Source organism: Actinomyces sp. HMSC08A09, assembly GCF_001807465.1.
In the GTDB taxonomy this organism is placed as follows: Bacteria; Actinomycetota; Actinomycetes; order Actinomycetales; family Actinomycetaceae; genus Actinomyces; species Actinomyces oris.
In genome coordinates this window covers 94,129-145,622 of the sequence record NZ_KV789093.1, presented here as the reverse complement: position 1 = coordinate 145,622, position 51,494 = coordinate 94,129, and the positions used below count along the sequence as shown (strand labels likewise).

The window sequence follows — 51,494 nt, the reverse complement described above, 5'->3', positions numbered from 1 at the left end:
GCCGCCACCCCCAGCGCCAGCACACACACCGCCACCAACCCGGCCACACCCCTGCGGCGGCTGCGCGCGGCAGGGTGGCGCTCCAACACGGTGACCCGGCCAGAGCCGGATGCAGGACGCCGGGCATCTGCAGCCTTGGGGGATCGTAGGGACGCACTCATCACGGAAGCCTCCTCGCCACCGAAACAACTCCATCCCCCGCCCGGCCGGGCGACACTGCCCGTCCAGACGGTGCATTGACATTACCTGCCTCAACGCCCCCAAACCAGACCCCGAGGACACCCTGTGGAAAACCTCAGGGCAGGACATCGCTCGGAGATGGCTGACTCCGTCGCAGGCACCGAGCGCTGCGAGCCGGACCGGTCTTACAGAGGTCATGGGACAACGGTCGGTCAGTGTCGCACCGGCTTTCCGATAGCCTAGGCCCATGAAGACCTTTGAGGACCTTTTCAGCGAGCTGCAGCACAAGGCGGCCACCCGCCCTGAGGGCTCCGGGACTGTGGAGGAGCTGGACCGTGGGGTCCACTTCATCGGCAAGAAGCTCGTGGAGGAGGCCGCCGAGGCCTGGATGGCCTGCGAGCACGAGTCCGATGAGGCCGCCTGCGAGGAGATCAGCCAGCTGCTCTACCACGCCCAGGTCATGATGCTCGCCAAGGGCTACAGCCTCCAGGACGTCTACCGCTATCTGTAGTCCCCGAGCCCCCTCACGCCTCCTACTCGACTCCCCCACCACAGATCAGGAACCGCCGTGCTGCGTATTGCCGTCCCGAACAAGGGCTCCTTGTCCGACCCCGCCATCACCATGCTCTCCGAGGCGGGCTACCGCACCCGCCGTACGGGCCGTGAGCTCGTGCTCGTCGACGAGGCCAACGACGTCGAGTTGTTCTTCCTAAGGCCACGCGACATCGCCGTCTATGTCGGCCAGGGCACCGTCCACGCCGGCATCACCGGCCGCGACCTGCTCCTGGACTCCGGAGTCGACGCCGTCGAGCACCTGCCCTTGGGCTTCGCCCGCTCCACCTTCCGCTTCGCCGCCCCCAAGGGCACGATGAGCTCCCTGGCCGACGTCGCCGGACGCCGCGTGGCCACCTCCTATGACGTCCTGGTGCGCAGCTACCTGGCCGCCAGGGGCGTGGATGCCCAGACCGTTCACCTCGACGGCGCCGTGGAGTCCTCCGTCCAGCTGGGCGTGGCCGACCTCATCGCCGACGTCGTCGAGACCGGCACGACGTTGCGGGCCGCCGGCCTGGAGACCTTCGGGGATCCGATCCTTGTCAGCGAGGCTGTGCTCATCACCACCGAGCAGTTCCGCGCAGAGCCCGGGCTGGCCACGCTCGTACGGCGGTTGGAGGGGGTGCTGCGTGCCCGCGCTTACGTGCTCGTCGACTACGACATCCCCATGAACAAGCTGCACCTGGCAACGTCCCTCACCCCGGGCATCGAGTCCCCCACCGTCTCACCGCTGCAGAACCCCGACTGGGTGGCGGTACGCGCCATGGTCCCGCGAGCCGACATGAACCGGGTCATGGACGAGCTCTACGAGGTCGGGGCGCGCGCCATCCTCGTCTCCTCGCTACTGGCCTGCCGGCTGTAACCGGCCGCGAGGCATGGCAATGACAAGTGCTGTGGCCGCTACCAGCAAAACCGTGCAGGCGCCCAGCGCTGGGACGAGTCCGGCGGTGAATCTCTCACCAGGGGCGTAAGCGCCGAAGGTGGTGAAAAGGGCAGTGCACAGCGCGATGCCTGTGGCCGTCCCCAGCTGACGAGCCGTTTGATTGACCCCCGAGACGATGGCACGGTCCTGAGACGCGATCCCCTCCAGGACTGCGGTTGCCAACGGGGAGAAGGTCAGCCCCATGCCAGTACCTGCGATGAGCATGGGCAGGACGTAGGGGCCATAACCGCTGCTCGTGTGTGCCAGGAGCACGAAGCACCCTACTGCCGCCGTCTGCAGCACCATACCGATCAGTAGCACCGCCCGTGGCCCGTAGCGCTTGACGAGCACTCCCGCCACCGGGGCCACCACCATGGGAACCATGGTCCATGGTGCTGCGCGCAGTCCCGACTCCAGTGGGCCAAAGCCCATCCCGATCTGAAGGTACTGACTGACGAGGAACACTGATCCGAAGATCCCTGCGGAGAAGAGCATCGCTACGGTGTTGACTAGGTCGAAGCTCCGGTCGCGGAACAGGCGCGCTGGCACAAAAGCACTACGAGCGGTGCGCTCCCGCCAGATGAAGCCGGCCAGTGAGGCCAGTGCCAGAGCCAAGCATCCAAGAACCAGGGGGCTGGTCCAGCCGCGGCTGCTGCCCTCCACCAGTGCCCAGGTCAACGGGAAGACAAAGGTCGCCGCCATCGCCAGTCCTGCGAGGTCGGTTGACCGAGCCTCAGACCTGTCTACGGTGACGACGTTGTGAAGACTCCACCATCCCAGTGACAGGGACAGGGCGCCCACTGGGAGATTGATCCAGAAGATGAAGCTCCAGTGCAGATCCTCAACGACGGCGCCTCCGACGATGGGGCCGGCGGCAACACCCAGACCATTGACGCTGCCCCACACACCGATGGCGAGTTCTCGCAGGTGCGGGAGTACGGCGTCGGCCAGGAGCGCCAGAGACAGTGAGCCGATGGCCGCCCCGCTGGCACCTTGGACCACCCGGGCGCCGATGAGTGCCAAGGGTGTGGAGGCCAGCGCTGCCAGAGCTGAGGCTGAGGTGAACAGGAACACCGCCCACAGGAAGAGCTTACGGCGCCCGATCCGGTCCCCCAATGCTGCGGTTGGCAGGATCAAGGTGGCATAAGTGAGCGTGTAGGCATTGACGAACCATTGCAGCTCGGTGACCGAGGCCCCCAGGTCCCGGTGAATCTGCGGAAGCGCGATCGTGACCACCAGTGAGTCCAGTGACGTCATCAGGGTGGGAAGGGCGATTGCAAGCATGACCCACGCAGGAGGGATTCGATGATGGTCCCCGGTTCCGGTGGTTGGCGAGGTGGGGGAAGGCTCGCCGAGCGAACGATGTGTGGTCTGGGTGGACAAGACGACTCCTAACTGGATAGTGAAAGTACCGATCTAAGTAGATACCGTCACTATCTACATGTCAACCAACGCTCTCTGTCCACTAGGTCACGCGAGACATTGCCGCCGTTCTACCGTCTCAGGGGGTTGAGCTGTTTCCCTTCGAACCTTGGTATCGGCGCGCGTGAGCCTTGGGGGCCGTGTGCGCTCGTATGCTCGGACCAGGGCGACATCGCACGACGGCCCGGCGACGCCACTGAAGAAGGAGGACCATGCGTATCTCGGAGCTCGCCAAGGAGTCCGGGACCCCGGTGGCGACGATCAAGTACTACATCCGCGAAGGCCTCCTACCCGCCGGTACGCCCGTTAACGCGCGGCAGTCTGACTACGGGACTCAGCACCTGGAGAGACTGCGCCTCATTCGGGGACTCATGCACGTCCTAGGCGCATCCATTGATCAGGTGCGTGATGTCATCGACGTGATCAATCAACCGGATCAGGAGCCGTGGGAGGCGATGAAGTTCGCAACTGAGGCGATCCCAGCCCCTCACCAGCACGAGGAGTCGAGGGCGGGCAAGGCGCGTGTGGTACTGGAGCAGTTCGGCCTGCCCTGCTCCCCCGAACATCCTGCGGTCAGGCACCTCAACGTGGCCCTGGCTTTCGCTGAGGAGATCGGTATGGCCATGAGCTCTGAGCAGCTGGCCGTTTACGTCGAGGCCGCGCGGCGGACTGCGCGCGCCGATATCGAGAACATCCCTTGGCAGTCGCGCGAGGAATCGGTGAGGCAGGCGGTTCTGGGGACAGTGGTCTACGAGCCGATACTCCTTGCGTTACGGCGCATTGCGCACCGCGAGCTGGGTATGGCCCACTACGAGCACCACAACGGCGAGCAGGGACCGACACCGGATTCCTCGCCGGAGGAATGACGATGCGATCAGCGCGCCCCTGACATCCGTGTACCTACTGCCCCAGGGGCACGCAGACCTCGGCGGCCTTGGGCGTCTTCTTGTCGCCCAGGATCTTGTGGGAGGCGAGGAACTCGATCATCGGTGTGAAGTCGTCGACCCGCACTGAGCCGACGGCCGCTTTGCCCTCCCCGCTGACCAGCTTGCCCGTGGCCACGGCGACCTCGCGGGCGTTGGCGGCCTGAGTGGAGTCGACCAGGTCCTGCACGTGCTCCTTGGTCGCCTCGACGGCGGCGTCGGGGTCCTTGACGAAAGCGGTCATGCCCTCCACTGAGGCCTTGACCGCCGCCTGGAGGTCCTGACGCCGGGAGTCCAGCAGCTTGCGGGTCGTCACCAGGGAGACGCCGATGAGGGGGATCGACTCGGCCGGCTGGATTGTGCGCACCGCGGTGCTGGCCTGCTTGATCTGCACGGCGTCGTTGTTGGAGAAGCCGACGACGGCGTCAACCTTGCCGCCCACGAGCGCCGCCTGCTGGGTGTAGCCGATGTCCTGGATCGTCAGGTCGGACTCGCTCAGCGAGGCGGTGTCCATGGCCAGCTGGAGGGCGTACCAGGTCTCCCCCTTGCGTCCCGGCGTGCCGACGGTCTTGCCCTTGAGGTCCGCAGGCGCCTTGATCGCAGAGCCCTCCGGGACAATGAGGCAGGCCGGGTAGGACTGGTAGTAGCCGCCGACGACAACGAGGTCGGACCCGTTGGAGGCGGCGACGACGGCCTCATCTGCTCCGGCGACGACGAGCTGCTCCTTCCCACTGAGAAGGGCGTCGAAGAGTCCCTCCTGGGCCCCGTGATGACGCAGGTTCACCCCGGAGGCGTACTTGCTGTCCTTCTTGGCCATGTAGAAGGGGGCGAACTGGATGTTGGGCGTGTAGGTCAGCCCGATGGTCAGTGGGCCGCTTGCCTGTGAGGAGCAGGCGGCGAGCACGCCGGTTCCGCTCAGGACGAGACCACTGGCGAGCAGGTGGCGGCGCGAGAGGGGCATGAGTGTTTCCTTTCCAGGGGGATCGGGGTGGGGCGATGGGGCCGGAGCGCGATGGTCGAGGTGGCTCAGCCGGCACGCCGGCCGCGCAGGGCGTCCACGGTGCGGCTGCGCTGCTCGAGCTCGTGGAGCGCCCAGTGGATGGTGGTGGCCAGGATGCACAGGAGGGTGATGGTGGAGAACATGCCGGTGGTGTCCACCTTGTCGCGCTGGGTGGACAACAGCATTCCCAGGCCTTCACCGCCCATAATCATCTCTCCGACGACCGCCCCGGTGATGGACAGGGTGAACCCTGTGCGCAGTCCGGTGTAGATCGCCGGAAGCGTCATGGGCAGCTCCATGTGCACGAGCATGCTCAGCCCGTGCGCGCCGTCGAGCCGGGCAGCATCGATGACGTCCGTGTCCAGGCCCCGCAGCCCCAGAAGCACGGTGATTGTGATGGGGAAGAACACCATGAAGGCGCACAGGATCACCACCGGCAGGGTGCCGTAGCCGATCCACAGGACGAGGAGCGGGGCCAGGGCGATACCGGGAACCGCCTGGCTCGCAGCGACATAGGGCAGCACGGCCCGGGAGAAGAACCGCCAGTGGTGCAGCACCCAGGCAAGTGGCAGCGCGAAGGCGGCGGCCAGCAGGCAGCCCAGCAGCGCCTCCTTGAGCGTCACCCCTGCGTAGGAGGCCAGCCCCGCCTGGGTCAGGCCCAGCCACATCCGGTTGATGACGGCCAGCGGGCTGGGCAGGAAGATTGCCGGAACAGCGCCTGAGGTCGCGGCGGCCTGCCACGCGACGAGCAGAGTAGCGCCGAGAAGGAACGCCGGCCACGGGCCGCGGCGGCCTGCTGCGCGGATACAAGGCACATGGTGAGCCGGAGCCGTGCGCGACGACTCTGAGGCGGACCCCGACGGCGAGGGCATCGGTGAGGTCGAGGACGTCAACGGCTCCTGGACATCGCAGGATGCCGCGGTGGAGGAAGGTTGAGAGCGTGCGGCCTTGCCGATGGGGCTGGGGCTGTACACGACGGTGTCCTCCCGGTTCGTTCCGGGAACGGGCGCTCCCGGCTGCACCGGGGTCCGCCTGTACACCGTCGGTCGGCGCACATACGTGCTGGGCGCTCGCTCGGTTCACCATCCGGTGAGCTCACCGTCATCCGTGAGATCGGGACGTTGCCTCGAGTCGCGGGTCACCCCGCCGAGCGCCACGCGCATCCTCCCCTCCGGACTTTCACCGTCGGTGCCGGGATTCCACCGGCTCAGCCGCCGCACCCTTGGCCGCCTCAGGCAGCTGTGGTGCGAGCGGGTCGCGGACTGTGACCGCCGGTTCGGACTTTCACCGACCCCGGAGCACGTTGCTGGCGGCAAGGATACAACGTTGATCGCTACACGGCCACTGCGGTTGTGGCGACCGTCGTCGTGGGCCACCACAGCCGCAGTCGTGGACCGCTCACGGCGCCATGATGATCCACAGCGCCGCGAGCAATGGTGTGGGCCGTCTATGCCCGTGAGGCCGCAACAGCGGCGTCGAACTCCGCGGAGATCTCCTTCGAGGGCTGACTCATCCGAGATACGGCCACAGCCACAGCCAGGTTGCCCACAAATCCGGGCACGATCTCGTAGAGGTCGAAGATGCCGCCCGGGCCACCGGAGACGTTCCCCCAGATCATGACGACGACGGCCCCGGTGATCATTCCGGCGAAGGCACCCATGGCGCTCAAGCGCTTCCAGTACAGGGACAGTAGGATGGTCGGTCCGAAGGAGGCGCCGAAGCCGGCCCAGGCGAAGGCCACGAGGTCGAGGATCGTCTTACTGGGGTTCCAGGCCATGACCGCCGCGACCAGGGCGATGGCGAAGACCGCCATGCGCGAGTAGAGCACCATGCGGTTGCCACTGATCTTCTCCTCTCGGGTACGGGCGAAGGAGCCGTACAGGTCCTCGATGAGCGCTGAGGAGGTCACGAGCAGCTGGGAGGAGATCGTCGACATGATGGCGGCGAGGATGGCTGCCAGCATGAAGCCAGCGACCAACGGGTGGAAGAGCAGCTTGCCCAGCGTGATGAAGACCGTCTCCGGGTCGGCCAGCTGCTTCTTGTCGTGCTGGTAGGTGGCCACGCCCACGATCGCGGTGCCGGCTGCACCGAGCACGGCGAAGAGCATCCAGCCGATTCCGATGGTGCCTCCGGCCACGGCCTCCCGGGGGCTGCGGATGGCCATGAACCGGACGATGATGTGCGGCTGACCGAAGTAGCCCAGGCCCCAGGCCAGTGCCGAGATGACGCCGAGCAGCGTCGTCGTCGGCCCCCAGATGACCCAGTAGTGGGGGTCGACCTCGGCGATGGCCTTGGTCAGGTTGGACAGTCCTCCGAGCCGAATGACACCTGCGACGGGCACCATGACCAGGGCGGACACCATCATGACTCCCTGGACGAAGTCGGTGTAGGACACGGCCAGGAATCCGCCGATCAGCGTGTAGACCACGGTGATGGCGGCGACGATGACCATGCCGAGGCGATAGTCCATTCCGAAGGAGGACTCGAAGAAACGGCCGCCGGCGACCATGCCGGAGGAGACGTAGAAGGTGAAGTAGACCAGAATGATGAGGCCACTGGACCAGCGCAGCAACCGATGCGTGTCGTGGAGTCGGTTGTCCAGGAAGCTGGGAACGGTGATCGAGTTGTTGGCGACCTCGGTGTAGGCGCGCAGACGCGGGGCCACCAGCAGCCAGTTGGCCAGGGCTCCGACCGTCAGTCCGACGGCGATCCATCCCTCGACCAGTCCACTGACGTACAGGGTTCCCGGCAGTCCCATCAGCAGCCACCCCGACATGTCCGAGGCTCCCGCCGACAGTGCCGCCACCCAGGGATTGAGGTCGCGGTCGGCGAGCATGTAGTCGTCGAAGTTGTCCGTTCGCAGATATGCCCAGCCCCCGATGGCGAGCATGGCCACGAAGTAGACGATCATCGCGATGGCTTGATAGGTAGTGGCAGTCATCTATATGTCCTCACGTCAGTCAGAGGGGAGACATACCGCTGCCGCCGTTGGAGAAGGGACTCCTGGAGTCTCGTGAGTGATCCGGATCGGCGTGCGCGGCATATCGCGGCTCGTCGTTGATGTTCCTGATGGCGCGACCATGAGTGACGGACAAGTACTACGGATGATGTGCAAATCCGTACGTGACATGACATGACGGGCAGCAGTGACCGCTCACTGGATCATGGTCAAGGTTTCCTCACCGGTCCTTCTGTGTGGGCACGACTCAACGCACGTGAAGGACGATGGCCGCGGCGTAGTCACCGTCATGACTCATGGAAACCGGCCAACACCCTGGGGTTGATACCTCCTCTCCGAGGCTGCGCTCAACAGCGTGGGCAACGGTGCCGCTCAGGCGCAAAGAAGGCCGGCCCCACCGATCGGTGACAACCTCGATCTCACGCCAGTCGACGTCCTCGGCCAGGATAACCGGAGAGGTACTCGTTCCGCGACATTTTGCGCACAGAACGTGTGCCTGGCTCCAGGCCTTGATGAAGGACTCCTTGGCCGCCCACCGCGCTGCCAGGTGCTGGGCCGGGTTGGTTCCCCTCTCCTCCGAACGGTTTCGGGCCTCTCGGCGCTCGCGTGCCGTGAAGGCGCGTTGTGCGAAGACGCTGCCGGGCTGTTCGAGCTGGGCGGAGAAACCCGGAATGTGCACCAGGTCCGTACCCACTGACAGAACAGCGGAACCGGAGGGAGTCTGCGGAGTATCTGGAAGCTGTGGTTCCGCCATCACCGAACTCCGGAAAAGAAAGACTTACAAATCATTGAGGAATTCCCTTTGGCGAGACTGTGTGCACGCACAGGACCGGTTCCACGGAAATGGAACCCATTAGCCGTGAAACCGGTCCTGTGAGCGCTGAGGTGAGGTGATTACTCCCCCGCGTGGTAGACGCCGTCGGAGCCCAGGCGAGCATCGGGGTCGAGCAGCATGGCGGCCTCGACCTCATGCGGGTCGCGCTGCTTGGACTCCTCCCCCAGACGACGGCCCTGAACCTGCTCGAACAGTGGGGCCCGACCGATCATCCCGGCGCGGCGGCGCCTGGTCCCGGCGGCCAGGCGGGCGTTAGCTGAGGCCAGCCAGGCGTCAACCGCCTCCTGGCCCTCGGCCTGACGCAGGGCGGCCTCGAAGGCACCGGGGTGGACGATCGCGATGAGACCGGAGACGTGTCCGAAGCCCAGCGAGGTCAGCAGACCGGCTCGCACCGGACCGGCGCCCGGGACACGCCCGTCCTGGCCACCACGGCCGGCCAGACGGATGGGCCTGCGCGGCCACACCCAGAAGGCGTCCTTGGCCAGCGGGGCGTCGACGACATCCAGGGAGGCGTTGCCGGGAGCCACACCGGAGGCGAGGATCTCGGTCAGGCCCGCAACCTGGAAGACGGCGGCGCCGCCCTTGGCGTGACCGGTGATGGTCTTCTGCGAGACTGCCACCAGCGAGTTGCCCTCGGAGCGTCCCAGTGCGCGCGCCAGACGCGTGTGCAGCTCGGACTCGTTGGGGTCGTTGGCACCGGTGGAGGTGTCGTGCTTGGAGACCAGTGCGATGTCGTCGGCCTCCACACCCAGGGCCGCCAGGGCCTTGGCCAGGCGCGAGCTGCGCCCGCCGCGGCCGGCGCCCAGGGCGCCCAGGCCGGGTGCTGGGATCGAGGTGTGGGCGCCGTCGGCGTAGGAGGAGACGAAACCGACCACACCGGCCACCGGCAGCCCCATGCGGGCCGCCACCGAGCCACGGGCCAGGATCACCGTGCCGCCGCCTTCGGCCTCCACGAATCCGCCGCGACGGCGGTCGTTGGCGCGCGAGAAGTGGCGGTCGGAGATGCCCTTGGCGCGCATGGCCGCGGCCTCCGCGGTGGCGTTCATGTTGCCGAAGCCGACGACCGATTCGATCGAGATGTCGTCGATGGCGCCGGCCACGACGACGTCGGCCTTGCCCAGGGCGATCTTGTCCCAGCCCTCCTCAATGGAGACGGCCGCGGTGGCGCAGGCGCTCACCGGCTGGACCATGGCGCCGTAGCCGCCGATGTAGGACTGCATGACGTGGGCGGCCACGACGTTGGGCAGGGCCTCCTGGAGGATGTCGCTGGGACGCTCCTCCCCCAGGAACCGGCCGACGAACATCTTGCGCATCGACTCCATGCCACCGAACCCGGTGCCCTGCGTGGAGGCCACGTCGGAGGGGTGGACGGCCTTGAGGAGCTCGGCCGGGGTGAAGCCGGCCGACAGGAAGGCGTCGACGGCGGTGACCAGATTCCAGGAGGCGATGGGGTCCATGCCCTGGGTCATCGAGGCGGGGATGCCCCAGCGCTCCGGGTCGAAGTCGCGCGGGAACTGGCCGCCGACCGTGCGCGACAGCGCGGCGCGTCGCGGCACCCGGGCCAGTGAGCCGGCCAGTCGGGTGACGGTCCACTCGCCGGTCTCGGCGTCGGGAACCACGAGCGTGTGCTCGGGGTCGGAGACCTCGATGGTGCGGGCCGTGGCCTCGTCAGGAACCGACAGGGTGATGTCGCGGTCGAGGTAGACGGTGACCTCCTCGTCGGCGATCGGCGCGATGACACCGTCGTCGACGAACTCGCGGATACCGCAGCGGGCCACGACCTCGTCGCGGTAGCGCTCCAGGATGTCGGACTCCTCGACCATCTCCCCGTCGGTGTCGTACCAGCCGGCCTTGGGGCTGTCCTGCCAGGTGAGCAGACCCATGCCCCAGGCGAGCTCGAGGACACCGGCAGCGGTCAGGTCGACGTCCTCGCCGCCGCTCATTCCCAGCTCGGCCTCGCGGCGCGTACGGCCCGATCCCCAGGTGGAGACCTCTCCGGTGGAGATGATGACGACCAGGTCATCGAGGTCGGTGCTCACCTCGCCCCACTGGGGGGCGGTGGGCTGGGTCGGGACCACCGGGGTGGGCAGGGCCTTGATGACGGCCGGGGCCTCGGTCTCCTCAGCGGGCGCAGCGGCCTGCGCGGCGGCGTTCTCACGCAGGGCCACCAGGTCGATGTCGTCACCCAGTCCCCCCGTGAGGTCGGCGTTCACCGGGGCCTGAGCCGCCCGGGTGCGCACCTCGGTGGTGCACAGGCCGGTGAGCTCGGAGGCGATCTCCTCCGTGGTCCAGGTACGCACCCCGGCTGCCTCGACGGCGGCGACGAGCGGGTCGTTACCGCCCATGAGGCCGGTGCCCTTGACCCAGCCGATGCGCGGGTGGGCCAGGGTGACGCGCTGGGCCCAGGCCCGCTCCGAGGACCAGCGGTTGACGATCGCGTCCAGGGCGGACTTGACCTCGCCGTAGGCGCCGTCACCGCCAAAGGTGCCCCGGTTCGGGGAGCCGGGCAGGACCACGTGCAGACGGTGGTCGACGTGGGTGTCGGTGCCGATGGCGCTCAGGGCGGCGATGGTGCGCTCCACCGACCACAGCAGCAGGCGGGTCTGGGACTCGGCCGCCGGGCCGGCGTCGGCCAGCGTGCCCGAGACGCGCGGCGCGGCGAAGGGGAACAGGAGGGTGGGAACCAGGGCCTCCTTGACGACCTTGGTGGAGCCGCCGGAGGTGACCACCTGGTCGTTGCCGATCCACTCCGCCAGGGCGTCGACGTCCCGGTAGGAGGACAGGTTCGCGGGAACCATCCACAGCTTGGCGCCGGCCGCGGCGTGCTCGCGGTACAGGGTGGTGGTGAACTCGAGGCGCTCGTGGGTCAGGCGCGAGCTGGTGGCCACCACGGTGGCGCCACCGGCCAGCAGCTCCCCGACGACGGCCGCGGCGATGGAGCCGGGGGCCACACCGGTGACGACGGCGACGTCCTCGGACCAGCGCACTGTGGCGTCACCGGCCTGCGGGGTCTTCGGCGCGGCCTGGGCGATCTCGGTCAGGACGGCGGCGCGCTCGGCGCCGTCGGCCAGGTCGGAGGCCTTGGCCTGCTTGGCCCACCAGGTGGCGTGATCGGCCACCGCCTGTCCCAGACCCACGAAGCGCTTGGGGGCCAGGAGCCGGCGGAAGGCGTCCAGGTCGGTCTCGCCGGAGCCGAGTCGGGCGACGTCCTCACGGGCCGTGGCCCAGCGGTCATCGATGAGCACGGCGCGCTCAGGGGCGAAGGCCGGGGTGACGGACTTGACCCATCCGGCACCGAGCTCGGCGTCCAGGGCGGCCATGGCAGCCCGGGTACGGGAGGCCTCGTCATCGGCATCAGCCGCGACAGTGGCCTTCTCGGCCAGCCCCAGGGCGTCCAGGAGGGTGCGGGCCGTGGTGGCCAGGACACCCTCGGAGCCGGTGACGCTCTGGGCGAAGGCGTCCAGGGCCGCGGAGTCGACCACTGCGCCCCCGGCACCGCCGGCACTCGGCTTGGCGACGCTCACACCGTGGTCGGCGGCGACGGCCTGGACGGCGGAGTCGATGAGGGAGTCCACGGCGCTCGCACTGGTCAGCGGGGCCGAGGAGCCCAGGGAGGCCAGGTCCTCGCCGCGCATCGAGGCGCCCTCCCGGGTGCCCAGGAACAGGGCGGCGGTCACGTGGGAGACCCAGCCCTGCCCCAGACCCCAGGTGCCGGTGACGCGGTCGGCGATACGGGAGGCGCGCACGCCGGAGGGGCCCAGGAGCCGGCCCAGCCCCACGCGGATGGCCTCGGTGAGGACTGGACCGAAGGCCTTGTAACCGGGAGCGCCCTTGGCGACCGTGGCGGCCAGAGCCGTCATGTCGGCGTCAGCGGCACCGTCGATGGAGGCGAGTTCGAGCTCGGTACCCAGGTCCATGAGGAGCTGGTTACGACGCGAGGAGACTCCGTTGGTGAGTGTCTCGGTGGTGTCAGTGGCGCCGATCTGCTCGGGGCGGATGCGCGAGGCGTGGGCCAGGAGCACCGTCAGGGCGTCGGTCGCACCGAAGGGCAGGTCGTCCACCGGTCCGGCTGCGGCTGGAGCCGGACCAGCGGGTGCGGCCTCGGCCGCGGGGGCGGGAGCCTGCTCGGCAGCGGCCTGCGCGGGAGCCTGGGCCTCAGCAGCCGGCTCCTCGGCGGCCGGAACGTCGAAGTCCGGTTCGGTGAGCTCGACGGCCGGGTCGGTGTCGGTGGCCAGCACCCGGGCCTCGTCGCGGCGAGCGTTGTGCACGGTGACGTGGCGCCCGGCGTGCTGGGGCAGACGCAGGGTGTTGGTGGCCAGGTTCGCCAGGGTGGGGGAATTGGCCAGCCCCACCTCGACGATGTGCTCGATCCCCAGGCCGCCCTCGCTCGGGGAGGACAGCAGGACCTCCTGGGTCTCGATCCAGCGCACCGGGGAGGCGAACTGCCAGGCCAGGAGCTCGACGAGCAGGACTCGGGCCAGCTCGGTGGGGCGCTTCACCCAGGAGTCCCAGTCGGCGAGGATCTCCTCAACGGGCTCGGAGGGCACGACCTCAAGGATCGAGCGGGCGAAGTCCTGGGTCAGGGCGAAGGGCCGGGCCACGAGGTTGGGCACGTAGTGGCCCACCAGGCGCGCGACATCCAGGTCCTCGGGGACGAGCTCGAGCAGACGGCCACGGAACTCCGGCACACCGGGGCGCAGCACCTCGGAGTGGAAGGGCACATCAATGCCGGGGACGAACATGAAGGGGTTCTTGCCCCCGCGGGCCTTGGCCTTGGCACGGGCGTCCGCGGCCAGGGCGTCCAGGCCCTTGATCGTGCCGGCCACGGCGTATTGCACGCCGGCCAGGTTGTGGTTGACGATCTGGAGGAACTCGCCGGTGGCCTCGGAGATCGAGCGCACGTAGGCCTCGACCTCGTCGGCCTTGATGCCCGCCTGGTTGGGGCGCAGGGCGCCCATGCGGTAGTTCGAGGCGCCGTCGGCGTCGCGGGGCACCAGCGAGTGCATGGTGGAGCCTCGCTGGAAGACGATCGAGATGGTCGTCTCCACGGGCATGACGCGCCCGTAGGCGCTCAGCGCCGTGTACTCGCCCAGGGAGTGGCCGGCGAAGGCGGCGCTCTCCACGAGGGCACCGGCCTCGGCCAGACGCGCAGTGGTCGCCATGGCGACGGTGGCCAGGGCCACCTGGGTGAACTGGGTGAGGTTGAGCAGGCCCTCGGGGTGGCGGTAGGTGATGCCGCGGGCGGTCATCTCGGTGGGGTTGTCGCGCACCAGGTTGATGACGGAGAAGCCCAGCTCGGCGCGGGTGTGGGCGTCGGCCCGCTCCCAGATCTCCCGGGCGGCCTTGGAGGAGTTCATCTCGTCCAGGCCCATGCCGGGGGCCTGGATGCCCTGGCCGGGGTAGACGTAGGCGGTGGGTTCGGGCGTCGTCACGGCGGTACCGCGGGAGACGACCTCGCCGTTGATGCGGCAGACGACCTCCAGGACGTAGCCGCCGCCGACCACCAGTCCGGTGCGCTCCACGGTGATCTCGACGTCGTCGCTCAGCTCGACCGGACCGGTCATGACGTAGGTCCAGCCGGCCAGGACGTGGCGCGAGCCGTCGGCCGCGGTGGAGGCCGCCACCTGCTGGGCAGTGGCCGACAGCCACATGCCGTGGACGAGCGGGGCCTCCATACCGGCCACGTGGGCGGCGTTGTAGGAGGTATGGATCGGGTTGAAGTCACCGGTGACCCGGGCGAACGCGGTCATGTCCGCGGGCGCGGTGACGGTGGTGCGGCGCAGGATGCGGCGTGCGGCCGGGGCCGTCTCGCGTCCGGTGCCGCCGGCGAGCTCGGGGGCGCTGGGCACGGCGTTGCCGGAGGCGCGGCCGCGGATGGCGAAGCGCTCACGCATGAGTGCCACCACGGTGCCGTCGGTGGCGTCGGTCAGCTCCAGGCGCACGTCGACGACGCGGCCGGCGCTGGACTCCTCCAGTGCGGCGACCCAGCCGGTGACGTTGATCGTGGGGCTGGTCGTGGCTGCGGCCTCCTGGAGCTGGTGGAGGGTGAGGTGCAGGTCGATGGTGTGGTCCAGGTGGACGGCACCGAGCAGGCCCTCGATGAGCGGCATGCCGTCCTCGACGACGCTGCCCAGGGCGGCGTAGACCACCGGCCAGCAGGGGCCGAGCAGGGCGTCGGGCACGAAGGGCGCGGCGGACAGGTCCGATGGCAGGGCGTCGGCGGTCACCGAGGCGTGGTCGTGGCCCAGGGTGCTTGCCAGGGTGAAGGAGCCGTGGATGGTGCCGAAGGGCTGGGTGGTGGGGCGTCCCAGGACGTCCGTGGCCCCGGCCTGCGCGGGGCGGACCTCGGGCAGGTGGTCGACGTCGTCTCCCGTGATGGACACGGCCCCCACGCCGGCGGTGGCCCGCAGCAGGTCGTTCATCGTCTCGCTGATGCGCTCGGGGTCGACCAGCGGAGCAGCGCCGTCCCAGGCGCGGGCCAGGCGCAGCGGCACGACGAGGCGGCGCACGGCGTGGATCTCATCTCCGCCGGGAGTGCCGTCCCAGTGGGTGTCGAGGCGGATGTCGAGGTCGTAGGCGTCCTCGGCCACGTCCGGGCGGGCGACGACGTTGTAGGCGTCGTCGTCCAGGACGATGGCCGGGTTGACCGTCAGGTGGCCGTTCCACAGGACGTGGGGGGCCACCTGGACGAGCTCCTTGGCGTCGGCCACGGGAGCTGCCAGGACGCCGTCGGCCACGGCGGGGGCGGCGCCCAGGCGGCCGGCGGCCTCCTGCTCGCCCGTGCCGGCCTCCTGGAGGGCCTCGACGGCGGCGGTCTCGAAGCGGCCCAGCAGCTCGCCGACCGGCTCGTTGATGGTGGTGATGCCGGCAACGGCGACCGGACCGGGGATGATGCGCACCTGGTCAGCGGTGTAGCGCGGGTCCTGGGACTGCCACAGGGAGTCGGTGCCCCACCAGCGCAGGATGTCGGCGTCGACCACGGGCACGAAGGGCACGGGCTTGGGGTGCTTGCGGCACAGGTCGACGAACCAGGCGGCGTCGACGGGCTCCACCAGGGTGGAGGCGGCCGACGGGTAGTGCTCGGCCAGTGCGGCCAGGGCGGCGTCGGAGTCGATGACGGCGTCGTAGTCGGCGAAGAGCGTGGGGATCTCGCCGTGGTCGGCCCGGCTCAGGCGGGCCTCGATGCGGTGCAGCAGGTCGATGAAGCGGTCGTACCAGCCCTCGTCGGCCCAGTCGGCGCGGGTGGCGCTGCGCCCCTCGTGGGGGGCGACGCACAGTTCGGCGTAGCGGGTGGCCCACTGAAGGTAGGTCATCTCCTCCACGTCGCCGAAGTAGGGCTTGGCGGTCTTGGCCAGGGCGTCGATCATCTCCTGGCGGCGTGCGGCCATGGCGGCCTCGTCACCGGCGAGCTCCTGGATGAGGCGGGAGGCCCGGGCCGAGGAGTTGTCGATCTCGTAGAGGTCGGCGCGCAGGTGGGACAGTCCGGAGGTCATACCGCCGATGGACTCCCCGGAGGCGACCCAGCCGCCCTCGACCCCGGAGTCCTCGGGGATTCCAGGGGTGTCGACGAGGAGCTGCTTGACGTCGTCGTTGGTCTTGGCCTCCAGGCAGGTCATGGCGGCGGTGCCGATCATGACGCCGTCGACGGGGGCGGCAGCCGTGCCGTAGGCCTCGGCCCAGCGGCCGGTGAGGTAGTCGGCGGCGCGGGCGGGCGTACCGATGCCGCCGCCGACGACGAGCACCACGTTGGTCACGGCGCGGATGGCGTCGTAGGTGGCCAGGAGCATGGTGTCCAGGTCCTCCCACGAGTGGTGGCCACCGGCGTGCCCGTCCTCGATCTGGATGATGACGGGGCTGTCGGGCACGGCGCGGGCGATGGCCAGGACCTGACGGATCTGGTCCACGGTGCCGGGCTTGAAGGCGATGTAGGGGAAGCCCTCGGCGTGGAGGCGCTCAAGCAGGGCGGTGGCCTCCTCGAGCTCGGGGATCCCGGCGGAGATGGTGATGCCGTCGATCGGGGCGCCCCCGGCGCGGGCCTTGGACAGCAGGCGTTGGGTCCCCAGGTGCAGGTTCCACAGGTAGCGGTCCATGAACATGGCGTTGAAGGCCGCGGTGCGCCCGGGCTCGAGGGCCTTCTCCAGGCCCTGGAGGTTCTCGGTCAGGACGGCGGGAGTGGTCTGGCCCCCACCGGCGAGCTCGGCCCAGTAACCGGCGTTGGCGGCGGCCGCCACGATGGCGGGATCCACGGTGGTGGGGGTCATTCCCGCCAGCAGCACCGCACTGCGCCCGGTCAGGCGGGTGAAGGCGGTGTCAAGGGTGAGGCGGCCGTCGGGCAGGCGAGTGATGCGCGGGGCGAAGCGGGAGCGGTCGACGCCGGGCCGGGGGGCCGCGCCGGCCCGGTCGAGGTCGTCAATGGCCTTGGCGGTCCCGGCGGGCACGACGGTGGTGCCGGTGCCGGCCACGACGCCCTCGGTGAGACGGACCAGGACGTTGCCCGGCCCCAGGTCCAGGACGGTGCGCACCGGGGCGTCCGATCCGGCTGCAAGGGCCCCGGTGACCAGACCGGGCCAGTCGACCGGGTCGATGAGCACAGCGGTGGCCAGGTCGCGGGCGAGCTTCTCGTTCAGGCCGCAGGCGGCCGCCCAGGCGGCGACGTCGTCGACCGCGCCGGCGAGCAGCGGGGTGTGGAAGGGCACCGAGGTGGTGAGGAACTCGGTGACCGGGGCCAGGACGGCGCCGCCGCGGCGGCGGTCCTTGCGGGCCTTGGCGCTGCGGGCGGCGGCCGCCTCCAGCGCGGTGACAACGGCCTCGAGGTCAGCCGGGCGCCCCGAGAGGATGTGCGCCTGACGGCCGTTGGTCACGCCCACGGAGATCCGCTCCGAGCCGGGGACCCGGGACAGGACGGCGTCGAGCACGCTGCGGGTGACGCCGCGCACCGAGAGCATCGGGGTGGACTCCCCCACCGTGCCCAGGTCGAGACGGCGGGTGGTGCGGGTGGCCGCCGCGCCGATGAGGCGGGCGATGGCGTGAACCTCAATGACGCGCTCGCGCTCGCCGGCCTGCACAGCCTGGAGCAGGCTGACGCCCAGGACGCCCTGGGAGTGGCCGATGGCGCTCACCGGGGCGTGGGCGGCCGGGTCGATGCCGGCGCCGGGCAGGGAGGCCAGGGCGGCGTGCTGGGCCATGAGGATGCCGGGCACGGAGACGTCGGCGCCGTCGGCGGTGGTGCGGTGCTGAGGGGCGACCGGGGCCGCCTCGTCGTCCAGGAGCCTCGAGCCGCGCGGGGTCACGGTGAGCAGGTCGGTGGACACGGGGGCCAGGCGCTCGGCCACGGCCTGGTCGACCGCCACGACGTCAGCGGCCAGGGCGTGGTCCAGGGAGACCAGGTCGGCCAGCGTCTGGCGCCAGGGGGTGGCCTGGCCGCCGAAGGTGATGATGTAGGGCTCGCCTCCGCTCAGGCGCTCAGCGATGGTGGTCGCGGGGCTGGGGGCTTGCGAGTTCGTGTGCACGGTAGTGGTGTCCTTCGGTGTTGCGACGGCGTGGTCGGTGGTCTCGGAACGGTTACCTGAACTGGGGTCGGGTGAAGAGGGGGAATACGGCGGAGGCGGAGGCGAGTGGGTCTCGGAGCCGGGGTCAGAGGGGGATGTTGTCATGCTTCTTGGGGGACTCGGGGCGGGCGTCGTTCTTGGCGCGCAGCGCGGCCAGTGAGTCGACGATGACGTTGCGGGTGTCCTCAGGGGCGATGACGGCGTCGATCTCACCGATGGCCACGGCCTTGTCCGGGTTGATGACGGCGTCGGTGTACTCGGCCACGAGCCGCTCGTGCTCGGCGGTGGCGGCCTCCTCCCCCTGCTCGTCACGGACCTTGGCCAGGTCTCGGCGGTGGATGATGCCGACGGCGCCGGCGGCGCCCAGGACGGCGATCTCGGCTCCCGGCCAGCAGAAGTTGAGGTCGGCGCCGATGGCCTTGGAACCCATGACGATGTAGGCGCCGCCATAGGCCTTGCGCAAAACGATCGTCACCAGCGGCACAGTGGCGGTGGCGTAGGCGTTGATGACCTTGGCTCCGCGGCGGATGATGCCGGCGTGCTCCTGCTCGGCTCCGGGACGGTAGCCGGGGACGTCGACGAAGGTGACCACCGGCAGCCCGAAGGCGTCGCAGAAACGCACGAAGCGGGCGAGCTTCTCGGAGGCGTCGACGTCCAGGGTGCCGGCGTCCACCAGCGGCTGGTTGGCGACGATCCCCACCGGGTGGCCCTCGAAGCAGGCGAAGCCGACCACGACGTTGGGGGCGAATTCCTCCTGGACCTGGACGAGCTCGCCGTGGTCGACGACGGCAGAGACCACCTCGACGACGTCGTAGGCCTGCCGGGTGGAGGCCGGGACGATCTCGCCGACACTGCGGGCGGCCTCAGCGTCGGCCTGCGCGTCGGCGTCGTCGTAGGCGTACAGGGGGGCGCTGACCTCGGATGAGGAGGGCAGGTAGGCCAGGAAGGTGCGGACCTGCCCCAACGCGTCCTCCTCGTCGTCGGCCACGTAGTGGACGACGCCGGAGACGGAACCGTGGATCTGTGCACCGCCGAGGTCCTCGGCGCTGATCTGCTCACCGGTTGTGGCGCGTACGACGTCGGGGCCGGTGACGAACATGTGGGAGGCCTGGCGGGTGGCGATGACGAAGTCGGTCAGGGCCGGGCTGTAGACGGCGCCACCGGCGCAGGGTCCCAGGATGACGCTGATCTGCGGGACCAGTCCGGAGGCGGCGCAGGTGCGGTTGAAAATGCGCCCGTACTGGCGCAGAGCTCCCACGCCCTCCTGGATCTTGGCGCCGCCGGAGTCGATGAGTCCGATGACGGGGATGCGCAGGCGCAGGGCGTCGTCCAGGAGGCGGACGATCTTGTCCCCCTCAATGGTGCCCAGGGCGCCTCCGGAGACGGAGAAGTCCTGGGAGTAGACGGCCACCTGGCGGCCGTCGATCTGGCCGAAGCCGGTGACGACGCCCGAGGGGCGGGCCTTGTCGCCGGCACCTGAACCGGAGTAGCGGCCGATCTCCAGGAAGGTGGAGTCGTCGAGCAGGTCGTTGATGCGCTCGCGGGCGGTGCGCTTGCCCTTGGCGTGCTGACGGGCGGCGGCGTGCTCCTCGGCCTCCCGGTCAATGCGGGCGATGCGCTGGCGGAAGGCGGTGGTGGCCTCCGAGTCGGCCATAGTGGTTCCCTGGGCCGGTGTCTCGGCAGATGCGCCGGGGCCGGTGATGGGGGCGGTGGTCACGGTTCAGGCCTCCTCGGAGTCGTTCTCGGGGGTGCTCATGCGCACCAGGACATCGCCGGCCGAGACGGTGCGTCCGGCGCTGACGGGGATCTCCGAGATGGTGCCGTCGCTGGGTGCGTGGATGTAGTTCTCCATCTTCATGGACTCCAGGACCACGAGCAGATCGCCCTGGCAGACCGGCTGGCCCGGCTCCACGCAGATCCGAGTGACGATAGCCTGCATGGGGGCGGCGATGACACCGGGCTCACCGCCAGCGGTCCTGGTCTCACCAGAGGCTGCGCCTCGAGGTGAGCGGGTCGCGCCCGAACGGCCGCGCAGCGGCTGGGCCCGGTTGCTGCGGGGGCTGAAGCCTCGCGACGGGTTGGAGGGGGCGAGGATCCCGTCGGGCAGGGTCAGCTGCATGCGGCGGCCGTTGAGCTCGATGATGTAGCTGGAGCGGGTACGCGGGTTGGCGACCGTCTCCGCCGAGCCGTCGGCCTGCGACGTCGCCGCGGCGTCGGCGAGATCGGGCAGCACCTCGTTCTCGATCCACCGCGTGGTCACAGCCAGCCGCCCGGTCTCGTCGGGGGCGGTGAACTCGGGGCGGGTCAGGACCTCGGAGTGCAGGGCAGTGCACACGGTGACGCCCTCGACCACCGTCTCCCGCAGGGCTCGCCGGGCTCGGGCGATGGTCTGCTCCCGGCTGGCACCGGTGATGATGATCTTGGCGAGCATCGGATCGAACAAGGGGGTGACGACGTCGCCCTCAGTGACTCCGGACTCGATGCGGATACCGGGACCGGCCGGCCAGCGCAGGCGGGGGATGGTACCGGTGGAGGGGGCCAGACCTCGGGCGGGATCCTCACAGGTGATGCGCAGCTCGAGGCTGTGACCGCGGGGCTCGTTGACCTGTCCGAGGTGACCGCCCTCGGCGATGCGCAGCTGGATTTCGACCAGATCGGTGCCGGCGACCTCCTCGGTGACGCAGTGCTCCACCTGCAGACGGGGGTTGACCTCCAGGAACCAGATATCGCCCTCGGGGGTCAGGAGGAACTCGCAGGTGGCCACGCCGACGTAGTCAACCGTCTCCAGGAGGCGACGGGAGGCCTCGACCAGACGCCCGTGGACGCCCTCGGGCAGGAAGGGTGCGGGAGCCTCCTCGAGGAGCTTCTGGTTGCGTCGCTGCAGGGAGCAGTCGCGGGTGGAGACCACGGCGAAACCGCCGTGGCTGTCGCGGGCGCACTGGGTCTCGACGTGACGTGCGGCCGTGACGAACCGCTCCAGGATGAGGGTTCCGCCGCCCTGCACCGCGGACTCGAAGGCAGGGGTGGCCCGGACCTCGTCGTCATTGTGCAGGACGGTGATGCCGCGTCCGCCGCCACCGTCGGTGCGCTTCAGGGCGACCGGGTAGCCGTGGGCGGCGGCGAAGGCGATGACGGTCTCGGCGTCGGTGACCGAGTCGGTGATGCCCGGCACCGGGGCGACCTGGGCCCGCTCGGCGGTGGCTCGGGCGCTCATCTTGTCTCCGAGGGCGTCCATGGCCTCGGGTGAGGGCCCGACCCAGGTGATCCCCGCCTCGATGATGGAGCGGGCGAAGTCTGCGTCCTCGGACAGGAACCCGTATCCGGGGTGGATGGCGTCCGCGCCGGTGGCGCGGGCCAGCTCGAGCAGCGCCGCCGCGTCGGTGTAGGACGATCCCTCGGGCAGTGCGTAGGCCTCATCGGCGAGCTCTGCGGCGGGGCTCATGAGGTCCTCGGGCGTGTACGGAAGGATCGACGTCGCCCCGAGGTCGCGGGCGGTTCGCACGATACGCAGTGCGATCTCGCCACGGTTGGCGATGAGGATACGGGAGAGGGTCACCAAGAGTCTCCTTACCTGGACGCTGCCGGGCTGGCGGCGGGCCCTCCTTGGGCCGGCGGGGTGGATCCGTGCTTTCCCTACAATCGTCGAGGGGCGGGTCCACTGGACTATGACGTTACGTGGTCGAGGCACCACATTCCATTTGTGGAAACCTCACAAAGAGTGAGAGTTGCGTTGGTGTAACAATCGAGACCCCAGTAATCGGGCGGCATAACGGGGACCTGGCAAAGACGTCTCTCGCTCCTCGAAGGCCTTTGAGGTTTCCCACAAGCCCGATGGGGCGGAGTGGCTCAGCACATCGGCTGTCACACCTGCATCACGAACACCTCCTCCAACAGGGCGTCAAAACCGGTCGCTGGCAGCGCCCCGCGGCGTCGTCAGTGTTCATCGCGAGCATCATGGCGGTGCGAGGAGGCAGCCTCACGCAGCTCGCAGATGGCGGCCAGGGCGTCGTCGGCCCGGTAGACCGCCGACCCGGCGACGAAGACGTCCGCCCCGGCCTCGGCAGCGCGCTCAATCGTGTGGGCGGTGATGCCGCCATCGACCTGCACTCGCAGGTCGAGCCCTCTGGCACCGACCAGCTCGCGCGCCCGGCGGATCTTGGGCAGCATCGACTCGATGAAGGACTGGCCGCCGAAGCCCGGCTCCACGGTCATGAGCAGGAGGAGGTCGAACTCCCCCAGGACATCGGCGACGGCCTCCAGGGGGGTGGCGGGCCTCAGGGCGATGCCCGCGCCGGCGCCGAGCCGGTGGAGCTCGCGCGCCAGGCGCACCGGCGCCGTCGTGGCTTCGGCGTGGGGGGTGACGATCTGGCAGCCGGCCTCGGCGTAGGCCGGCGCCCAGCGGTCGGCGTCGCGGATCATGAGGTGGGCATCCACGGGCAGCGAGGAATGGGCGAGCACCGCCTCGACCACCGGCAGCCCCCATGACAGGTTGGGCACGAAGTGGTTGTCCATGACATCGACGTGGAGCCCGTCGGCGCCCGGGGCGCCGGCGTCGCCCGTGACACGGTCGAGCTCGTCGGCCAGGTGGGCGATGTCGCAGTTGAGGATCGAGGGGTGGATGGCCGTCATCGGGACGCTCCTCATGATGCGCTGGTGTGGTTGGTCAGTCAGCTGGTGCGGCGCAGCAGGGCGCAGAACATGGCGTCGGTGCCGTCGAGGTGGGGCCAGAGCTGGAGCGTCTCCCGATCGGATCCGGCCGGCGGCTGAGGGGCCAGACGGGTGGCGACGTCCCCGGCGTGCAGGGGCTCGGTGCGCAGGCCCTCGCGCTCCAGCAGCCGCCTCACGTCGCGCACCACGAGGGTCGTCTCCAGGGCGTGCGGGGAGCAGGTCACGTAGGTCACCACTCCCCCGCGTCGCACGGCGCGCAGGGCGCTGGCTAGCAGCTCGCGCTGAAGCTCGGCCAGAACGGTGACGTCCTGTGGCTGTCGGCGCCAGCGGGCCTCTGGGCGGCGGCGCAGCGACCCCAGACCCGTGCAGGGGGCGTCGACAAGGACCCGGTCGTAGGCGCCGGGTTCATCGCGCCCGAGGTCACGCCCGTCACCGCAACGCACCCGGGCGACGTCCGGCGCGATGGCTCGCAGGGCCGAGCGCACCAGGTCGGCCCGATGGGGGCTGACCTCATTGGCCAGCAACTGGGCGCCCGTCTGCGCGGCCCTCGCGGCGAGAAGCGCGGCCTTGCCACCGGGCCCGGCGCATAGGTCGAGCCAGCGCGCGTCGCGGCCTTCCACAGGGGCGTGTGCCGCAACGAGTGCCACCAGCTGGCTGCCCTCGTCCTCGACCCCGGCCCGGCAGTCGCGGATCGCCTCGATCCGGCCAGGGTCTCCCCCGACCATGACGACGGCGAGGGGACTGATCCTGCCGGGGCGCGGCTCGACGTCGTGGGCCCGGTCGGCCTTGCGGGCGGCCTTGGCCAGCGCCTCCGGAGCGATGAGGCCGGGTCTGGCACACAGGGCCACCTCGGGGTCGGCGTTATCCGCGGCCAGGAGCGCCTCGAGCTCCTCGCCGCTGCGGCCGTGGGTGACCAAGGCCTGGCGCAGCGCCTTGACGATCCACTCCGGGTGCGACTGGGTGCGGGCCAGAGCGGTCGTCTCATCTGGGGCGTCCCGGCGTAGCTCGTCCATCCAGGAGTCCAGGTCCCGTCCGCTGAGGCGACGCATGACCGCATTGACGAAGGTGGCCGCGCCGCGCCCGCAGGAGGTGGTGGCCAGGTCCACGGTGGTGCTCACGGCGGCGTGCTGGGCCACCCTCATAGCCATGAGCTGGTGGGCCCCCAGGCGCAGAACGTCGAGCACGGCCGGATCGATGCGCTCCAGCGGACGGTCCGTGCAGGCGGCGATCATCGCGTCGTAGCGCCCCCGCAGCCGCAGGGTCCCGTAGGTCAGAGCAGTAGCGAAACCGGCGTCACGCCGATCCAGGTCGGCGGTCTCCAGCAGCTCGGGCAGGAGGAGATTGGCGAAGGCGTCATCGCGGCGAACACGGGTGAGTACCTCCAGCGCCACCTGACGCGCCGAGCCAGATCGGCCCCGCGCCGGGCGCGCCGACGCACCCGTCTGCGGGCCGTCCTGCTCGAAGGAGCGCCGGCCCTGGGCTCGTCGACCCTGGTGAGGACCGCCGCGCTCAGTTCGCCTGCCGCGTTGCTCCCGGCGTCTGCCAGGAGCGCCACCCCGCCCGTGGCCTACGCCTCGCCGGTTCTCGTCGTGGCCGCCCGACGCACCCCGGCGTGTCGATCGCTCCCCCATCAGCTCATCGCCTCACCGTCGTTGTTCCTGGGAGACGAGTCCCCCAGGACGGCCCCCACCTCCGGACGCGCTCCCCTGGCCCAGGCGTCGGCAGGCATCCAGCTGCGCCCGGCGGGCGCGACCTGCCCCAGACGGACGGCACAGCCCCCGGTTCCCACGAGGACCTCGCGCTTGGTGGCGCGCAGCTGGCCGGGCAACAGATCGGTGACCTCCGGGACCGGGGTGACCGGGCCCAGACGGAACCGGGACCCCTGGTAAGTGGTGTGGGCACCCGGCGCCGGAGTGACGCCCCGGATCCGACGGTCAATGGCAAGCGCCGGATCCTCCCAGCGGATCAGACCGTCGGCCGAGGAGAGCACGGGGGCCAGCGTGGCCAGCGCGTCCTCCTGCGGCTCCGGACGCACGCTGCCGTCCTCAACCCGGCGCAGCACATCGAGGACCAGGGGCGCCCCGGCCTGCGCCAGCCGCTCGAGCAGATCCCCGCTGGTGTCCCGACCGCTGATGGCCTCCGTGAGTCGGCCATAGACGGGGCCGGTGTCGAGACCCTCCTCGAGGCGGAACACGCAGGCCCCGGTGACCTCCTCACCGGCGATGACCGCCCGCTGGACCGGGGCGGCTCCGCGCCATGCGGGCAGCAGAGAGAAGTGCAGATTCAGCCAGCCGTGCTCTGGTACCTCCAGCAGATCGGCCGGGACCAGGCGACCGTAGGCGACCACGACGGCGACGTCGACCTTCAGAGCACCGACCCACGCGTGCACGTCGTCGGCCTGCTCCCCCTTGAGGGTGGCCGGAGTGCGTACATCGAGCCCCGCGTCACGAGCCACGGCCGCCACCGGCGAGGGGTGCAGCGTCCGGCCGCGTCCCTTGCGAGCGTCAGCACGGGTGAGGACCCCGACGACGTCGTGCTCACTGGCGATGAGGGCCTCCAGGGTGGGCAGGGCCGCCTCGGGGGTTCCGGCGAAAAGCACACGCATGCGGCTGAGTCTAAGGGGCGACGTCACCCAGTGCGGGGTTCAATGCCGGTCCGGCGTGGGGAGCAGGCCCAGTGCGATGAGCTCGGAGCGCAGCCGTCCCACACCGGTGAAGTGGTGGGTGCGCATTCCCAGGTGGCCAGCCGCCTCGATGTTGACCGCCGAGTCATCGATGAACAGGGTGCGGGAGGCCTGAAGACGGTAACGACTCAGAAGAAGGTCGAAGATGGCGGCATCCGGTTTGGCCAGGTGCTCGCGCCCGGAGACCACGATGCCCGCGAAGCGTTCGAGCTGGGGAACCAGGAGCCTGGCCCGCTCGAAGGGCGCGGCGTCGAAGTTGGTCAGCCCGTACAGCGCCACGCCCCTCCCAAGGAGATCCTCGAGCAGAGCGGCCATGCCGGGAACGGGACCCGTCAGCGATTCGGCGAAGCGCTGCCGGTACAAGGAGAGGATCTCCGCCCAGTCAGGGCGGCCGGGGTGGGCCCGGGTGTAGTCGGCGAGCACCTGTTCGAAGGGCTCTCCCCGGTCGAGTCGTTCATTCCAGGTCAGGAACCCTCCGTCGACCACGAACTCCTCCCAGTCGTTGGCCGAGACGTATCCGGCGACGGCCGCCATGGGCTCCCACGCGTACAGGACGTTGCCGTAGTCGAGGACGACGGCACTGACGGCGTCTGCGGGGCTGGAGGTCGTGACGAAGGGGGACGGCGCGTTCACGTCCGCCATCCTCCCACTCCGGCGCCTCGGGACTCGGGTGGCTCCATCCGGGACGGATCGCCCTTGACGTTTGTGAGTCACCTACTGACGCGGGTCCGCCGCATCGGCGGTCCAGGGGCGCTCCAGGGCAGCGCCCGAAGCGGCAAAGCGCCTGGTGGGAGCAACATCACTCTCCGCTCGAGAACGCCCGATCAACATGTTTGAAACTTCTTTCTACCAGGGGGTTTCCAACCCTCAAGAACTCTGGTACGCTCGTACCAATCCAGTACAGGTGTACTACTTCGACAATCAGAGCGCGTGATGCGCGTCATGATCCACATCGGCGACACAGTGCTGTGTCAGAGAGGGAGTCATGGAATTTTCCGTAGATTCCGAAATCGGGAAGCTTCGCCAGGTCATCCTGCACCGACCCGGCAACGAGATGCTCCGACTCACTCCGCAGAACAAGGACCACCTCCTGTTCGATGACGTGCTGTGGCTCGAGCGGGCCCAGGAGGAGCACGACCAGTTCGCACGAGTGCTGACCGACCGCGACATCGAGGTGCTCTACCTCAGCGACCTGCTGGCCCAGACCCTCGAGGTGCCCGAAGCCAGGCAGTACGTCCTGGACCGAGTCGTCAACGAGAACACCAACGGCCCCAGTGCCGCCGAGCCGCTGCGCGCCCTGGCTCAGGGGCTGTCCGGGGCCGAGCTGGCCGAGGTGCTCGTTGCCGGGATCACGAAGGCCGAGATGCTCGAGCGCACCTCCTGCCCGGACTCGCTCGTGCTGGCCTCCATGGACGACGACGACCTGCTTCTGCCGCCGTTGCCCAACCACCTCTTCACTCGCGATACGTCTTGCTGGATCTACAACGGGGTGTCCATCAACTCGATGATGATGCCGGCCCGCCAGCGCGAGACCATCAACTACGAGGCGATCTACCGCTGGCACCCTCTGTTCGCCGGCTCCGACTTCCCCGTGTGGTCCGAGGGCACGCAGGCAGGCCCCGCCACCGTGGAGGGTGGAGACGTCCAGATCATCGGCAACGGCGCCGTTCTGGTCGGAGTCTCCGAGCGCACCACCTCGCAGGGCATCGAAAGGCTCGCCAGCCGACTGTTCGCCGGAGGCAAGGTGAACCAGATCGTCGCCGTCGAGATGAACCGGACGCGCGCCCAGATGCACCTGGACACGGTAATGACCATGGTCGACGTCGGCACGTTCACCATCTACGGCGGCCTGGGGAAGCTGCCGACGCTCACGCTGCGCCCGGACGGCGACAAGCAGATCAGCGTCACACGCAACGCCCCCGAGGACATGTACCGCGTCATCGCCCAGGCCCTGGGCGTCGACGGGCTCAACGTTCTCATCACGCCCCAGGACTCGATGGCCGCCGCCCGTGAGCAGTGGGACGACGGCTCCAACTCCCTGGCCATCGCCCCCGGTGTCATCGTTACCTATGAACGTAACGTCAACACGAACGAGTACCTTACTTCCCATGGCATCGAGGTCCTGACCATTCCCGGCTCGGAAGTCGGTCGCGGTCGCGGTGGTCCACACTGCATGAGCTGCCCGACCCTGCGGGACCCGCTTGCCTGAGTCGGCCCTGGCCGACACATAAGAAGAACTGTCAGTACATCACCACACTGGACGAAGGAATCCTCATGTCCCACCCCCTGCACAACCGCAGTTTCCTCAAAGAGCTCGACTTCACGGCCGAGGAGTGGAACTCCCTGCTCGAGCTGGCCGCCCAGCTCAAGGCGGACAAGAAGGCCGGCCGCGAGGTGAAGCGGCTGACCGGTAAGAACATCGCTCTCATTTTTGAGAAGACCTCGACGCGCACCCGCTGCTCTTTCGAGGTCGCCGCCTACGACCAGGGCGCACAGGTCACCTACCTCGACCCCTCCGGATCCCAGATGGGTCACAAGGAGTCCGTGGCGGACACCGCTCGGGTGCTGGGCCGCTTCTATGACGGCATCGAGTTCCGCGGCAAGAAGCAGGAGCACGTCGAGGCTCTGGCTGAGCTCTCCGGCGTCCCGGTGTGGAATGGACTGACGGACGAGTGGCACCCCACCCAGATGCTCGCCGACCAGCTGACCATGCTGGAGCACGCCGACAAGCCGATCGAGCAGATCTCCTTCGCCTACCTGGGCGACGCGCGCAACAACGTTGCCAACTCACTGCTCATCTCGGCGGCCCTCATGGGAATGGACGTGCGGATGGTGGCCCCCAAGGAGCTGCAGACCTCTCCCGAGGTGGTGGCTCAGGCCGAGAAGCTGGCCAAGGACAGTCGCGCCCGCATCCTCATCACCGACGACACCGCCCAGGGCGTCAAGGGCGTCGACTTCCTCTACACCGACGTGTGGGTCTCCATGGGTGAGCCCAAGGAGGTCTGGGATCAGCGCATCGCCCTGCTCGCGCCCTACCAGGTCAACGCCCAGCTGTTGGAGGCCACCGGCAACCCGGACGTGAAGTTCCTCCACTGCCTGCCGGCCTTCCATGACCGCAACACCACGGTCGGTGAGGACATCTTCGCCAAGACCGGAATGGAGGGCCTGGAGGTGACCGACGACGTCTTCGAGACCGAGCGCAACGTCGCCTTCGACCAGGCCGAGAACCGTATGCACACCATCAAGGCCGTGATGGTCGCGACCCTGGGACAGTGGGACTGACTTGTGAGAATCGTCGTCGCCCTCGGAGGAAACGCCCTGCTGCGTCGGGGGGAGAAGCCCGACGCCAGTACCCAGATCCGCAATGTCGAGATCGCGGCCCACGAGCTGGCCAAGCTGGCGGAGAAGCACGAGCTGGTCCTGACTCACGGGAACGGCCCTCAGGTGGGTGTCCTGGCCCTGCAGTCCGCCAATGACGAGCGCCTCTCCGAGCCCTACCCCTTCGATACCCTCGGTGCCCAGACGCAGGGCATGATCGGATACTGGCTGCTGCAGGCCATGCAGAACGCCCTGCCCGGTCGCCACGTAGCCGCCATGGTCAATCAGACCCTGGTGATGGCCGGTGACCCGGCCTTCTCCAACCCCACCAAGTTCGTCGGTGAGGTGTACACCAAGGAGGAGGCCGAGAAGCTGGCTGAGGAGCGGGGCTGGGTGGTCAAGCCCGACGGCGAGCACTACCGCCGCGTCGTCGGCTCCCCCATGCCGCAGCGCGTCATCGAGACCCGTCTAGTGCGCACACTGCTGGATGCCGGCGCGATCGTCGTCTGCTCCGGGGGCGGCGGTGTGCCCGTCGTCCGCAGCGAGGAGGGCAAGCTCAAGGGTATTGAAGCCGTCATCGACAAGGACCTCACGGCGTCGGTCATGGCCGAGGCCCTGGAGGCCGATGCGCTTCTTATCCTCACGGACGTTGATGGAGTGTTTCGGGACTTCGGGACCGAGAACCAGAAACAGGTTCCGAGGGCGACGCCGGCAGAGCTGCGGTCCATGGGACTTCCCAGTGGTTCCATGGGACCAAAGGTTGAGGCGGTGTGCCGATTTGTTGAGCTGACTGGCGACATGGCGGCAATCGGGCGCCTCGAGGACGCCGTTTCCATCATTGAGGGCCATGCAGGGACTATCGTGACTCCCGGGGGAAACTACGGGGGGCCGGACGATATCCATCCCCCGATTCCCGAGCAGCTCGACACGCGCATCCGCAGGGCCTGACCGGCGCAACGGCATCGGTCTTTCAAGGAGGTGGTGAACACCCTTAACCCACAATGACCGTGCCACGGTTCAGCAATCATTCTTATACTCAGATACTCCTACGGCTACATTTGCAGTTCGTTCAGAGTAGAATGACAATGTTGAGCCATAGACACATCACTTGTCTTCATTCACTCATCACACATCGAGCACAAAGGAGTGACTTACTCATGACGAAGATCGTCAACTCTTGGAACGACTTCGACCCTCTCAAGCGTGTCATCGTCGGACGCGCCGACTTCTCGGTTATTCCTCCCGAGGAGCCCGCCACCTCTGAGAAAGTGCCGATCGACTCCGAGATGCGCGGAATGTGGGGCCCCCGCCCCACCGCCACCGTTGAGGCCGCCAACGAGCAGCTCGACAACTACGTCAAGATCCTCGAGGGTCTGGGCGTCCAGGTGGACCGCCCCACGCCGCTGCAGTGGAACCAGGCCATCCAGACGCCTGACTTCCGCACGGAGTCGGGCTTCACCCAGATGCCCCCGCGCGACATCCTGCTCACCATCGGTGACGAGATCATGGCGTCGGCCAACTCGTTCCGCTGCCGCTACTTCGAGTACCTCGCCTACTGGCCCCTCATGAACCAGTACTTCGAGGAGGACCCGGAGTTCAAGTGGACCCAGGCCCCTCGTCCGCGGCTGACGGACAAGTCCTACAAGCACAACTATTACGACGAGCGGATCTCCCTGGAGGAGCGCCTTGAGCGCACCGCCGCCAAGGACTTCGTGACCACTGAGGTCGAGCCGATGTGGGACGCGGCCGACGTCATGCGCGTGGGTAAGGACCTGTTCATCCAGCACGGTCTGACCACCAACCGCAAGGCCATGGAGTGGTTCAAGCGCTACTACCCGGACCTTCGGGTGCACGCAGTGAACTTCCCCGGCGACCCCTACCCGATCCACATCGACGCCACCTTCGTGCCGCTGCGGCCCGGGCTCATCATCAACAACCCACACCGCCGCCTGCCCGAAGAGCAGCGCAAGATCTTCGAGGCCAATGACTGGCAGATCGTCGACGCGGCTCCCCCGGCCCACGAGGTTCCGCCGCCGCTGTGCTACTCCTCCGTCTGGCTGTCCATGAACTGCCTGGTCATCGACCACAAGACCGTGTGTGTCGAGGCCAGTGAGGTCCACCAGATGGAGCAGATGGACAAGCTCGGCATGAACGTCATCCCGGTTCCCTTCCGTGACGCCTACGCCTTCGGCGGTGGTCTGCACTGCGCGACGGCCGACGTCTACCGTGAGGGTGGCTGCGAGGACTACTTCCCCAACCAGGTCGCTGACCCGACTCTGGTCTGATCTCAAGGGTGCGGGGCGGCGGCTCATGGGACCGGGCTGCCGCCCCGCACGTTACCCGGCTCTGCTCTTCGCAGCGCGGTCAGCGGACGCTCCATAGGACTGGGAAGGCCCTCCTGACCGCGCGAGACCTGGCAAGGATGCCGGTCCGTCGCGCACGCCGGGGGAGAACTCAGGAGACACAACTGCCATGTCACAGACATCGTCCACTGAATCCTCTGTCACAGAGTACGTCATGAACAAGAAGCTGGGCGCCATCGCCATGCTTCTCTCCGCCACCGGGATGGGGCTTGTCGGCACCATCAGTCGTGGTACGACCGCCGGCCTCGCTCACGCCGACAAGTCCGTCATCGGTTCGTTCCTGGCCTTCGGCCGCATGAGCGTCGGACTACTCGGGTTCATTCTTATCCTCATCTTCACCGGGAAGGCCGGGCTGTTCAAGAGCACCCGCCTGAGCACCACTGTGATCCTGGGAGGGGTCAGCATCGGCCTGTCCCTGGGGTGCTACATCTCCTCGACATTGATGACGACCATTTCCAACGCCGTCTTCCTCATCTACACGGGACCTCTGTTCTGCGCACTGCTCGCACGCATTTTCCGCAAAGAGAAGATCAGCGTGCTCTCCGGAATCTTCCTGTCGCTCGTGTTCATAGGAATGCTGCTGACCATTGGAATCATCGACTTCAAGAACGGGAGTCTGACTTTCGGACTGGATCTGTCGGCCACAACTCCAGAGTTCCCTCAGAAGAGCCTAGGGGATCTTTTAGGTCTGTTGTCCGGCATATTCTACGGTCTGGCACTGTTCTTCTACGGGTACCGCAAGGATGTCGATTCGATCGTCCGCGGTGTGTGGAACTTCTTCTGGGCCGCCTGCGCAACGCTGGTCATGTCCATCGTCTTGCGTCCTTGGCACGGCATTTCCACCTTCACCGCCACCAACTGGATGTGGGCAGTGGCCCTCTTCCTCGTCTGCGGCCTCTTCGCGCTGGGATTCCTGGTCGTTGCAGGGCGCAACCTGCCCGCCGTTGAGTACTCGACGATCTCCTACTGGGAGTGTCCGGTCGCCATTCTGTGCGGCCTGCTCGTCTGGGGCGAGAAGCTCACCCCCATGGGGATGATCGGCGGACTGCTCATTGTCGGCGGTGGGTTGGCCCCGATCATCGTGGATGCCATCGCCCGGAAATCACGCGCCTCCACGTCCTGATCCTCCTGTGATCCTGTCTGCCTGCGCCAACTCCCAGCGGGCAGACAGGATCACATGTAGAGTCATCAATGTCTCACCTTGGGATGACCATTACGTCATCGTCGACATCCACCGAGCCGGAGCCATAGGCTATGAACACCTCCCACTCAGGAAGCACGAAAGACCATCATCTGGACTCAGAACGAAGTCTCGCACTGAGGCGTGCAGCGAAGGCGAGCTTCATCGGAAACTTCATTGAGTGGTTCGACTACGCCTCGTACGGATACCTGGTCACCGTCATTGGTCACGCCTTCTTCCCAGAGGCAGATAAATCAGTCCAGCTGCTCTCGACATATGCAGTATTCGCGATGTCCTTCATTCTGCGCCCGATCGGCGCCGTTGTATGGGGGGCGTGGGGAGACCGTTGGGGACGCCGTTGGGCACTGTCCTGGTCGATTCTTATCATGTCCGGATCGACATTCTTCATCGGTCTCCTTCCCACGTACGCGACTATCGGCATGGCAAGCGCCATGAGCCTCCTTGTCCTGCGAATGATTCAGGGATTCTCCGCCTCCGGCGAGTACGCGGGTGCCGGAACCTTCCTTGCCGAGTACGCACCTCCGGCTCGGCGTGGTACCTACACGTCGCTGGTTCCGGCTTCTACCGCCTGTGGCCTCCTTGCCGGCTCTCTCATGGTGACCGGTATGTTCTCGGTCCTCAGCGACGATGCCATGAACACCTGGGGGTGGCGAGTTCCCTTCCTTCTGGCAGGGCCGCTGGGGCTCATCGGCCGCTACATCCGGGTGCACTTGGAGGACTCCCCCGCATACCAGGAGATGCGCGCGGAGATGCCGCAGGAGCAGAAGGCCGCCAGCTGGTCCGAACCGCTGCGGCTGCTGCTGCGAGACCACCTGCATGAGACCCTCATTACCTTTGGAGTCTCCTGCCTCAACGCCGTCGCCTTCTACATGCTTCTCACCTACATGCCGACGTATGTTCACGAAGAGCTCGGATTCTCCCAGGACACTTCCACTCTGGCTACCTCAGTGATGCTGTTCGTGTACATTGCGGCGATCTTCCTCATGGGGCACCTGTCGGACTCCTTTGGGCGTCGTCGGATGCTCATCGCCGCCTGCGTCGCGTTCATTGTGCTCACGATTCCGTTGTTCGTTGTGATGACGAAGGCTGCGGGCATGCTCGCCGTGGTCATCCTGTGTCAGATCGTGTTCGCTATAGCGTTGACGGCCAATGATGGAACTCTGGCCACCTTCCTGGCTGAGTCCTTCCCGACCAACGTGCGCTACTCGGGATTTGCCCTATCCTTCAATGGAGCCAATGCGCTTCTTGGCGGAACAACACCGTTCATTGTCACATGGCTCATCAAGGTCACCGGTTCCGCCCTGGCACCTGCGGTCTATCTCACGGTGATCGCGCTGATCGCCATGGTGGCAATCTTCCGTTCTCGTGCGATTCATGGGTCGGAGCTGACTGAGGAGCAGGCTCACCCCGAAGTCTGACCCACTCACTGAGAGCAGTTGACGACGAGTTGAATAGACACTGCTTGCCACGAGGTCATTATCACCGTCTTGTTACGGACTTCAACGCGTTGTCGTCGTAAGATGATGGGTATGGCTCGTACTGATGGACATGACGCTGGAGAGGCAGCGAGTAGTGATGTGTCCGTACCCGCAGGCTCTCGCACAGAATCGCGAGTGACCCCGCGAGGTGAGGACCGTCGTCAGACCATCATCGAAGCCGCGGCGGCCATCATCCGTGAGTCAGGACCGTCCGCGATCAGCCACCGCAGTGTCGCCAAGCGAGCCGGGTGCTCCTTGTCTGCGACAACCTACTACTTCGACGGCTTGGAGGATCTCCTCCATCAGGCGGGTCTGGTCAACATCGGACTGTGGGCGTCTCGGGCGGAGCACGTCGCCGACCGGGTGGAGGCCTTCAAGGGCGTTCCGGACGTCCCCCAACGGGTGCGGTTCATCCTCCAAGCGACTCTTCCCGCCCATGGCGGCTACTTCGGGCACTATCTTCAGCTCATCTCAGCCAGCCAGGCATCACCAGTGAAGCACGCCTACCGTCAGGGGCGGCAACGTCTCAATGCCGCACTGCGCCGGGTGCTGCGTCAGCTCGACAGCCCGCTCGAACCGGAGATGGTCATCGCTATCGTGGATGGTGCTGCGGTCACCGCGCTCAGTGAGGGGTGGAACGTCAAGTCCACCGCCGCGGGGCTACTGACGGATCTCATCTCCCTGGCCCATGGCATGCCACCCTTCCAGGCGCCTGGTGACACGCTGAGCGCTACGTCTCCTCATGGCTCTCCCTCCACGTCGCCGGTCACAGTGGTGACGGGTAGCACCGCTGACTAGTGAGCCGTCCGAGCGGGTCTGCCTCTCTCCCCTTGCATCTTCACGGTTCCCTCACCACAAACGGGTGGGATCGAGCTCAACACGAACCGGCTCCTCGCGGCGGGCTGATCGGTCGCGCAGTCGTACCCTGAGCATGGTGGCAAGCGCCTTGCCATGTGACAGCGGAGCGCGTACCAGGGCTCTGGCCGCGCCGGGGAGCACCTGACCGTGAACAGGCGGTGGTGCCACCGGGCCGAGCACCTCAAAGCCATCGGCTTCGGCCTGAGCCAGGAGGGATTCCACGCTGCGTACCGGCCCGTCCAAGCGGGCCACTCGCCATGCGGGCGGTAGGTGCAGGTCGGCCCGCTCCAGAAGGTCTCTGCGTGCGAATCCCACCTGGTCCCATCGCACGAGGGCCTGTGCCGCCACCGGCTCCGGGCCTCCCAGAAGAACAACGCGGGCCGACGGCGCCGCCAGCACCACCGCATTGGACCACTGGCGCAACGCCTCTCCGGCAGCACCAAGATCGGGACGGGAGGATAGCGCGGCGCCGTCGAGGAGTAGGACGGCCCGGTATCCGCCCTCGGCGACCGGCTCCGCCCCGGGCGTGGCCACCACGAGACGTGGCGCGTCGTCTACCTCGTCGATGACACCGTGGGTCTCCCGTGCTCCAGAGACCACCACGGGGACACCCGGAAAGGCCCGCCCCAGCTCCTCACCCGTCCGGGTGGAACCGACCGTCGCCATCCTCAGTCCATGGCCGCCGCACTCGGGGCAGTTCCACTGGCCCACCGTACGTGCACACCAACGGCAGGAGGTGCGACCCCGTTGGTCCATCGCCAGTGGACCGCCGCAGACAGTGCACTGAGCGGCCTCGCGGCACCGGGCGCAGGCCACCAACGGCGCGTAGCCTGCGCGCGGCACCTGGATGAGAACCGGCCCGTCCTGCAGGGCGCGTCGCAGTGCTTGATGGGCGAGCGACGGGAGCCGGGCCGCCCCGGACGCGCCCTCCCGGTCCAGCTCAGCCGGGCCAGGGACCTCCACACGAGGCACAACGCCGCGCACAGTGTGCCGTGGAGCCGCCAGATTCTGGCACCATCCCTGCTCGACGAGCGACTGCGCCTCCACGGAGCGGCTGAATCCACCGATGAGTAGGCCGGCTCCATCCAACGTCGAGCGCAGGGCGAGCACCGTGCGCGTATGACTGTAGGGGGCGTGAGGCTCTTCCAACCGGTTGTCCCCGTCGTCCCAGACGACCGCCAGCCCGAGCCGGTGCACCGGGGCGAAGGCCGCCGCCCTGGTGCCGACGACCACCCGGGCTCGCCCCAGCAGGAGAGCCAGGAACGCCCGATAACGGCGCGCCGGACCGTGCTCGGCCGAGAGCACCACCACCGGTTCCCCCTCCAGGTCGCGCCTGAGCCGGGCGGCGAGGGTCTCAGCCTGATGGGTCGTCGCCACCACGATGACGGTGCCGCGAGAGCTCGCCAAGGTGGCTTGGACGGCTTGGGCCAGGCACAGCTGCCACGGCGAGACCACCGGGACGGGCCTGCCGTCGTCGTCCGACGAACGTGCTTCGACCGGCCGCACCTGCGCCGGCAGAGCGGACCAGACCGCGCGTGGAGCCTCACCGTGGGCCAAGCGGCGCACGAACTCCTCACCACCGTCGTAAGGCTGCCAGCTGAGCTCACTCGAGGACGGCGGCTCCCAGGTGGGAAGGTCGAGGGGAACCTTGTCTCTCTCAGCCTTCTCCGTGGTGGCGTGCCTGGCCGGAACCGCAAGACGGATGACGTCGGAGCGTGTTCCGCAGCTGCGGGAGGCGACGGCCTCGATAAGTCGACGCGAGCCCTCCGGCAGGACCGGGAGGTCGGAGACCACTCGCCGCAGAGCCGAGAGCCGGCCGATATGGGTGGTCGTGGACCCTCGCTCCCAGATCCATCCGCGCATCTCCTGCTCACCGAAGCGAACCATGACCCGGGTGCCAGGCAGGGCCTGCTGCGCCATCGCCGCAGGAACCAGGTAGTCGAAGGTGCGGTCGAGGTGCGGCACCGGGGAGTCCAGGAGAACCCTGGCCACGGGGTCACGGACCCCGGCCACCGTCACTGTGCGCTGACCGGGCTCCGGCAGCTCCAGCAGCTCACCCTGCCTGCTGACGCCGTAACCACGTGCGGGGCCATCCGACTCACCGGAGGCAGAAGCGGCGTCGTCGTAGCCGATTGCCATACAACCCCTCGGTAGTCTCCCGCCCCGAGTACGCGGGACTCAGACGGCCTGGCGCAGGGCCTCGACACGGTCGGTGGCCTCCCAGCTGAAGCCGGGACGCCCGAAGTGGCCGTAGGAGCTGGTGGCGCGGTAGATGGGACGCAGCAGGTCGAGATCGCGCACGATCGCGGCCGGACGAAGATCGAAGACCTCGTTGACGGCCTTCATGATGCGCTCCTCAGGAACGGCCGCCGTCCCGAATGTCTCCACGTAGACGCCCACGGGGTGAGCGGAGCCGATGGCGTAGGCCACCTGAATCTCACACCTTCTGGCCAGTCCGGCTGCGACGACGTTCTTGGCGACCCAGCGCATGGCATAGCTGGCGGAGCGGTCCACCTTCGAGGGATCCTTGCCGGAGAATGCGCCCCCGCCATGACGGGCCATTCCGCCGTAGGTGTCCACGATGATCTTGCGTCCCGTCAGGCCGGCGTCACCTGCCGGACCACCGATGACGAACTGTCCCGAGGGGTTGATGAGGACATCGGTGTCGGCGGTGTCGAGCTCGGTACCGGCCTCTGCCTGGGCGGCCAGCACCGGCTCGATGACCTCCGTACGCAGAGCGTCGGTCAGCCAGGCACGAGTGCGGTCCGCGTCGTGCTGGGTGGAGATGACCAGGTTGTCCAGGCTCACCGGGCGCTGGCCGTCGTAGCCGATCGTCACCTGCGTCTTGCCGTCGGGGCGCAGTCCCGGGACGATGCCCTGCTTGCGCACGAAGGCCAGACGCTCCGCCAGACGATGAGCCAGATGGATGGGCAGGGGCATGAGGGCCGCGGTGTCGTCGCAGGCGTAGCCGAACATGAGCCCCTGGTCTCCGGCACCCTGCAGGTCGAGAGGATCGATGTCCGTGTCGTCCCGACGGGCCTGAAGGGACTTGTCGACCCCCGCCGCGATGTCCGCGGACTGCTGCCCGATCGATACCGACACACCACAGGAGCGAGCGTCGAAGCAGACATCTGAGGAGGTGTAGCCGATGGCGGAGATCTCCTGGCGAACGATCTCAGGGATCTCAACGTAGGCCCTCTCCGTCGTGACTTCTCCGGCCACGTGCACCAGGCCGGTCGTCACCATGGTCTCCACCGCGACGCGCGCGGTGGGGTCCTGCTCGAGAATGGCGTCGAGAATCGCATCAGAGACACGGTCGCAGATCTTGTCCGGGTGACCTTCAGTGACCGACTCGGACGTGAACAGACGTAAGGAGGAACTCACGCGCCCATCGTAGTCACCGCCGGAACTGATCCGTCGTGGCGTTACCCACGAAAATGCAGAAGCCGGCCCTCAGGCCCCATTCACCAGGTCAGCGGTCAGAGAGATGAGAAGGCGGGCGACGTCCATCTTGCTGCCCTGTCCACGCGCGACTTCAGTGCCGTGGGCATCCAGGACGACGACGGCGTTGGGGACGTCTCCGAAGCCGAGCTCCTCCCCCACCGCGTTGACCGCCAGAAGGTGCGCCCCTTTTCGGCGGGCCTTGGCCCTACCGTGGAAGAGCACGTCACCGTTCTCGTCCCCGGTCTCGGCGGCGAATCCGACGATGATCTGGCCGGGCCGAGGTGGGTCGCTCACCAACCCGGCCAGGATGTCCGGGTTGGTGGTGAGCTCAATGGACATGGCGGACATCGTGGACCTGGTGAACCTGGCCGCTTCTCCGGAGTTCTCCACTCCGGAGGGTGCCTGCTTCTTGAGCTTGGTGGTGGCCACGGTGACGGGCCGGTAGTCGGCGACGGCGGCAGCCATGATGACGGCGTCGGCGTCGCGGGCGGCATCGCGCACGATACGGAGCATGTCCGCGGCGGTACCGGCCGCAACAACGCTCACCTGCGCAGGCAGGGCTTTGAGCAGGTCGGAGGCCACGTGCGCCTGCACCAGGGTGACGCGGGCTCCCCGTTCGGCAGCGGCCGCCGCCAGTGCGCAGCCCTGGCGTCCTGAGGAGCGGTTGCCGAGGTACCTCACCGGATCGATGGGCTCACGTGTACCGCCGGCCGAGATGACGACGTGCCGTCCTTGCAGACTCTTGTCGCCCTCCCCCGAGGCCTCCTGCGCTCCCGCGAACCCGGCGGCGGCATGTGTTAGGGCGGCCAGGGCCTGCGACACGATCTGCTCGGGTTCGGGCATCCGGCCCACTCCGGAGTCCTTGCCGGTCAGGCGCCCGCTGTCCGGCTCGATGACCGTCAGACCACGCTCACGCAGCACTGCCACGTTCTCCCGGGTGGCGGGGTTGACCCACATCTGGGTGTGCATGGCCGGCGCCAGGACGACGGGGGCCTGGCAGGTAAGTATCGTCGCGGTGAGCATGTCGTCGGCCCGTCCTGCCCGTACCCGCGCCAGCAGGTCCGCCGAGGCCGGAGCGACCACGACGAGCTCGGCCCACTCGGCCACGGCCACGTGCTCGACGGCGGCCGGGTCATCGAAGACCCCGGTGGATACGGGCCTGCCACTGACCGCCGCCAGAGCCGGAGCACCGATGAACCTCAGCGCCGACTCGGTGGCCACCACCTTGACCTCGTGCCCGGCCTGACGCAGCAGTCGAACGACGAAAGGGGCCTTGTAGGCGGCGATCGACCCGGCAACGCCGACGACGACGCGCCGTGGCCGCTCGACGGCGGTCACGGCGCGTTCAGTCACAGCAGTGTGCGGCTCGTCCATGGCGAGCCAGGCTCAGAACTGGATGTCGTCGAGGCTGGTGGGAGTCTCGCCGCCCTCGAGGGACACCGGGGCATCCAGCGAGATGTCGCTGAACATGTCAGCCTCCGCGGCTCGACGGGCCTCCTCGGCCTCGGCGCGGCGGGCTCGGGCCACGTCCCCGGGGATGACCTCGAGCTTGTCCTCGGCGATCTCACGCAGAGCGATGCCCAGGGACTTCTCGCCGACCTCGGAGTCGACCAGCGGACCGAAGAACTCGAACTGGTTGTCCTCGAGCTGCTGGGTGTAGGTGTTGATCTGGCGGGCGCGCTTGGCGGCCTCCACCACGAGCCCGTACTTGGAGTCGACCTTCTCCAGAAGGTCGTCGATCGGCGGGTTGGTGATGCCCTCGGGCTGGGGAGAGGTTCCGAGCATGTGCATGCCTCCGGTTCAATCTCGATAGTTCAGAGCCACGTTATTCTAACTGCCCAATCCCATGAGTCTCTCCAGCTCCGCGGTGGCGCTCGCCACGGTGTCGTTGATGACGACGTGGTCGAACTCGCCGGCCGCGTCCAGCTCGGTGCGGGCCGTGGCCAGGCGCCGTTCCTGCTCATGGGCATCCTCAGTACCGCGACCGACGAGCCTGCGGACGAGCTCCTCCCAGCTCGGCGGCGCAAGGAAGACGAGGCGGGCCTCAGGCATCGCCCGACGCACCTGCCGGGCACCGTCCAGGTCGATCTCCAACAGTGCGGGGCATCCGGCATCGAGCCGGTCCTGGACCGGGCCCCGGGGGGTGCCGTAACGATGCGCTCCATGGACCAGTGCCCACTCCAGCATCTGGCCACTGGCGACGAGCGAGTCGAAGTCCTCATCGCTGACGAAGTGATAGTGCACGCCGTCAACCTCACCGGGACGAGGCCGACGGGTGGTGGCCGAGACCGAGATGAACAGGTCTGGATGGCGTCTGCGCAGCTCGGTGACGACAGTGCCCTTACCCACCGCCGTGGGGCCGGCCAGAACGGTCAAGCGGGCGAGAGCGGGAACGGACGGGTCTGTGGCAGCAACGTCGGTCATGGCCACATCATGGCCTACCGGGACCCGTCGGCACGACCCAGCGTCTAAGCGGCCTTCCTAGCCGAAGCGCTCCACGAGTGCCGCCCGCTGGTTCGCTCCCAGCCCACGCACCCGCCGGGACTCGGCGATATGCACGTCAGCGAGGATGGCATCAGCTGTTGTGGTCCCCACGCGTGGCAGGGAGATGAGCAGTGCTCTGACCTTCATCTTGCCCAAGACATCATCCGTCTCTGAGGCGGTGAAGAACTCGGAGAGCTTGAGCTCGCCGCTCTTGAGCTCGGACTTGATACGGGCGCGATGCGATCGCGCCGCAGCCGCCTTCTCCAGTGCCTGAGCCCGTTGCTCGGGTGTCAGCGTCGGAAGCGTCATGGTGTGTCTCCTCCCGGTCGAATACCAGTGACCCGCACCACGAGCATAAGTCGGGCCGGGTGCACTCGCATTCGCAGGGGCCCATATTCCACCACCGACTTCGTGTTTCCGCACACACCCTCAATCCGAGGCGGGCTGCAGCACCTGAAGACTCAGCGCAGGGCTGTTGCGGCCTCATAGGCGGATGCCGACGCTGCCTTTCGCAGCTCGTCGATGGAGGGTCCTGCTTTGAGAACCCCGCGTGAGGTGGAGGCCAGGACCTGACGGCGCGCCGTCCCGAAAACCGCCTCCAGCTCGGCCGGCCCAGCGCCTTGGGCGCCCACGCCCGGCGCCAGCAACGGACCATTGGCGCGCTGCAGGTCAATTCCCAGGTCACTCACGGCCCCACCGACTGTGGCGCCGATGACCAGCCCGATGCTGCCGAGCCTGCCTTCGCCACTGGCCTGGGCGTTGGAGGCGGTCACGCCCTCCACGATGCCGGCGGCCACGGCCTGGTCCCCGTTGACGGCGTGCTGGACGCCGACTCCTTCCGGATTGGAGGTCAGAGCCAGGACGAAGACGCCGCGTCCGTTGGCCTCGGCGAGGTTGAGTGCAGGAGTGAGGGACCCGTAGCCCAGGTAGGGCGAGACGGTGATGGCGTCGGCGGCTGTAGGAGCGTCGTCGGACAGGTAGGCCTGGGCGTAGCCGGCCATCGTGGAACCGATGTCCCCGCGCTTGACGTCGAGAACGGACAAGGTGCCGAGGTCGCGCAGGGCCGCCAGGGTCTCCTCGAGGACCGCGATGCCGGCGCTGCCGTGACGCTCGAAGAAGGCGGACTGGGGCTTGACGGCGGCCACGTGTCCTCCAACCGCGTCGATGGTCCGCAGGGCGAAGTCCCGCAGGCCTGCGGCCGAGTCGGCCAGGCCCCAGGCCTCGAGCAGGTTCGGGTGGGGGTCGACGCCGACGCACAGGGGGCCGTGGTCGTCCATGGCGTCGGCCAGGCGGGATCCGAAGGGGCGTCGACTGGTCTGGTGGGCGGCGGCGGAACTCATTTGGTCTCCTTGTCGTCAACGGGGGCCACGAGGTGGGACTCGGATACCGAGCCTCGCCGGGATCGGCGGGCAGCGATGTGCTCCTGGAGGCTGCGAACCTGGAAGGGACCGCGCAGCTGGGCCTCGAGGGCCTGGACCGCTGCCTGGAGCTGTTGGACGGTGGTGATGATGGGACGGTCGGCACCGGTGGTGGCCGCGCGGATGGAGTAGCCGTCGGCGCGGGCCCCCTGGCCCTTGGGGGTGTTGACCACCATGTCGATGGCTCCGGACTCGATGAGCTCGGCGATCGTCTGCTCGCCGTGGTCGCCAACGCCCTGGCTGATCTTGCGCACCGCCAAGGCGTCGATCCCGTTGCGGCGCAGCACCTGTGCGGTCCCGGTCGTGGCCAGGACCGTGAAGCCGAGCTCCGCGAGCCGAGCCACCGGCAGGATGATGGCTCGCTTGTCTCGGTCGGCCACCGAGACGAACAGCGTTCCCTCTCCTGGTAGGCCACCGTAGGCACCGGCCTGGGACTTGGCGAAGGCCCGCGGGAAGTCGACGTCGTAGCCCATGACCTCGCCGGTGGAACGCATCTCCGGCCCCAGGATCGTGTCGACCACGCGACCCTCGGTGGTACGGAACCGTTTGAAGGGCAGGACCGCCTCCTTGACGGCGATCGGGTCATCGGGATCGGTGACGGCGGCGTCGGCCTCGGGAAGGTGACCGGAGCGCCTGAGCGAGGCGATCGTCTCCCCCGTCATGATGAGGGCCGCCGCCTTGGCCAGCTGCACACCGGATGCCTTCGAGACGAAGGGGACTGTGCGCGAGGCCCTGGGGTTGGCCTCGATGACGTAGAGAACGTCGGAGACCAGGGCGAACTGGATGTTGAGCAACCCTTGCACGCCCACACCTTTGGCGATCGCCTCAGTGGAGCGCCGGATGCGAGCGATCTCCGTGTCCGACAGGGTCATGGGCGGCATGACGCAGGCCGAGTCACCGGAGTGGATACCGGCCTCCTCAATATGCTCCATGACGCCACCGAGGAACAGCTCACTGCCGTCGTACAGGGCGTCAACATCGATCTCGATGGCGTCGTCGAGAAAACGGTCGATGAGTAGTGGCCCGGTACCGTAGACGCCGCCGGGCTCAAGACCGGCGCGCTGGAGATAGTCGTCAAGACCCTGGGCGTCGTAGACGATCTCCATACCGCGGCCGCCGAGCACGTAGCTGGGGCGCACCAGGACCGGATAGCCGATGCCCTGGGCGACCGAGCGCGCCTGCTCGTCGCTCAGAGCGGTGCCGTGCGCTGGTGCGGGCAGACCGGCACGCTGAAGAACGACCCCGAAGGCCTCACGGTCCTCGGCGGCGTCGATCGCCTCGGGACTTGTTCCCAGGATCGGCACCCCGGCCTTGGCCAGCCTGGCCGCCAAGGACAGCGGTGTCTGACCACCGAGCTGGACGATGACACCGGTCACGGGTCCGGCTGCCAGCTCGGCCTCGTAAATCTCGATGACGTCCTCGAAGGTCAGGGGCTCGAAGTAGAGCCGATCGGAGACGTCGTAATCGGTGGAGACGGTCTCAGGGTTGCAGTTGACCATGACGGTCTCGTAGCGATCGGACAGGGCCATCGCGGCGTGAACACAGGAGTAGTCGAACTCAATGCCCTGGCCGATCCGGTTAGGCCCCGAGCCCAGGATGATGACGGCCTCACGCTCACGGGATGCCACCTCGGTCTCCAGGTCGTAGCTGGAGTAGAGGTAGGGGGTGCGTGAGGCGAACTCGGCGGCGCAGGTGTCAACGGTCTTGTAGACGGGCCGCAGGCCGAAGGCATGGCGGACCTCTCGCACCGTGTCCTCGCTGATGCCGCGCAAGGAGGCGACCTGGACGTCGGAGAAGCCGTGGCGCTTGGCCAGGGCCAGGACGTCCGCGGTGAGCGCGGACGCGCCCTTGACCTCCTGGGCCACCTCCTCAAGAAGCAGCATCTGGTCCAGGAACCAGGGGTCGATGCGGGTGGCCTCGTGGAGCTGAGCAATGGTGGCTCCACCGCGCACGGCCTGCTGGAGGTCGACCAGCCGGTGCTCGGTGGGCACGGCGATGGACTCCAGCAGCTCAGCGGTCTGCTGCTGGCTGGGCGCCGGTCCGTCCCAGTGGAAGGCGGTTCCCTTCTTGTCCAGAGAGCGCAAGGCCTTCTGGAGGGCTTCCGTATAGGAGCGACCGATCGCCATGGCCTCGCCGACCGATTTCATGGTGGTGGTGAGCCGGGGGTCAGCGCCCCGGAACTTCTCGAAGGCGAAGCGCGGCACCTTGACGACCACGTAGTCCAGGGTCGGTTCGAAGGAGGCCGGGGTGGAGCCGGTGATGTCGTTGGGGATCTCGTCGAGCGTGTACCCCACGGCCAGGCGTGCGGCGATCTTGGCGATCGGGAAGCCGGTGGCCTTCGAGGCCAGGGCTGAGGACCGGGAGACGCGGGGGTTCATCTCGATGACGATGATCCTGCCGGTGGCCGGGTCGACGGCGAACTGGATGTTGCAGCCGCCGGTGTCGACCCCGACCTCCCGGATGACGGCGATGCCGATGTCCCGCAGCCTCTGGAGCTCGCGGTCGGTGAGGGTCAGGGCCGGGGCGACCGTGATGGAGTCGCCGGTGTGCACTCCCACAGGGTCGACGTTCTCGATGGAGCACACAACCACCACGTTGTCGGCGGTGTCGCGCATGAGCTCGAGCTCGTACTCCTTCCAGCCCAGGATCGACTCCTCCAGGAGGACCTCGGTGGTGCGGGAGGCCGCCAGACCCGCCCCGGCGATGCGATGCAGGTCCGAGTCATTGAAGGCGACACCGCTGCCCAGGCCGCCCATCGTGAAGGAGGGGCGCACGACGACCGGGTATCCGCCCAGGGCATCGACCCCGGCGCGGCACTCATCCATGGTGTGGGCGATGACGCTGCGGGCGACCTCGGCGCCACAACGCTCGACGACGTCCTTGAACTCGTCACGGTCCTCCCCGGCGTTGATGGCCGCGGCGGAGGCGCCGATGAGCTCGACGTCGTACTCATCGAGCACGCCCCGCTCGACCAGGCTCATGGCGGCGTTGAGGGCGGTCTGCCCGCCCAGGGTGGGCAGGAGGGCGTCGGGCCGTTCCTTGGCGATGATGGTGGTCAGCACCTCGGGGGTGATCGGCTCGATATAGGTGGCGTCGGCGACATCGGGGTCGGTCATGATCGTGGCCGGGTTGGAGTTGACCAGGATGACGCGGATTCCCTCAGCGCGCAGGACGCGGCAGGCCTGGGTGCCGGAGTAGTCGAACTCGCAGGCCTGCCCGATGACGATGGGGCCCGATCCGATGACCAGGACGGAGCTGATATCAGGGCGAACAGGCATGTCAGTTCGTGTCCTCGCGGTCCTGGCCCCGGCGGTGCTCCCGCATGAGGCGGATGAATCGGTCGAAGAGGTGCTCGGCGTCATGGGGTCCAGCAGCGGCCTCGGGGTGGTACTGGACGGAGAAGGCCGGCAGGTCCAGCGCCCGTAGCCCTTCGACCACACCGTCATTGAGTCCCAGGTGGGAGACCTCCACCCGACCGTAGCGACCGTTGTCGAAGGGGGCGACGGAGGGCTCATCGATGGGGGCGTCGACGGCGAAGCCGTGGTTGTGGGCCGTGATCTCCACCTTGCCGGTGGCACGGTCGACAACGGGCTGGTTGACGCCGCGGTGCCCGTAGGTGAGCTTGTAGGTGCCGTAGCCCAGGGCACGTCCCAGGAGCTGATTGCCCAAGCAGATGCCGAAGAAGGGGATGCGCGCGTCGAGGACGCCTCGCAGGAGCTCGATCTCGGCGTCGGCAGTCCCCGGGTCTCCGGGGCCGTTGGAGAACAGGACGCCATCGGGTCTGAGGGCAAGAATCTCGGACAGAGTCGTGGACTGGGGCAGGACGTGGACGCGTACGCCGCGCTCGGCGAACTGCCACGGGGTGCGGGACTTGATGCCCAGGTCGATGGCGACCAGCACCGCGACCGGCTCGTGTCCCTCGGCCGGTCCGGTGGGCTCGACGACGTAGCCGGAGGGAGTGGTCACCTCGGCGGCCAGGGCGCGGCCGCTCATAGGCGGCTCACTGCGCACGGCCTCCAGGCAGATGTCGATGCAGGCTTGGCTGGGACCACCGGGGTCAGTGCCTCCGGCAGGCAGGGCGTCCCCGGAGAAGATGCCGCCACGCATCGCGCCCGCCTCGCGCAGATGCCGGGTCAGGGCCCGGGTGTCGACCTCGCAGAGGCCAACGATGCCGGCGTCACGCAGATCGTCCTCCAGCTCCCGACGGGAGCGCCAGCTGGAGGCCCGCCGAGCAGGTTCGCGTACGACGTAGCCGGCCACCCAGATACGGTCCGACTCGGCGTCCTCATCGTTGACCCCGGTGTTACCGATGTGTGGCGCGGTCTGCACGACGATCTGGCGGTGGTAGGAGGGATCGGTCAGTGTCTCCTGGTACCCGGTCATCCCGGTGGAGAAGACGATCTCTCCAATGGTGCGCCCTTGAGCCCCGTAGCTGCGGCCCCGCAGGGCCCAGCCGTCCTCCAGCACGAGGAGGGCGGCTGGGCGGTGGCTCAGCTCAGGCATGAGCCGAGCCTGCGGGTGTCTCGACGGGAGCGCCGTTCAGCACGGTGGGACGGCCGTGGAGGAAGGTGGCCATGACCTGTCCCGGCAGCTCCATCCCCGCGTAGGGGGTGTTGGTGGAGCTGGTCCACTGGGCGGAGGCGTCGACGGTGCGTCGCACCTCGGGGTCGATCACCGTGATGTTGGCCGGGGCCCCGACCTCGAGCTCGCAGCCCTGGTCGCTCAGACGGCCGATGCGGGCCGGGGTGGAGGACATGGTCCGGGCGATGTCGCGCCAGGTCATGCGGCCGGTGGCGACCATCGTCTCGATCAGGACACTCAGTGCGGTCTCCAGGCCAGTCATGCCGAAGGCTCCGGCTTGCCACTCGCAGTCCTTGTCCTCCACCGGGTGCGGGGCGTGGTCGGTGCCGACGACGTCGATGGTGCCATCGGCCAGGGCCTCGCGAACCGCCTCGACGTCCTCGGCCGTGCGCAGCGGGGGGTTGACCTTGTACAGCGGGGAGTAGGTGCGGGCCATCTCATCGGTCAGCAGGAGGTGGTGCGGCGTGACCTCAGCGGTGACATTGATGCCGCGGGACTTGGCCCAGCGGATGATCCCGACGCTGCCGGCGGTGGACAGGTGGCACACGTGCAGACGCGAGCCGACGTGCTCGGCCAGCAGGACGTCGCGGGCGATGATCGACTCCTCGGCCACCGCCGGCCAGCCACGCAGTCCCAGCTCGGCGGAGACGACGCCCTCGTGCATCTGGGAGCCCTCGGTGAGGCGGGGGTCCTGAGCATGCTGGGCGATGACGCCGTCGAAGGACTTGACGTACTCCAGGGCCCGGCGCATGAGGACGGGGTCGGAGACGCACTTGCCGTCGTCGGAGAAGACCCGCACCCGGGCGGCGGAGGCCGCCATGGCACCCATGTCGGACAGGTGCTCGCCGGCCAGTCCCGCCGAGACGGCGCCCACCGGGTGGACATCCACCCAGCCTGCCTCACGGCCCAGCCGCAGCACCTGCTCCACGACTCCGGCGTTGTCCTGGACGGGCGTGGTGTTGGCCATCGCGAAAACGGCGGTGTAGCCGCCGACGGCTGCGGCGCGGGTACCGGAGTAGATGGTCTCGGCGGACTCCCCTCCGGGCTCGCGCAGGTGAGTGTGGATATCGACGAGCCCGGGCAGGGCGATGAGCCCGTCCAGGTCATGGCGCTGGACATCGGCCGGGGCCTTCGCCGCTGCGTCAAGGCCGATGGCGGTGATAGTGCCGTCGGTGATGAGAATGTCAGTGGGGTCCTCGCCGTAGGGGCGGACACCGGTCAGGAGGTGGGAGGTCACAGCTGGTTCCCTTCGTCAGCGAGGAGGAGGTAGAGGGCGGCCATACGGACGGAGACTCCGTTGCCGACCTGCTCGATGATGCGCGAGCGGGGGTCGTCGGCGGCCTCGGCGGTGATCTCGAGGCCGCGGTTCATGGGGCCGGGGTGCATGACGATCGCGTGCTCCGGCATGGCCCGGCGACGGGCGGAGGTGAGGCCGTAGACGCTGGAGTACTCGGCAGGGCTCGGGAAGAAGCCCCCTCCTGCGGCACTCATGCGCTCACGCTGGATGCGCAGCATCATGACGGCGTCGGGCTGAATCTCCTCGATCGCCTCATCGAGGTTGTAGGAGACCTCGCAGGGCCAGTCGTCCATACCGACGGGCAGCAGTGTGGGAGGTGCGACGAGCGTGACCTTGGCGCCGAGCGCCGTCATGAGGTCCACGTTGGATCGGGCTACCCGGGAGTGCAGGACGTCTCCGACGATGATGAGGCGGGCGCCCTCCAGATCCCGCCCCTGCGGGCAGGGGCTGCCGTCCGCTGTCGCGGGCGCTCCGGGGACGTACCAGCGTCGCAGCGTCATGGCGTCCAGAAGGGCCTGGGTGGGGTGCTGGTGGGTGCCGTCACCGGCGTTGAGGACCGGCACGTCGATCCAGCCGGCGTGGGCCAGCAGGTGCGCGGCGCCGCATGCGGAGTGGCGCACGACGACGGCGTCCGCCCCCATGGCCATGATCGTCTGGGCGGTGTCCTTGAGGGACTCGCCCTTGGACACTGAGGAGCCCTTGGCCGAGAAGTTGATGACGTCGGCGCTCAGGCGCTTCGCGGCGGCCTCGAAGGAGAGCCTGGTGCGGGTGGAGTCCTCGAAGAAGAGGTTCACCACGGTCTTGCCGCGCAGCGTCGGGAGCTTCTTGACCGCATGACGCTGGGTGGCGGCCATCGCCTCGGCGGTGTCCAGGACCATGACCGCCTCGTCGTGGGTCAGGTCCTTGGCGGAGAGCAGGTGCTTCATCGGGTGGCCTCCTGGTTGCTGCGCTCACTCGAACGCTCAGTGGGGACGTCTGCGGGGACGATGGTGACGGCGTCGGTGGAGGCGCCGAGCTCGGTCAGGGACACCACGACTTTCTCAGAGCGGGAGGTCGGCAGGTTCTTACCCACGTAGTCGGCTCGAATGGGCAGCTCCCGGTGTCCGCGGTCCACGAGTGTGGCCAGTTGCACGGCCCGGGGGCGGCCGACGGCGCCCAGGGCGTCGAGGGCGGCCCGGATGGTGCGCCCGGAGTAGAGGACGTCGTCGACGAGGATGACGACCTTGCCGTCAATGCCCCCCTGGGGGATCTCCGTGGGACGGGGAACACGGATGGGGTGACGTCCCAGGTCATCGCGGTACATGGTGATGTCCAGGGTGCCGACCGGGACCTTGGCGGAGGACTGTGCCTGCTCGGACCACTGCGTCCCTTCTCCCGCGGCGACAGCAAGCGCCTCGACGAGTCTGTGCGCAAGTGGTGCTCCCCCACTGGGGATCCCGAGGACGACGATGTCCTGCGTCCCGTGGTTGCGCTCCAGAATCTCGTGCGCGATACGGAACAGGGAACGGGCTATATCGGGAGGTCCGAGGATCTCCTTGCCCAGGATCGGTGCGCCAGAGGCGCCTGACAAACTTTCGGCCATTTCAGGCCTCCTTCCCCGCCTCTCTGGACGGACTTAAAGGATGTTGGTCGCCATCGAGTGTACGTCACCTCAGGCGGGATGTGCTTGCCCACACAGCACGACCTTCGGAGACGAAGGTCACGCCAATGGCTGCGGAACGGCTCAGCACTTGACGACAATCGCAACAGGACGTGTTTCGCATCTACAAACTGTCCGTAACAATGTTTAGTCTTAGCCCAATGCTCAGGCGTCGTCGGACGCTGACTGCGAGATCGTCACAACATGTCGAGAGCTTGAGAAGTGAGTGCCGGATCCATCTGAGCCCGATTGAGAGCTGAACGATGTCGCAGAGCAGGTACGGTCCGGTGTTGCTGCTGCGTCAGTGACTTCTTCTCAAGCAAGGAATGCCCTCATGACACTCCCCACTCGACGTTCGATCATCACCGGCCTCAGCGCCGGGGCAGGACTGGCCGCCGCCAGTCTCGCCTCCCCCTCGCAGGCAGCGGCTGCGGAGTCCTCCTACGACTTCAGCAACGTCATCTTCAATGAGCAGTTCTCTGACGGATCGGACTTCTCTCCGTCACGGTGGCGGGACAACCGCTCAGAGCCCGAGTCCTGTGCCAGCTACGACTGGGGGGTGTTCACCCATGACACACACAGCGTCAGCAACAGTGTCGGGCATGTCCTGTGGCGCAAGCGCGCCACCCCCCTCAAGGGCTTCCAGAACCGCTTCGACAAGGAGCCGACCCTGCGCTACGTCGACCAGGCCTTTGTCACCACGCAGGGGCTGTTCTCCTTTGTCTACGGCTCCTTGGAGACCAGGGCACGTTTCCCTCAGTCGCCTGAGGGACTCTTCGCCGGCATCTGGTTGCGGGCGGACGACGACGACAACGGGGGCGAGATCGATGTCGTGGAGACCTACGGCGGCGGCAGCGCCACCGGCATCGCAGAGTCGACTGTGCACTACGGCCAGGCGGGGGGCAAGGGAAGCAACCTGGGGATCTCGCCGCGGCCCGATCTCACCCAGTGGCACACCTACGGGATGGAGAAGACCCCCGAGAGCATTCTCTTCCTCTTCGACGGTCAGCCCTACCATGAGGTCTTGCGTTCAGCATCGCAGAAGGAGTTCGATGCCTGCTTCGGTGACGACGCCGCCTACCACATCTGCCTGACCACGCACAGCGGAAGCATCCACCGGGGGCGACTCAAGCATGAGGGCTTCACGCAGGCCCAGGTGGATATTGACTACATCGTCGTACGGGCGATGGATGAGTAGCTGATGCAGCGCCCGTTGTTCTCATCGGGCCCGGGAAGAGATCATGCTGGCTGCGTTCCCGGGGCCTGAGATGCTCAGGCCACCGGGTTCAGCGCCTTGCTCATGCGGAGCAGAACGATGAACCCCACTGCGATCAGAACCTCCACCAGGTCACAGGCGACAAGCAGTGATGTAACAGCGGACTCGGACGAGCCCTCCGAGAACCAAGCGACATAAATGGCGAGGGTGGGAAGCCCCGCCACAATACTCGCCACCAGCAGCATCAACGTTGGGCTCTTGGCGTCGTCCCATCCGTCGGGCTGGACCTGAGGCGTCCGGGAGTTCGCCCGAATACAGGCGATGACACCGAGGATGAACGTCACGACCCACCCGAAGCCAACGACGAACGGGGCGACGATCATCATGAGAAGGGCAAGGAGCGCGAGCTCCAGGTACTCTTCCCCCTGCAGGTTGGCAGTGAGGAGTTCGTAGGTGGTGAAGATGATCTGGATCATCATGGTGATGAGCCCGATGATGCTGCCGG

General features: G+C 68.0%; 36 protein-coding genes and 1 riboswitch. Of the genes, 11 read left to right on the top strand and 25 right to left on the bottom strand.

The genetic code is table 11. The annotated features are described in order from the left end of the window. Positions 1-427: 427 nt before the first annotated feature. Positions 428-691, top strand: coding sequence for a phosphoribosyl-ATP diphosphatase (locus tag HMPREF3165_RS03345; RefSeq protein ID WP_004564885.1), 264 nt, complete (start codon positions 428-430; stop codon positions 689-691). Between the two features lie 57 nt (positions 692-748). Next, positions 749-1,594, top strand: a complete 846-nt coding sequence (hisG, locus tag HMPREF3165_RS03340; protein WP_004564884.1) for an ATP phosphoribosyltransferase — start codon at positions 749-751, stop codon at positions 1,592-1,594. On the opposite strand, the gene HMPREF3165_RS03335 is transcribed toward hisG, so the two are convergent. Continuing rightward, the gene (locus HMPREF3165_RS03335) at positions 1,574-2,938 is read right to left on the bottom strand and encodes an MFS transporter (RefSeq protein WP_070510799.1); all 1,365 of its coding nucleotides are present in this window, start codon (positions 2,936-2,938) and stop codon (positions 1,574-1,576) included. The two genes, hisG and HMPREF3165_RS03335, sit on opposite strands and share 21 nt — an antisense overlap. Positions 2,939-3,288: 350 nt before the next feature. Here HMPREF3165_RS03335 and HMPREF3165_RS03330 point away from each other — a divergent pair, with 350 nt between their 5' ends. Then, complete coding sequence (locus HMPREF3165_RS03330) at positions 3,289-3,942, top strand: MerR family transcriptional regulator (RefSeq protein WP_070510797.1); 654 nt, start codon at positions 3,289-3,291, stop codon at positions 3,940-3,942. 34 nt (positions 3,943-3,976) lie between these two features. On the opposite strand, the gene HMPREF3165_RS03325 is transcribed toward HMPREF3165_RS03330, so the two are convergent. From HMPREF3165_RS03325 to HMPREF3165_RS03280, 11 genes are all read right to left on the bottom strand, one after another. After that, a complete protein-coding gene (locus HMPREF3165_RS03325; protein WP_070510795.1) occupies positions 3,977-4,960 on the bottom strand; it encodes an ABC transporter substrate-binding protein in 984 nt (327 codons plus the stop codon). A 65-nt stretch (positions 4,961-5,025) separates the two neighbouring features. Next, positions 5,026-5,814 (bottom strand): ABC transporter permease, encoded by a 789-nt coding sequence (locus tag HMPREF3165_RS03320; protein ID WP_256274872.1) that lies wholly within the window; start codon positions 5,812-5,814, stop codon positions 5,026-5,028. Between the two features lie 340 nt (positions 5,815-6,154). Beyond that, positions 6,155-6,305: riboswitch (FMN riboswitch) on the bottom strand. A 141-nt stretch (positions 6,306-6,446) separates the two neighbouring features. Continuing rightward, complete coding sequence (putP, locus tag HMPREF3165_RS03315) at positions 6,447-7,940, bottom strand: sodium/proline symporter PutP (RefSeq protein ID WP_070510791.1); 1,494 nt, start codon at positions 7,938-7,940, stop codon at positions 6,447-6,449. Positions 7,941-8,205: 265 nt separating this feature from the next. After that, positions 8,206-8,712 carry a holo-ACP synthase AcpS gene (locus HMPREF3165_RS12665; RefSeq protein WP_083303171.1) on the bottom strand — a complete coding sequence of 169 codons (507 nt, stop codon included), beginning with the start codon at positions 8,710-8,712 and terminating at the stop codon, positions 8,206-8,208. Between the two features lie 140 nt (positions 8,713-8,852). Continuing rightward, positions 8,853-18,302, bottom strand: coding sequence for a type I polyketide synthase (locus tag HMPREF3165_RS03310; protein ID WP_083303170.1), 9,450 nt, complete (start codon positions 18,300-18,302; stop codon positions 8,853-8,855). Between the two features lie 124 nt (positions 18,303-18,426). Further along, the gene (locus tag HMPREF3165_RS03305) at positions 18,427-19,995 is read right to left on the bottom strand and encodes an acyl-CoA carboxylase subunit beta (protein WP_232622600.1); all 1,569 of its coding nucleotides are present in this window, start codon (positions 19,993-19,995) and stop codon (positions 18,427-18,429) included. 66 nt (positions 19,996-20,061) lie between these two features. Further along, positions 20,062-21,897: an ATP-binding protein gene (locus HMPREF3165_RS03300; protein ID WP_070510788.1), complete on the bottom strand. Its 1,836-nt coding sequence runs from the start codon at positions 21,895-21,897 to the stop codon at positions 20,062-20,064. 377 nt (positions 21,898-22,274) lie between these two features. Then, complete coding sequence (gene rpe / locus HMPREF3165_RS03295; protein WP_070510786.1) at positions 22,275-22,970, bottom strand: ribulose-phosphate 3-epimerase; 696 nt, start codon at positions 22,968-22,970, stop codon at positions 22,275-22,277. Positions 22,971-23,008: 38 nt separating this feature from the next. After that, complete coding sequence (locus HMPREF3165_RS03290) at positions 23,009-24,400, bottom strand: RsmB/NOP family class I SAM-dependent RNA methyltransferase (protein ID WP_070510784.1); 1,392 nt, start codon at positions 24,398-24,400, stop codon at positions 23,009-23,011. A 239-nt stretch (positions 24,401-24,639) separates the two neighbouring features. Further along, positions 24,640-25,614: a methionyl-tRNA formyltransferase gene (fmt, locus tag HMPREF3165_RS03285; protein WP_070510782.1), complete on the bottom strand. Its 975-nt coding sequence runs from the start codon at positions 25,612-25,614 to the stop codon at positions 24,640-24,642. 39 nt (positions 25,615-25,653) lie between these two features. After that, on the bottom strand, positions 25,654-26,334 hold the full coding sequence (locus HMPREF3165_RS03280) for an HAD family hydrolase (protein WP_070510780.1): 681 nt from the start codon (positions 26,332-26,334) through the stop codon (positions 25,654-25,656). Positions 26,335-26,677: 343 nt separating this feature from the next. Between HMPREF3165_RS03280 and HMPREF3165_RS03275 the strand changes: the two genes are divergently transcribed. The 7 genes from HMPREF3165_RS03275 (at position 26,678) to HMPREF3165_RS03245 (ending at position 34,850) form a co-directional block, all read left to right on the top strand. Beyond that, the gene (locus HMPREF3165_RS03275; RefSeq protein ID WP_070510778.1) at positions 26,678-27,901 is read left to right on the top strand and encodes an arginine deiminase; all 1,224 of its coding nucleotides are present in this window, start codon (positions 26,678-26,680) and stop codon (positions 27,899-27,901) included. 65 nt (positions 27,902-27,966) lie between these two features. After that, positions 27,967-28,974 (top strand): ornithine carbamoyltransferase, encoded by a 1,008-nt coding sequence (gene argF, locus HMPREF3165_RS03270; RefSeq protein WP_070510776.1) that lies wholly within the window; start codon positions 27,967-27,969, stop codon positions 28,972-28,974. Between the two features lie 3 nt (positions 28,975-28,977). After that, entirely contained in the window at positions 28,978-29,958 is a 981-nt protein-coding gene (gene arcC / locus HMPREF3165_RS03265) for a carbamate kinase (RefSeq protein ID WP_004564868.1), read from the top strand. Between the two features lie 209 nt (positions 29,959-30,167). Continuing rightward, the gene (locus HMPREF3165_RS03260) at positions 30,168-31,295 is read left to right on the top strand and encodes a serine/threonine protein kinase (RefSeq protein ID WP_004564867.1); all 1,128 of its coding nucleotides are present in this window, start codon (positions 30,168-30,170) and stop codon (positions 31,293-31,295) included. Between the two features lie 187 nt (positions 31,296-31,482). After that, positions 31,483-32,496 carry a DMT family transporter gene (locus tag HMPREF3165_RS03255; RefSeq protein WP_070510774.1) on the top strand — a complete coding sequence of 338 codons (1,014 nt, stop codon included), beginning with the start codon at positions 31,483-31,485 and terminating at the stop codon, positions 32,494-32,496. A 131-nt stretch (positions 32,497-32,627) separates the two neighbouring features. Continuing rightward, positions 32,628-33,992 carry an MFS transporter gene (locus HMPREF3165_RS03250; RefSeq protein ID WP_070510772.1) on the top strand — a complete coding sequence of 455 codons (1,365 nt, stop codon included), beginning with the start codon at positions 32,628-32,630 and terminating at the stop codon, positions 33,990-33,992. A 195-nt stretch (positions 33,993-34,187) separates the two neighbouring features. Then, on the top strand, positions 34,188-34,850 hold the full coding sequence (locus tag HMPREF3165_RS03245) for a TetR/AcrR family transcriptional regulator (protein ID WP_083303169.1): 663 nt from the start codon (positions 34,188-34,190) through the stop codon (positions 34,848-34,850). Between the two features lie 51 nt (positions 34,851-34,901). Here HMPREF3165_RS03245 and HMPREF3165_RS03240 read toward each other — a convergent pair whose 3' ends face one another. From HMPREF3165_RS03240 to pyrR, 12 genes are all read right to left on the bottom strand, one after another. Further along, positions 34,902-37,049: a primosomal protein N' gene (locus HMPREF3165_RS03240; protein ID WP_083303168.1), complete on the bottom strand. Its 2,148-nt coding sequence runs from the start codon at positions 37,047-37,049 to the stop codon at positions 34,902-34,904. A gap of 39 nt (positions 37,050-37,088) precedes the next feature. After that, a complete protein-coding gene (metK, locus tag HMPREF3165_RS03235) occupies positions 37,089-38,294 on the bottom strand; it encodes a methionine adenosyltransferase (protein WP_004564862.1) in 1,206 nt (401 codons plus the stop codon). A 69-nt stretch (positions 38,295-38,363) separates the two neighbouring features. Further along, positions 38,364-39,728, bottom strand: a complete 1,365-nt coding sequence (gene coaBC / locus HMPREF3165_RS03230) for a bifunctional phosphopantothenoylcysteine decarboxylase/phosphopantothenate--cysteine ligase CoaBC (protein ID WP_070510770.1) — start codon at positions 39,726-39,728, stop codon at positions 38,364-38,366. A 12-nt stretch (positions 39,729-39,740) separates the two neighbouring features. After that, on the bottom strand, positions 39,741-40,139 hold the full coding sequence (gene rpoZ, locus HMPREF3165_RS03225) for a DNA-directed RNA polymerase subunit omega (protein ID WP_009405492.1): 399 nt from the start codon (positions 40,137-40,139) through the stop codon (positions 39,741-39,743). Positions 40,140-40,184: 45 nt separating this feature from the next. Beyond that, positions 40,185-40,778: a guanylate kinase gene (gmk, locus tag HMPREF3165_RS03220; RefSeq protein WP_070510768.1), complete on the bottom strand. Its 594-nt coding sequence runs from the start codon at positions 40,776-40,778 to the stop codon at positions 40,185-40,187. A gap of 57 nt (positions 40,779-40,835) precedes the next feature. Beyond that, positions 40,836-41,147 carry an integration host factor, actinobacterial type gene (gene mihF / locus HMPREF3165_RS03215; RefSeq protein ID WP_009406210.1) on the bottom strand — a complete coding sequence of 104 codons (312 nt, stop codon included), beginning with the start codon at positions 41,145-41,147 and terminating at the stop codon, positions 40,836-40,838. Positions 41,148-41,299: 152 nt separating this feature from the next. Then, positions 41,300-42,178 carry an orotidine-5'-phosphate decarboxylase gene (gene pyrF / locus HMPREF3165_RS03210; protein ID WP_070510766.1) on the bottom strand — a complete coding sequence of 293 codons (879 nt, stop codon included), beginning with the start codon at positions 42,176-42,178 and terminating at the stop codon, positions 41,300-41,302. Then, positions 42,175-45,534: a carbamoyl-phosphate synthase large subunit gene (gene carB, locus HMPREF3165_RS03205; RefSeq protein WP_070510764.1), complete on the bottom strand. Its 3,360-nt coding sequence runs from the start codon at positions 45,532-45,534 to the stop codon at positions 42,175-42,177. The genes pyrF and carB overlap by 4 nt, the downstream gene beginning before the upstream one ends. A 1-nt stretch (position 45,535) precedes the next feature. Next, entirely contained in the window at positions 45,536-46,759 is a 1,224-nt protein-coding gene (gene carA / locus HMPREF3165_RS03200) for a glutamine-hydrolyzing carbamoyl-phosphate synthase small subunit (protein WP_070510763.1), read from the bottom strand. Then, positions 46,752-48,074, bottom strand: coding sequence for a dihydroorotase (locus HMPREF3165_RS03195; protein WP_070510761.1), 1,323 nt, complete (start codon positions 48,072-48,074; stop codon positions 46,752-46,754). Before HMPREF3165_RS03195 ends, carA begins: the two co-directional genes overlap by 8 nt. Beyond that, positions 48,071-49,060 carry an aspartate carbamoyltransferase catalytic subunit gene (locus HMPREF3165_RS03190; RefSeq protein WP_070510759.1) on the bottom strand — a complete coding sequence of 330 codons (990 nt, stop codon included), beginning with the start codon at positions 49,058-49,060 and terminating at the stop codon, positions 48,071-48,073. Before HMPREF3165_RS03190 ends, HMPREF3165_RS03195 begins: the two co-directional genes overlap by 4 nt. Then, entirely contained in the window at positions 49,057-49,716 is a 660-nt protein-coding gene (pyrR, locus tag HMPREF3165_RS03185) for a bifunctional pyr operon transcriptional regulator/uracil phosphoribosyltransferase PyrR (protein ID WP_070510757.1), read from the bottom strand. The genes HMPREF3165_RS03190 and pyrR overlap by 4 nt, the downstream gene beginning before the upstream one ends. 391 nt (positions 49,717-50,107) lie before the next feature. Here pyrR and HMPREF3165_RS03180 point away from each other — a divergent pair, with 391 nt between their 5' ends. Beyond that, positions 50,108-50,971, top strand: a complete 864-nt coding sequence (locus HMPREF3165_RS03180) for a glycoside hydrolase family 16 protein (RefSeq protein WP_070510755.1) — start codon at positions 50,108-50,110, stop codon at positions 50,969-50,971. 74 nt (positions 50,972-51,045) lie between these two features. Here the strand turns inward: HMPREF3165_RS03180 and HMPREF3165_RS03175 are convergent. Beyond that, positions 51,046-51,494 (bottom strand): hypothetical protein (locus HMPREF3165_RS03175; RefSeq protein WP_256274867.1); only part of this gene is annotated, 449 nt, incomplete at its 5' end.

Coding starts and splice junctions, on each gene's coding strand:
- putP (WP_070510791.1), bottom strand. CDS start 7,940: ATGACTGCCACTACCTATCAAGCCATCGCGATGATCGTCTACTTCGTG.
- HMPREF3165_RS03275 (WP_070510778.1), top strand. CDS start 26,678: ATGGAATTTTCCGTAGATTCCGAAATCGGGAAGCTTCGCCAGGTCATC.
- HMPREF3165_RS03180 (WP_070510755.1), top strand. CDS start 50,108: ATGACACTCCCCACTCGACGTTCGATCATCACCGGCCTCAGCGCCGGG.
- coaBC (WP_070510770.1), bottom strand. CDS start 39,728: ATGGACGAGCCGCACACTGCTGTGACTGAACGCGCCGTGACCGCCGTC.
- HMPREF3165_RS03305 (WP_232622600.1), bottom strand. CDS start 19,995: ATGGCCGACTCGGAGGCCACCACCGCCTTCCGCCAGCGCATCGCCCGC.
- HMPREF3165_RS03255 (WP_070510774.1), top strand. CDS start 31,483: ATGTCACAGACATCGTCCACTGAATCCTCTGTCACAGAGTACGTCATG.
- pyrF (WP_070510766.1), bottom strand. CDS start 42,178: ATGAGTTCCGCCGCCGCCCACCAGACCAGTCGACGCCCCTTCGGATCC.
- HMPREF3165_RS03240 (WP_083303168.1), bottom strand. CDS start 37,049: ATGGCAATCGGCTACGACGACGCCGCTTCTGCCTCCGGTGAGTCGGAT.
- fmt (WP_070510782.1), bottom strand. CDS start 25,614: ATGCGTGTGCTTTTCGCCGGAACCCCCGAGGCGGCCCTGCCCACCCTG.
- rpe (WP_070510786.1), bottom strand. CDS start 22,970: ATGACGGCCATCCACCCCTCGATCCTCAACTGCGACATCGCCCACCTG.
- HMPREF3165_RS03260 (WP_004564867.1), top strand. CDS start 30,168: ATGACGAAGATCGTCAACTCTTGGAACGACTTCGACCCTCTCAAGCGT.
- HMPREF3165_RS03190 (WP_070510759.1), bottom strand. CDS start 49,060: ATGAAGCACCTGCTCTCCGCCAAGGACCTGACCCACGACGAGGCGGTC.
- carA (WP_070510763.1), bottom strand. CDS start 46,759: ATGCCTGAGCTGAGCCACCGCCCAGCCGCCCTCCTCGTGCTGGAGGAC.
- HMPREF3165_RS03345 (WP_004564885.1), top strand. CDS start 428: ATGAAGACCTTTGAGGACCTTTTCAGCGAGCTGCAGCACAAGGCGGCC.
- rpoZ (WP_009405492.1), bottom strand. CDS start 40,139: ATGCTCGGAACCTCTCCCCAGCCCGAGGGCATCACCAACCCGCCGATC.
- carB (WP_070510764.1), bottom strand. CDS start 45,534: ATGCCTGTTCGCCCTGATATCAGCTCCGTCCTGGTCATCGGATCGGGC.
- HMPREF3165_RS03325 (WP_070510795.1), bottom strand. CDS start 4,960: ATGCCCCTCTCGCGCCGCCACCTGCTCGCCAGTGGTCTCGTCCTGAGC.
- pyrR (WP_070510757.1), bottom strand. CDS start 49,716: ATGGCCGAAAGTTTGTCAGGCGCCTCTGGCGCACCGATCCTGGGCAAG.
- mihF (WP_009406210.1), bottom strand. CDS start 41,147: ATGACGCTTCCGACGCTGACACCCGAGCAACGGGCTCAGGCACTGGAG.
- HMPREF3165_RS03280 (WP_070510780.1), bottom strand. CDS start 26,334: ATGGCGGACGTGAACGCGCCGTCCCCCTTCGTCACGACCTCCAGCCCC.
- HMPREF3165_RS03330 (WP_070510797.1), top strand. CDS start 3,289: ATGCGTATCTCGGAGCTCGCCAAGGAGTCCGGGACCCCGGTGGCGACG.
- HMPREF3165_RS12665 (WP_083303171.1), bottom strand. CDS start 8,712: ATGGCGGAACCACAGCTTCCAGATACTCCGCAGACTCCCTCCGGTTCC.
- gmk (WP_070510768.1), bottom strand. CDS start 40,778: ATGACCGACGTTGCTGCCACAGACCCGTCCGTTCCCGCTCTCGCCCGC.
- argF (WP_070510776.1), top strand. CDS start 27,967: ATGTCCCACCCCCTGCACAACCGCAGTTTCCTCAAAGAGCTCGACTTC.
- HMPREF3165_RS03250 (WP_070510772.1), top strand. CDS start 32,628: ATGAACACCTCCCACTCAGGAAGCACGAAAGACCATCATCTGGACTCA.
- HMPREF3165_RS03335 (WP_070510799.1), bottom strand. CDS start 2,938: ATGCTTGCAATCGCCCTTCCCACCCTGATGACGTCACTGGACTCACTG.